The 50,065-nt window shown below is 68.6% G+C and carries 54 protein-coding genes; 17 read left to right on the top strand and 37 right to left on the bottom strand.

The annotated features are described in order from the left end of the window. Nucleotides 1-154 precede the first annotated feature (154 nt). On the bottom strand, nucleotides 155-634 hold the full coding sequence (locus tag AC1DO7_RS06860; protein ID WP_441650321.1) for a PaaI family thioesterase: 480 nt from the start codon (nucleotides 632-634) through the stop codon (nucleotides 155-157). A gap of 116 nt (nucleotides 635-750) precedes the next feature. Next, the gene (locus tag AC1DO7_RS06855) at nucleotides 751-1,188 is read right to left on the bottom strand and encodes a MerR family transcriptional regulator (RefSeq protein WP_441621205.1); all 438 of its coding nucleotides are present in this window, start codon (nucleotides 1,186-1,188) and stop codon (nucleotides 751-753) included. A gap of 215 nt (nucleotides 1,189-1,403) precedes the next feature. Here AC1DO7_RS06855 and AC1DO7_RS06850 point away from each other — a divergent pair, with 215 nt between their 5' ends. Then, nucleotides 1,404-2,477 (top strand): MBL fold metallo-hydrolase, encoded by a 1,074-nt coding sequence (locus AC1DO7_RS06850; RefSeq protein ID WP_477115918.1) that lies wholly within the window; start codon nucleotides 1,404-1,406, stop codon nucleotides 2,475-2,477. A gap of 33 nt (nucleotides 2,478-2,510) precedes the next feature. Here the strand turns inward: AC1DO7_RS06850 and AC1DO7_RS06845 are convergent, their stop codons facing one another. From AC1DO7_RS06845 to argS, 5 genes are all read right to left on the bottom strand, one after another. Then, nucleotides 2,511-3,347: a helical backbone metal receptor gene (locus AC1DO7_RS06845; RefSeq protein WP_477115921.1), complete on the bottom strand. Its 837-nt coding sequence runs from the start codon at nucleotides 3,345-3,347 to the stop codon at nucleotides 2,511-2,513. Nucleotides 3,348-3,355: 8 nt separating this feature from the next. Beyond that, nucleotides 3,356-4,156: an SDR family oxidoreductase gene (locus AC1DO7_RS06840; RefSeq protein WP_441650323.1), complete on the bottom strand. Its 801-nt coding sequence runs from the start codon at nucleotides 4,154-4,156 to the stop codon at nucleotides 3,356-3,358. Nucleotides 4,157-4,311: 155 nt separating this feature from the next. Further along, complete coding sequence (locus AC1DO7_RS06835; protein ID WP_441621211.1) at nucleotides 4,312-4,950, bottom strand: thiol:disulfide interchange protein DsbA/DsbL; 639 nt, start codon at nucleotides 4,948-4,950, stop codon at nucleotides 4,312-4,314. A 79-nt stretch (nucleotides 4,951-5,029) separates the two neighbouring features. Further along, nucleotides 5,030-5,800 carry an SPOR domain-containing protein gene (locus AC1DO7_RS06830; RefSeq protein WP_441650324.1) on the bottom strand — a complete coding sequence of 257 codons (771 nt, stop codon included), beginning with the start codon at nucleotides 5,798-5,800 and terminating at the stop codon, nucleotides 5,030-5,032. Nucleotides 5,801-5,924: 124 nt separating this feature from the next. Next, nucleotides 5,925-7,718, bottom strand: a complete 1,794-nt coding sequence (gene argS, locus AC1DO7_RS06825) for an arginine--tRNA ligase (RefSeq protein WP_441621215.1) — start codon at nucleotides 7,716-7,718, stop codon at nucleotides 5,925-5,927. Between the two features lie 214 nt (nucleotides 7,719-7,932). Between argS and AC1DO7_RS06820 the strand changes: the two genes are divergently transcribed. Beyond that, on the top strand, nucleotides 7,933-8,253 hold the full coding sequence (locus tag AC1DO7_RS06820; protein ID WP_441621217.1) for a DUF1840 domain-containing protein: 321 nt from the start codon (nucleotides 7,933-7,935) through the stop codon (nucleotides 8,251-8,253). Between the two features lie 272 nt (nucleotides 8,254-8,525). Here AC1DO7_RS06820 and AC1DO7_RS06815 read toward each other — a convergent pair whose 3' ends face one another. The 4 genes from AC1DO7_RS06815 to AC1DO7_RS06800 form a co-directional block, all read right to left on the bottom strand. Beyond that, entirely contained in the window at nucleotides 8,526-9,122 is a 597-nt protein-coding gene (locus tag AC1DO7_RS06815; protein ID WP_441621219.1) for a ferritin-like domain-containing protein, read from the bottom strand. A gap of 159 nt (nucleotides 9,123-9,281) precedes the next feature. Beyond that, a complete protein-coding gene (locus tag AC1DO7_RS06810) occupies nucleotides 9,282-9,719 on the bottom strand; it encodes a glycine zipper domain-containing protein (protein WP_441621221.1) in 438 nt (145 codons plus the stop codon). Nucleotides 9,720-9,811: 92 nt separating this feature from the next. Continuing rightward, nucleotides 9,812-9,973 carry a DUF1328 domain-containing protein gene (locus AC1DO7_RS06805; RefSeq protein ID WP_020206329.1) on the bottom strand — a complete coding sequence of 54 codons (162 nt, stop codon included), beginning with the start codon at nucleotides 9,971-9,973 and terminating at the stop codon, nucleotides 9,812-9,814. Between the two features lie 85 nt (nucleotides 9,974-10,058). After that, nucleotides 10,059-10,232 carry a DUF1328 family protein gene (locus AC1DO7_RS06800; protein ID WP_441621223.1) on the bottom strand — a complete coding sequence of 58 codons (174 nt, stop codon included), beginning with the start codon at nucleotides 10,230-10,232 and terminating at the stop codon, nucleotides 10,059-10,061. A gap of 312 nt (nucleotides 10,233-10,544) precedes the next feature. Between AC1DO7_RS06800 and AC1DO7_RS06795 the strand changes: the two genes are divergently transcribed. Next, nucleotides 10,545-12,014 carry a CHASE3 domain-containing protein gene (locus tag AC1DO7_RS06795; RefSeq protein WP_441621225.1) on the top strand — a complete coding sequence of 490 codons (1,470 nt, stop codon included), beginning with the start codon at nucleotides 10,545-10,547 and terminating at the stop codon, nucleotides 12,012-12,014. A gap of 167 nt (nucleotides 12,015-12,181) precedes the next feature. Here AC1DO7_RS06795 and AC1DO7_RS06790 read toward each other — a convergent pair whose 3' ends face one another. From AC1DO7_RS06790 to AC1DO7_RS06765, 6 genes are all read right to left on the bottom strand, one after another. Further along, complete coding sequence (locus AC1DO7_RS06790; RefSeq protein ID WP_441621227.1) at nucleotides 12,182-12,325, bottom strand: entericidin A/B family lipoprotein; 144 nt, start codon at nucleotides 12,323-12,325, stop codon at nucleotides 12,182-12,184. Between the two features lie 116 nt (nucleotides 12,326-12,441). Beyond that, the gene (locus AC1DO7_RS06785) at nucleotides 12,442-12,849 is read right to left on the bottom strand and encodes a response regulator (RefSeq protein ID WP_441643557.1); all 408 of its coding nucleotides are present in this window, start codon (nucleotides 12,847-12,849) and stop codon (nucleotides 12,442-12,444) included. Nucleotides 12,850-12,961: 112 nt separating this feature from the next. Further along, nucleotides 12,962-13,594, bottom strand: coding sequence for a response regulator (locus AC1DO7_RS06780; RefSeq protein ID WP_441621231.1), 633 nt, complete (start codon nucleotides 13,592-13,594; stop codon nucleotides 12,962-12,964). 266 nt (nucleotides 13,595-13,860) lie between these two features. After that, nucleotides 13,861-14,202 (bottom strand): hypothetical protein, encoded by a 342-nt coding sequence (locus tag AC1DO7_RS06775; protein ID WP_441650325.1) that lies wholly within the window; start codon nucleotides 14,200-14,202, stop codon nucleotides 13,861-13,863. Between the two features lie 239 nt (nucleotides 14,203-14,441). Further along, on the bottom strand, nucleotides 14,442-17,189 hold the full coding sequence (gene metH, locus AC1DO7_RS06770; protein WP_477115917.1) for a methionine synthase: 2,748 nt from the start codon (nucleotides 17,187-17,189) through the stop codon (nucleotides 14,442-14,444). Nucleotides 17,190-17,224: 35 nt separating this feature from the next. After that, nucleotides 17,225-18,313 carry a homocysteine S-methyltransferase family protein gene (locus AC1DO7_RS06765; RefSeq protein ID WP_441621237.1) on the bottom strand — a complete coding sequence of 363 codons (1,089 nt, stop codon included), beginning with the start codon at nucleotides 18,311-18,313 and terminating at the stop codon, nucleotides 17,225-17,227. 178 nt (nucleotides 18,314-18,491) lie between these two features. Between AC1DO7_RS06765 and AC1DO7_RS06760 the strand changes: the two genes are divergently transcribed. Continuing rightward, nucleotides 18,492-18,884: a rhodanese-like domain-containing protein gene (locus tag AC1DO7_RS06760; protein ID WP_441621239.1), complete on the top strand. Its 393-nt coding sequence runs from the start codon at nucleotides 18,492-18,494 to the stop codon at nucleotides 18,882-18,884. A 137-nt stretch (nucleotides 18,885-19,021) separates the two neighbouring features. Here AC1DO7_RS06760 and AC1DO7_RS06755 read toward each other — a convergent pair whose 3' ends face one another. The 4 genes from AC1DO7_RS06755 to AC1DO7_RS06740 all read right to left on the bottom strand — a co-directional run bounded on the left by AC1DO7_RS06755 (nucleotide 19,022) and on the right by AC1DO7_RS06740 (nucleotide 22,300). After that, nucleotides 19,022-19,279: a BTH_I0359 family protein gene (locus AC1DO7_RS06755; protein ID WP_017227282.1), complete on the bottom strand. Its 258-nt coding sequence runs from the start codon at nucleotides 19,277-19,279 to the stop codon at nucleotides 19,022-19,024. 239 nt (nucleotides 19,280-19,518) lie between these two features. Next, nucleotides 19,519-20,361 carry an alpha/beta fold hydrolase gene (locus tag AC1DO7_RS06750; RefSeq protein ID WP_441621241.1) on the bottom strand — a complete coding sequence of 281 codons (843 nt, stop codon included), beginning with the start codon at nucleotides 20,359-20,361 and terminating at the stop codon, nucleotides 19,519-19,521. A gap of 66 nt (nucleotides 20,362-20,427) precedes the next feature. Further along, the gene (locus AC1DO7_RS06745; RefSeq protein ID WP_477115920.1) at nucleotides 20,428-21,504 is read right to left on the bottom strand and encodes a DUF3108 domain-containing protein; all 1,077 of its coding nucleotides are present in this window, start codon (nucleotides 21,502-21,504) and stop codon (nucleotides 20,428-20,430) included. Further along, nucleotides 21,464-22,300 carry an IclR family transcriptional regulator gene (locus AC1DO7_RS06740; RefSeq protein ID WP_441621243.1) on the bottom strand — a complete coding sequence of 279 codons (837 nt, stop codon included), beginning with the start codon at nucleotides 22,298-22,300 and terminating at the stop codon, nucleotides 21,464-21,466. The genes AC1DO7_RS06745 and AC1DO7_RS06740 overlap by 41 nt, the downstream gene beginning before the upstream one ends. A 344-nt stretch (nucleotides 22,301-22,644) precedes the next feature. Here AC1DO7_RS06740 and AC1DO7_RS06735 point away from each other — a divergent pair, with 344 nt between their 5' ends. The 7 genes from AC1DO7_RS06735 (at nucleotide 22,645) to rfaE2 (ending at nucleotide 29,693) form a co-directional block, all read left to right on the top strand. After that, nucleotides 22,645-23,601 carry a Bug family tripartite tricarboxylate transporter substrate binding protein gene (locus AC1DO7_RS06735; protein ID WP_441650255.1) on the top strand — a complete coding sequence of 319 codons (957 nt, stop codon included), beginning with the start codon at nucleotides 22,645-22,647 and terminating at the stop codon, nucleotides 23,599-23,601. Between the two features lie 67 nt (nucleotides 23,602-23,668). Then, nucleotides 23,669-24,652, top strand: a complete 984-nt coding sequence (locus tag AC1DO7_RS06730; protein ID WP_441621245.1) for a fumarylacetoacetate hydrolase family protein — start codon at nucleotides 23,669-23,671, stop codon at nucleotides 24,650-24,652. Nucleotides 24,653-24,834: 182 nt separating this feature from the next. Further along, the gene (locus AC1DO7_RS06725; protein WP_441621247.1) at nucleotides 24,835-25,692 is read left to right on the top strand and encodes an enoyl-CoA hydratase/isomerase family protein; all 858 of its coding nucleotides are present in this window, start codon (nucleotides 24,835-24,837) and stop codon (nucleotides 25,690-25,692) included. A 114-nt stretch (nucleotides 25,693-25,806) separates the two neighbouring features. Further along, the gene (locus AC1DO7_RS06720; RefSeq protein ID WP_441650254.1) at nucleotides 25,807-26,718 is read left to right on the top strand and encodes a PhaM family polyhydroxyalkanoate granule multifunctional regulatory protein; all 912 of its coding nucleotides are present in this window, start codon (nucleotides 25,807-25,809) and stop codon (nucleotides 26,716-26,718) included. Nucleotides 26,719-26,758: 40 nt separating this feature from the next. After that, a complete protein-coding gene (locus AC1DO7_RS06715) occupies nucleotides 26,759-28,009 on the top strand; it encodes a patatin-like phospholipase family protein (protein WP_441650253.1) in 1,251 nt (416 codons plus the stop codon). A 225-nt stretch (nucleotides 28,010-28,234) separates the two neighbouring features. Continuing rightward, nucleotides 28,235-29,098: a ferritin family protein gene (locus AC1DO7_RS06710; RefSeq protein WP_441643559.1), complete on the top strand. Its 864-nt coding sequence runs from the start codon at nucleotides 28,235-28,237 to the stop codon at nucleotides 29,096-29,098. 100 nt (nucleotides 29,099-29,198) lie between these two features. After that, nucleotides 29,199-29,693 (top strand): D-glycero-beta-D-manno-heptose 1-phosphate adenylyltransferase, encoded by a 495-nt coding sequence (gene rfaE2 / locus AC1DO7_RS06705; RefSeq protein ID WP_441621323.1) that lies wholly within the window; start codon nucleotides 29,199-29,201, stop codon nucleotides 29,691-29,693. 275 nt (nucleotides 29,694-29,968) lie between these two features. On the opposite strand, the gene AC1DO7_RS06700 is transcribed toward rfaE2, so the two are convergent. The 3 genes from AC1DO7_RS06700 to AC1DO7_RS06690 form a co-directional block, all read right to left on the bottom strand. After that, the gene (locus tag AC1DO7_RS06700) at nucleotides 29,969-30,718 is read right to left on the bottom strand and encodes an SPOR domain-containing protein (protein WP_441650252.1); all 750 of its coding nucleotides are present in this window, start codon (nucleotides 30,716-30,718) and stop codon (nucleotides 29,969-29,971) included. A gap of 67 nt (nucleotides 30,719-30,785) precedes the next feature. Continuing rightward, nucleotides 30,786-31,649, bottom strand: coding sequence for a type III pantothenate kinase (locus AC1DO7_RS06695; RefSeq protein WP_441650251.1), 864 nt, complete (start codon nucleotides 31,647-31,649; stop codon nucleotides 30,786-30,788). Further along, nucleotides 31,646-32,524, bottom strand: a complete 879-nt coding sequence (locus AC1DO7_RS06690; protein ID WP_441650250.1) for a biotin--[acetyl-CoA-carboxylase] ligase — start codon at nucleotides 32,522-32,524, stop codon at nucleotides 31,646-31,648. Before AC1DO7_RS06690 ends, AC1DO7_RS06695 begins: the two co-directional genes overlap by 4 nt. A gap of 253 nt (nucleotides 32,525-32,777) precedes the next feature. Here AC1DO7_RS06690 and AC1DO7_RS06685 point away from each other — a divergent pair, with 253 nt between their 5' ends. From AC1DO7_RS06685 to AC1DO7_RS06665, 5 genes are all read left to right on the top strand, one after another. Then, nucleotides 32,778-33,905 carry an MlaE family ABC transporter permease gene (locus AC1DO7_RS06685; RefSeq protein ID WP_477115919.1) on the top strand — a complete coding sequence of 376 codons (1,128 nt, stop codon included), beginning with the start codon at nucleotides 32,778-32,780 and terminating at the stop codon, nucleotides 33,903-33,905. Further along, nucleotides 33,902-34,756 carry an ABC transporter ATP-binding protein gene (locus AC1DO7_RS06680; RefSeq protein ID WP_441621261.1) on the top strand — a complete coding sequence of 285 codons (855 nt, stop codon included), beginning with the start codon at nucleotides 33,902-33,904 and terminating at the stop codon, nucleotides 34,754-34,756. The genes AC1DO7_RS06685 and AC1DO7_RS06680 overlap by 4 nt, the downstream gene beginning before the upstream one ends. Next, nucleotides 34,753-35,697, top strand: a complete 945-nt coding sequence (locus tag AC1DO7_RS06675; protein WP_477115916.1) for an MlaD family protein — start codon at nucleotides 34,753-34,755, stop codon at nucleotides 35,695-35,697. Before AC1DO7_RS06680 ends, AC1DO7_RS06675 begins: the two co-directional genes overlap by 4 nt. A gap of 108 nt (nucleotides 35,698-35,805) precedes the next feature. Further along, nucleotides 35,806-36,369, top strand: a complete 564-nt coding sequence (locus AC1DO7_RS06670; RefSeq protein WP_441621326.1) for an ABC-type transport auxiliary lipoprotein family protein — start codon at nucleotides 35,806-35,808, stop codon at nucleotides 36,367-36,369. Nucleotides 36,370-36,379: 10 nt separating this feature from the next. Next, nucleotides 36,380-37,606 carry a VanZ family protein gene (locus tag AC1DO7_RS06665; protein ID WP_477115915.1) on the top strand — a complete coding sequence of 409 codons (1,227 nt, stop codon included), beginning with the start codon at nucleotides 36,380-36,382 and terminating at the stop codon, nucleotides 37,604-37,606. Nucleotides 37,607-37,700: 94 nt separating this feature from the next. Here AC1DO7_RS06665 and pcp read toward each other — a convergent pair whose 3' ends face one another. The 9 genes from pcp to AC1DO7_RS06620 form a co-directional block, all read right to left on the bottom strand. Beyond that, on the bottom strand, nucleotides 37,701-38,384 hold the full coding sequence (pcp, locus tag AC1DO7_RS06660) for a pyroglutamyl-peptidase I (protein ID WP_477115914.1): 684 nt from the start codon (nucleotides 38,382-38,384) through the stop codon (nucleotides 37,701-37,703). A gap of 13 nt (nucleotides 38,385-38,397) precedes the next feature. Further along, nucleotides 38,398-39,348, bottom strand: a complete 951-nt coding sequence (locus AC1DO7_RS06655) for a DUF979 domain-containing protein (protein ID WP_441650247.1) — start codon at nucleotides 39,346-39,348, stop codon at nucleotides 38,398-38,400. A 3-nt stretch (nucleotides 39,349-39,351) separates the two neighbouring features. After that, nucleotides 39,352-40,098, bottom strand: a complete 747-nt coding sequence (locus AC1DO7_RS06650) for a DUF969 domain-containing protein (RefSeq protein WP_441650246.1) — start codon at nucleotides 40,096-40,098, stop codon at nucleotides 39,352-39,354. A 113-nt stretch (nucleotides 40,099-40,211) separates the two neighbouring features. Beyond that, complete coding sequence (gene pxpA / locus AC1DO7_RS06645) at nucleotides 40,212-40,952, bottom strand: 5-oxoprolinase subunit PxpA (RefSeq protein WP_441621273.1); 741 nt, start codon at nucleotides 40,950-40,952, stop codon at nucleotides 40,212-40,214. Between the two features lie 77 nt (nucleotides 40,953-41,029). Then, on the bottom strand, nucleotides 41,030-42,052 hold the full coding sequence (locus tag AC1DO7_RS06640) for a 5-oxoprolinase subunit C family protein (protein ID WP_441621275.1): 1,023 nt from the start codon (nucleotides 42,050-42,052) through the stop codon (nucleotides 41,030-41,032). 43 nt (nucleotides 42,053-42,095) lie between these two features. After that, entirely contained in the window at nucleotides 42,096-42,746 is a 651-nt protein-coding gene (pxpB, locus tag AC1DO7_RS06635) for a 5-oxoprolinase subunit PxpB (protein ID WP_441621277.1), read from the bottom strand. 479 nt (nucleotides 42,747-43,225) lie between these two features. Further along, nucleotides 43,226-44,221, bottom strand: coding sequence for a lipoyl synthase (lipA, locus tag AC1DO7_RS06630; protein WP_441621279.1), 996 nt, complete (start codon nucleotides 44,219-44,221; stop codon nucleotides 43,226-43,228). Between the two features lie 43 nt (nucleotides 44,222-44,264). Continuing rightward, nucleotides 44,265-44,996, bottom strand: coding sequence for a lipoyl(octanoyl) transferase LipB (lipB, locus tag AC1DO7_RS06625; protein WP_441621281.1), 732 nt, complete (start codon nucleotides 44,994-44,996; stop codon nucleotides 44,265-44,267). 163 nt (nucleotides 44,997-45,159) lie between these two features. Further along, nucleotides 45,160-45,519, bottom strand: a complete 360-nt coding sequence (locus tag AC1DO7_RS06620; protein WP_441621283.1) for a DUF2917 domain-containing protein — start codon at nucleotides 45,517-45,519, stop codon at nucleotides 45,160-45,162. 219 nt (nucleotides 45,520-45,738) lie between these two features. On the opposite strand from AC1DO7_RS06620, the gene AC1DO7_RS06615 reads away from it, so the two are divergent. Beyond that, complete coding sequence (locus tag AC1DO7_RS06615; protein WP_477115913.1) at nucleotides 45,739-46,704, top strand: transcriptional regulator GcvA; 966 nt, start codon at nucleotides 45,739-45,741, stop codon at nucleotides 46,702-46,704. Nucleotides 46,705-46,710: 6 nt separating this feature from the next. On the opposite strand, the gene AC1DO7_RS06610 is transcribed toward AC1DO7_RS06615, so the two are convergent. The 4 genes from AC1DO7_RS06610 to AC1DO7_RS06595 form a co-directional block, all read right to left on the bottom strand. Continuing rightward, nucleotides 46,711-47,808 carry a tyrosine recombinase XerC gene (locus AC1DO7_RS06610; RefSeq protein ID WP_441621287.1) on the bottom strand — a complete coding sequence of 366 codons (1,098 nt, stop codon included), beginning with the start codon at nucleotides 47,806-47,808 and terminating at the stop codon, nucleotides 46,711-46,713. Between the two features lie 39 nt (nucleotides 47,809-47,847). Beyond that, a complete protein-coding gene (locus tag AC1DO7_RS06605; RefSeq protein ID WP_441621289.1) occupies nucleotides 47,848-48,516 on the bottom strand; it encodes a DUF484 family protein in 669 nt (222 codons plus the stop codon). 192 nt (nucleotides 48,517-48,708) lie between these two features. Then, on the bottom strand, nucleotides 48,709-49,851 hold the full coding sequence (rodA, locus tag AC1DO7_RS06600) for a rod shape-determining protein RodA (protein WP_441621291.1): 1,143 nt from the start codon (nucleotides 49,849-49,851) through the stop codon (nucleotides 48,709-48,711). A 12-nt stretch (nucleotides 49,852-49,863) separates the two neighbouring features. After that, nucleotides 49,864-50,065: hypothetical protein (locus AC1DO7_RS06595; RefSeq protein ID WP_477115912.1), on the bottom strand; the 202-nt coding region annotated here is incomplete at its 5' end.

Genomic DNA, 50,065 nt, shown 5'->3' with positions numbered 1-50,065 from the left:
TCTCGGCGGCGCGCGGGGCCAGTTCGGCCTGCGCCCAGTTGCGCACGCTCGCGCGCAGCATGTCGATGTCTTCGCCGAGGCGGAAATTCAGGCCGGGCAACTCAGTCATGGCGGTCTCCTTGTCGTTATCCGTGCGATCCGTTGTGTCTTGATCTCATACGTGGCCGAGCGTGCGAACGACGCACAGCGTCATCAGCATGGTGGCCACCTGCTTGCGCACGCCGCCCTTCTCGCAGAAGACTTCGCCCTGCGCCACGATCAGGGTGCGGCCCGGCTTGAGCACGCGGCCCACGGCGATCAGGCGCTCGCCCTGCGCGGGCGACAGCAGGTTGATCTTGTACTCGGCGGTGAGGCCGGCCTCGCCGTCGGCCACCATCGACAAGGCCGCGTAGCCGCAGGCACTGTCGGCCAGCGCGCCCACCGCACCGCCATGGAAAAAGCCATGCTGCTGGGTCACGCCCTCGGACCACGGCATGGCGATCTCCACCTCGCCGCGCTCGACCCGCGTCAGCGCCGCGCCGAACGCGGTCATCAGGCCCTGGCGCGAGAAGCTGGTGGCGATGGCGTCCATGCGGGCGGCGCCGAGCGTTGTTTCCGAAGCGTGATCGATGGTGGGGTCGGAGGCTGCGGGCATGGATTCTCCTCTGTTTTGCCGGGGCATTGCCGGTGCCGGGCGGGTTGCGAAGCTATTTTATTTACGTTTACGTAAACGTCAACTAAATCCGGCGGCAGCGCCGCGAAAACAGCGCATCAGGCACTTTTCACACCGATTGCTGCGTCGTCCGCACCGGACTGGGCGGCGAGCAAGGCGCGGCATTGCTGCTCGTGCTGGTCGATCTCGGCCAGCTGGGCCTGCAGGTCTTCGAGCTGGCGCTCCAGCGTGCCGCGGTGCAGGGCCAGGGAATGCAGGAAGCGCTCGAGCTGCGGCGCGGTGTCGCGCGGCGATTCGTACAGATCGAGGATCTCCCGGATCTCGTTGAGCGTCAGGCCGAGGCGCTTGCCGCGCAGCGTGAGCTTGAGGCGGGTGCGCTCGCGGCCGTTGTAGACACGCTTGCGCCCGCCCGGCCCTTCGCGCTCGGGCGAGAGCAGCCCCTGGTCCTCGTAGAAGCGGATGGCGCGGGGCGTCACATCGAACTCGCGGGCAAGATCGGTGATGGTGTAGGTCGGCGTGGCTGGCGAAGCTGGCATGGGGGCCCGGTAAAAAGTGAACGATCGTTCGGTGCAGAATGAAGTTTTCGCTTAAGATGGCAGAAGCCCGTTTTGGTTGACGTTAACGTTAGCGTCAATCAAATCGGCTGGCAACCATGCCGTGCGGCCGACCTCCGCGGCTGCCGGCACGACGACAAGAAAGCCCGCCTGCGCGCCGCGCCGCGCGCACAGGGCTTCGGACCAGAGAGACTCCCATGAACGCACTCGAACACCAGCTCCAATACCCGTTTGGCGAAGCCATGCCCACTGCCGGCTCCCGCATGGAAGTCGCGCCCGGCGTGTTCTGGCTGCGCATGCCGCTGCCTTTTGCCCTGGACCATATCAACCTGTGGCTSSTGCGCGACCGGCTCGACGGCCGCGAGGGCTGGACGGTGATCGACTGCGGCATCACCAACGACACCATCAAGGCGCACTGGGAAACCATATTCGCCAACGAACTCGAGGGCCTGCCCGTGCTGCGCGTGCTGGCGACGCACTGCCACCCGGACCACATCGGCCTGGCCCACTGGCTGTGCAAGCGCTGGGACGTGCGGCTGTGGATGAGCCTGGGCGACTACATGAACGCGCGCGTGATGGGCAGCGGCACCGGCGCCGGCTCCAACGCCGGCGGCGACTTCGCCGCCAGCCATTTCGCCCGCCACGGCCTGACCGACCCCGACAGCCTGGAGAAGCTGCGCGCGCGCAAGAGCTACTACCCGTCGCTGGTGCCGGACCTGCCCACCCAGTACCGCCGCCTGATGGAAGGCGACACCGTGCATATCGGCACCGACGCGGCGCGCTCCGGCTGGCGCGTGATCACCGGCTTCGGGCACGCGCCCGAACACGTGGCGCTCTACAACGCCGCCAGCAACGTGCTGATTTCCGGCGACATCGTGCTGCCGCGCATTTCCACCAATGTCAGCGTGTTCGACATGGAACCGGAAGCCAACCCGCTCAAGCTGTATCTGGATTCGCTCGGCAAGTACGAGCCGCTGCCCGAAGACGTGCTGATCCTGCCTTCGCACGGCAAGCCGTTCCGCAACCTGCACACCCGTATCCGGCAACTGCGCGAGCACCACGTGGACCGCCTGGCCGAAACGCGCGCGGCGTGCGCGCAGAAGGCATGCAACGCGCATGACATCGTCGGCGTGATCTTCAACCGGCAGTTCGATATCCACCAGATGACCTTCGCCATGGGCGAGGCGCTGGCGCACCTGCACCTGCTGTGGCATGCCGGGGAGGTGCGCAGGGAAACCGGCGACGACGGCGTGGTGCGCTTCAGGGCCTGACGCCATGCCGCCGGGCCCGGCCGGGCGGGCGCGCTAGCGCTGCCCGGCCAGCTCCGTCAGATAGCGCACGCCGTCCACGGCCCGGCTGCCGTACCAGGACACCAYCTCGCCATCCACCAGCAGGACCTCCTTGCCGAGCTGGCGCTCCAGCGCATCGACATGCGCCTCGGTGAAGCGATAGGGCTCGGTGGACAACAGCACCAGGTCGGTCTCGCGCACCAGCGCGTCGCTCCAGCGGAAGCTCGGATAGCGCGTCCCGGGCGCATTGGGCCGGCTGCAGTCGCCATCCACGCAGGCTTCCGGCAGCGTGTCGGCCGCAGGCCAGGTCTGCCAGTTGACCAGCGCCAGCATCCTGCTGATATAGGTATCGCGCGACACCGTCATCCAGGGGTCCTGCCAGATCGCGTAGAGCACCCGGCGCGCGGGCCATTGCCTGGCCTGCACCTGCGCCAGCACCGACCGCAGCGCGCCGCACAGTGCTTCGGCTTCGGCGGCGCGGCCGAAGATGCCGCCCAGCAGCCGGTACAGCGCGAGGTTGTCCTCGGGCGCGCACGGGTGGGTGACGATCACGCCGGGCACGAAGGCGCGGATCTCGTCGACCGTCTCGCGGCGGTTCTCGTCGATATTGACGATGACGTGGGTGGGCGCCAGCGCACGCAGGCGCTCGAGCCTGACGTCCTTGGTGCCGCCCACCTTGGCGACGGCGCGCACGGCCGGCTCCGGGTGGATGCAGAAGCCGGTGCGCGCCACCATCTGCGGCCCGAGCCCGAGCGCGAACAGCAGTTCGGTCACCGACGGCACCAGCGAGGCGATGCGGGCCTCGCCGCCGGCCGCGCCGTGCCATGCGCCGGCGGCGTCCTGCCAGGCGATGGCTGGGGTCACGGCTGGCGGCCCTGCCCGCGCGGCTTGCGCGGCGCGCGGGCGAACAGCGCGTCGTACAGCCAGCGCGGCATCAGGTGCAGGATGGAGGCGACCACGCCCATCTGCCACGGCACCACGGCGAAGCGCCGGCCCGCGGCGATGGCGCGCACGGCCTTGCGGGCGAAATCGTCGGCATCCATCAGGAAAGGCATGCGATAGGGATTGTGCTCGGTCATCGGCGTGCGGATGTAGCCGGGCGCAATGGTGACCACGCGGATACGCTCGCGGCGCTGTTCCAGGCGCAGGCTCTCCAGCAGCTTGATGACGGCGGACTTGGACGCGCTGTAGGCGCCGCCCCCGGGCAGGCCGCGCACGCCAGCCACGCTGGCGATGCCGACCAGCGTGCCGCGCCAGCCGCCGGCGCCGGGCTCGCGCGCGCGCATGGGCTGCATGAAGGGCTGGAAGGTGGTGAGCACGCCGAACCAGTTGGTGTCCATCACCATGCGGAAGGCTTCGAGATCCTCGCGCTCGCTGGCAACGGTACCCACCGATACGCCGGCGTTGGCGATCACCACGTCAGGGCAGCCGAAATGATCGAGGAAATCCTGCGCGGCCGCCCGCATGGAGGCGGCGTCGCGCACATCCGCGGCATAGACGCGCACCGCATTGGGATTGGGCAGGCTGGCGGCCAGCTCGCGCAGCGCGTCTTCGCGCCGGCCAACCAGCCCGAGGATGGCGCCTTGCGCGGCGTACTCGCGCGCCAGGGCCTGGCCGAGTCCGCTCGACGCGCCGGTGAGGAAGACTTTCAATGCTCGCATCGGGATGGGGAGGGGTCCAGGGAAAACCGCAACATCGTCATGCCGGCAGACCCGCCCCGACGCAGTCCGGACGCCGTTGCGCCAAGCCGGCGCCGGYGCTGCCGGTCGAACGCGCGGCGCGCCGGCCGCCTGGCCCGCGCGCGCCGCAACGGGTATTACAGTTTCTTGTCGCGCACCTGGCCGACCAGGAAGTCCATGGTCTGGATGGCGGCGGCCTTGGTGCCGGCGACGGACGGCGAGGTCACGTACTTGCCCTGCACGACCACGGTCGGCACGCCGTCGATCTTGTAGGCGTCGGCGATCTTGTTGGCGCGCTGCGTGTTGGTGGTCACCGAGAACGAGTTGTAGGCATCGAGGAAGGCCTTGCGGTCGATGCCGTTCTTGGCCATGAAGTCAGCGATCTCGTTCGGGTCGAGCATGCGCTTGCGGTCCACGTGGATGGCGCTGAAGACCTTGCCGTGCATGGCGTCGAGCTTGCCCATGGCTTCCAGCGCGTAGAAGATCTTGGTGTGCGGCAGCAGGTCGTCGCGGAAGGCGACCGGCACGCGCTTGAACACCACGTCCTTGCCCTGCTTGCTCACCCATGCCTCGAGCTCGGGTTCGAAGTCGAAGCAGTGCGGGCAGCCGTACCAGAAGAATTCGGTGACTTCGATCTTGCCCTGAGTGACGGGCTGCGGTGCCTTCAGGACCTGGTATTCCTTGCCCGCGGTGGGTGCGGCCGCCTGCGCGGGCGCGTTCATCAGGAAACCGGTCACGGCGACCAGCGTGGCGAACAAGGTGGCGAGTTTCTTCATATGACGCGACTTTCGAGGATGGGCGATGAGCGTATGACAGCGGCGGGGCGTTCCGGTTCAGCGGACGCCCCGGGTTGTATTACTGCTTGGTAAAGCGGATGACCGACGCTTCGAAACCCGACGATTGCAGGCGGTCGCGCGAACGGTTCATGTCTTCGATCTTGTTGAACGGCCCCAGGCGCACGCGATACAGCTTCACGCCGTTGACATCGCGCTCGGTGACCTTGGCTTCGAAGCCCTGCATGGCCAGGTTGGCCTTCTGGCGGTCGGCGTCRTCCTGCGAGCGGAAGGCACCCACCTGCAGCAGGTAGCCCACCTTGTTGGCATCGGCCTGCGCGATCTCGGCGATGGGATCGGCGACCGGCTTCTCGGCGGGTTTTTCCGCCGGTTTGTCGACGGGCTTCTGCGCAACCTTGTCGGCCGGCTTCTCGGCGGGCCTTTCAGCCGGCTTGTCGGCGGGCCGCTCGGCGGGCTTGTCGGCCGGACGGGTCGCGACCACGGGCGGCTGCGGGCGCTCGGCCGGCCTGGCCGTGGGCGCCGGCCCGGCGGGCTGCTCGGGTTCGGCGGCGGGGCCGACCGGCTTGGCCGGCGTCTTGCTCCACAGCGGCTTGTTGGGATCGCTCGGCGCGTCCTGCGCCGGCGTGGGCAGGCTGCTGACGACATTGCCGGGGTCGGCCGGCTTCTGTCCGTTCTTCTGCTGGAATGGCGCGGGGGAGCGGGTGATGTACAAGGCGACCACCACCGCGATCGCCAGGCCGATGATCAGGCCCAGCACCAGTCCCAGGAACGTACCTCCGCGCTGCGGCGCGCGGCTGGCATTGCGCGGGGCGCGCTTGCGTTGCTGTTGCATGAATTCCTCTAGCGTGATGGCGCGATTATAGAGCCTGCGCCGGTCCGCGCATCACTGTCTGTGGTCAGGGCGACACGCGTGGCCACGCCGGGCGGTGCCCGGCGCGGCCGCGGTCCGCGTGCGCTTACATGCGCTGCGGCGCGGAGACGCCGATCACCGCCAGACCGTTGCGCAGCACCTGGCGCGTGGCGGCCAGCAGCGCCAGGCGCGCCAGCTTGACCGGTTCGTCATCCACCAGCACGCGGTCAGCGTTATAGAAGGCATGGAAATCCCCGGCCAGGTCGCGCAGGTAGAAGGCGACCGCATGCGGCGCCAGCTCGGTTGCCGCCGCGGCCAGCATGTCAGGGAAGTCGGCCAGGCGCTGCCCCAGGGCGAGCGCCTGCGGGCTTGCGCCGGCGCCCGTCACCGGCGCCAGGTCGGTGCCGGCCAGCGTGGCGAGCTTCGCTTCCCAGTCCGCGCCGCCCCACGATTCGAAGATCGAGCAGATGCGGGCGTGCGCGTACTGCACGTAGTACACCGGGTTCTCGTCGTTTTGCTTGAGCGCGAGGTCGACATCGAACACGAACTCCGTATCCGCCTTGCGCGACAGCAGGAAAAAGCGCACCGCGTCGCGCCCGCGCGTGAAGTGCGACGGCCAGTCGGCCACGCCCGCGTCCAGGCAGCCGCGGATGGTCTCGCCGCCCTCGGCGCCGTTGCTCCACTCGATCAGGTCGCGCACGGTCACGTAGGAGCCGGCGCGCTTGGAGATCTTGACCTCCTCGCCGTTCTTCATCACGGTGACCATCTTGTGCAGCACATAGTCGGGGTAGCCCGCCGGAATGCCGATCTCCAGCCCCTGCAGGCCGGCGCGCACGCGCGCGATGGTGCCGTGGTGGTCGCTGCCCTGCACGTTGATGACCTTGGCGAAGCCGCGATCCCACTTGGTGGTGTGGTACGCCACGTCCGGCACGAAGTAGGTGTAGGTGCCGTCGCCCTTGCGCATGACGCGGTCCTTGTCGTCGCCGTCGTCGGTGGTGCGCAGCCACAGCGCGCCTTCGTTCTCGTAGGTCTTGCCCTTGGCGATCAGCGACTGCACGGCGGCTTCGACCTTGCCGTCGGTGTACAGCGACGATTCCAGGTAGTAGCGGTCGAACTTGACGCCGAAGGCGCGCAGGTCGATGTCCTGCTCGTTGCGCAGGTAGGCCACGGCGAACTTGCGGATCGAGTCGATATCCTCGGCGTTGCCCGATGCCGTCACCTCGTCGCCATCGGACGCGCGCACGCGCTTGCCGGCCAGGAAGTCGGCGGCGATGTCGGCGATGTAGTCGCCGTTGTAGGCCGCTTCGGGCCAGCCGGCGTCGCCCGGCTTGACGCCGCGCGCGCGCGCCTGCACCGAGACCGCCAGGGTCTGGATCTGCACGCCGGCGTCGTTGTAGTAGAACTCGCGGTGCACGTCGAAGCCCTGCCAGTCCAGCAGGTTGGCCAGGGCGTCGCCCAGCGCCGCCTGCCGGCCGTGGCCCACGTGCAGCGGGCCGGTCGGGTTGGCCGAGACGAACTCCACCAGCACCTTGCCGTGCACGCCCTGCTCCTGGGCGCCGTAGCGGTTGCCCTGCTCCAGCACGGCGCGCAGCACGTCGGCCTTGGCCGCCGGTGTCAGGCGCAGGTTGATGAAGCCGGGGCCGGCGATCTCCATGCCGGCCACCAGGTCCGCGGTGCGCGCATCGGCCTTGACGGCATCGACGATCTGCTGGGCCAGCTCGCGCGGGTTGCGCTTGAGCGCGCGGGCAACCTGCATGGCCAGGTTGCAGGCAAGGTCGCCGTGGGCGGCGGACTTGGGGCGCTCGAAGGTCACGGCGGGCAGCGTGGCGTCGGCCGGAGCGAGGGCGCGCACGGCGTCAAGGAACGCAGCGGCGAGATTGGAGGTCTGAACAGGCAGCATGAATGTCGTGGCCCTGGGGCGGTTGTCCGGCGCCGGCGCGGCATGTGGATGCGGCGTCGCGTGGCAGGCAATGAATTGCAGAACGCGGAATTTTATCAGGTGCTATGCTGACATCATGCAGCGAGCCCGAAACCGGCCGTTGCGCGCCCCCGCCCGAATCCCGGACATGCCGCGCGATCTTGTCACTTCGCTGTAGTCAAGGAAAGGAAATATCATGCTGATCACCTTCAAATCCCATGCGGCGCAAGACCTGATCATGATGAGGGATCTGGCTGTCACGCTCCTCGGGATTATCGGCAAGCACCTGGGAGAGCGCGGGGTGATCACCGCCGAAGAAATGCCGCGCGCCATCCACAAGCTCGAAGCCGCCGTGACGGACGCCAAGCGGGTGCACCCGGCCGAATCGTCGGTAACGCCGGGCAAGCAGGACGAAGAGGAGGACGAGCCGCTGCACCTGGGCCAGCGCGCCTATCCTTTCCTCGATATGCTGCGCGCCTCCCAGCGCGAGAACACCGATGTACTCTGGGGCGTCTAGCGCGCCCCGCCCGCCGCGCAAAGCCCGCTGACGCGGGCTTTGTCGCATCTGGCCGCAGCCGACGCGGCCTGCCGCGGCCCAGGCCGGGACGCCGGAGCCCCGCGGGGATGCCCCGCACGTCGGCGGGCCAAAAAAAGAGCCCGGCGAGGATGCCGGGCCTGCCGGATCAGGGAGGGGATCCGCAAGGGGGAGAAATCAGCTTCGGTGCGGACAAGGAAGGCGCCGCCGCCACACGACGTGCTGCATGCGGCACTTTCATCCCGGCGCCGGGTTCAGCCCTTTTCCAGCATGTCCGACAGTTCGTCGGCATGCTCTTCCTCGACGGCGAGGATGTCTTCCAGCATCCGGCGCGTGGTCGGGTCGCGCTCGCCGATGTACTGCACCATTTCCAGGTAGCTCTCGATCGCGATCCGCTCGGCGACGAGGTTCTCCTTGATCATGTCTGTCAGCGACTTGCCTTCGACGTACTCGGAATGGCTGCGCGCCGACAGCGTGTCCGGCGCGAAATCGGGCGCGCCGCCAAGCTGCACGATGCGCGCGGCGATGCGATCCGCGTGGGCCTGCTCTTCATCGGAATGCACCTTGAATTCCGCGGCGACCGGCTCGGCGTGGATGCCCTTGGCCATGAAGTAGTGGCGGCGGTAGCGCAGCACGCAGACCAGCTCGGTGGCCAGCGCTTCGTTGAGCAGCTTGAGCACGGTGGCGCGGTCGGCGTCGTAGTTCTGCGTCACGGCGCCATCCTCGATGTGCTTGCGCGCGCGGTCGCGCAACGTCTTCACATCCGTCAGGAAGCCGCCGCTGGCGCCTTGCTCGTTGCGGGCCGGTGCCGCGCCCTTGCCGGCGGGTCTCTCGGTGACAGGGGTGTCCATGACTGTGATGCTCCTGTGGGAATGCGGCTGTGGGAAAGCGCGAAGGGGTCGAAGGGCTATTTGCGGCGGGCCTCTGCCTGGCGGCAACTTGCCGGCGCGCCCGCGGGCCCGAGRAAACAACGGCCGCCCCGCCAGGCGCAGGCGGCCGCGCGGGTAGCCTCAGTCGTTCCTGGCGCGGCCGTTGACCGCCAGCAGCAAGCCGACGAAGGCACCGACCGCCGCCGCGATGCCGACCGCCTTGAGCGGCGACTCCACTACGCGCTGCTGCACGCCTTCCACGGCGAAGTCGACCCGCTCGCGGGCGCGGCTGGCACCGTCGAGGGTGGCCTGGCGCAGATGCTCGGCCAGCGCGCGGGTACGATCCTGCAGCCGTCGTCCCGCCTGCACGGCTTCGGAAGACCCTTCGCGGCCAAGCACCTCCATGGTGTGCTCGAGCTGCGCGATCAGGGACCGCACCTCCTCGGCCACGGGACTGGCAGCATCGCGGGCGGCGCTGCGGGTGTCGCGCGCGGCGAGCCGCATCTGGCGCACCGTGTTCCCGGCGCTGTCGGCCAGGTGCGTGAATTCTTTCTTCACCTTCGGGTTGTGGGTCAGCATAGGTTTATCTCCATGTCTGTCTTCATTCACGGTTTCATCTCCGGTCCGGTCCGGCCCGCGGCCAGCCGGCCGCGGCACCGCCCGGTTCTCGGCTATCGCCTGACCAGGCTGATCACGAAGGTCACGAGGGCGACCACCAGGAAGATGAAGAACAGGATCTTGGCGATCTCCACCGCCCCCGCGGCAATGCCGCCGAAGCCGAACAGCGCGGCGATCAGGGCGATGACGAAAAATACGAGTGCGTAGTGCAACATGATGGCAACTCCCTAGATTGGCTTGCCTGTCGCGCCAGCGGGCGCAGCGCGCCGGCAGCAGCAGGACCCCGGCGATGGCGACCGGCTATTTCACCGCCTTGAACACGGTCGCGCCCAGGACAAGGAACAGCACGAACAGCACCAGGAAAATAAAGAACAGGACCTTGGCGATGCCGGCCGCGCCAGCGGCAATACCGGTAAAGCCGAGCAGGCCGGCAATCAGGGAAACCACGGCAAAAATCAGCGCCCATTTGAGCATCGACGTTCTCCTCTCGTTTCGCTGGCTGACTTGCGCAGGGGGCGCAAGCTCGTGACTAGCTGATGGCTCAATGGTAGAAACCGGGTCACGGGGCAGGCACCGCTGGCCCACCGATTCAGATGTCAGTGGATTCCTACAGCACCCGCGCGGGCCCGGGCTGGCGGGCGCCGCCGGCCGTGCCGCAGGTTGACCGGGGGCCGCCGATGTGCTTCCATCGTCGCAGACAGGGTGCGCGACAACCGGCCCCATCGCATGGCGCCGCGACGTGGCCGGYGAGCGGTGTCGGACCGCGCCCCACATCGGGAACTGACAATGCTCAAGCAATCCATGTTGCGCTCCACGCTGCTGCTGGCGGGCGGCATCTTGCTGACGGTGGTGGTGCTGATGGCATCCGAGGCAGGCAACATCCGCCTGCGCCAGGGTTATACGCAAGTGATCCAGTCGCAGCAGGTACAGGGCCAGATCACTTCGCTGATCGGCGAGCTGGTCAATGCCGAGGCCGGCCAGCGCGGCTTCCTGCTGACCGGCAAGGAAAGCTACCTGCAGCCGTACTACCAGGCCTTGCCGCATATCAATGCGCTGATGGCCGCGCTGCGCAGCCGCTATGCCGACGACCCGGAAGCGCTCAAGCTGTTCACCGCGGCATCCATCGCGGTCAACCGCAAGCTCACGGAAATGGACCTGACGCTGATCTATGGCAAGCGCGACGTGGAAGTGGCGCTCGACCTGGTGCGCACGGACTTCGGCAAGCAGACCATGGACAACGCCCGGCGCGGGCTCGAATCCCTGCTCGCACGCGAATCCGGCTCCGTGTCGCGCAGCCTGGAGTATGCCGACCGCGACCTGGCGCTGTCGCGCTACGGCATCGGCCTGCTGACCGCGATCAATATCGTGCTGCTGATCGTGGTCGGGCTGCAGCATTCGCGCCGCATGGCGGTGTCGGAAGCCGCGCGCAGCGAGCTCGAAGAAGAAAGCGCCCGGCTGGACCGCATGGTGCGCGCACGCACGCGCCAGCTGTCCGCACTCGCCTCCCACCTGCAGCGCGTCACCGAGGATGAGAAGACGCGCCTGGCGCGCGAGCTGCACGACGAACTCGGCGCCATCCTGACGGCCACCAAGCTCGACATGCACTGGGTGCGCCGCCGCGTGGAAGACTCGCATCCCGACGTGAAGGAAAAGCTCACGCGCATCATGCTGCATGTGGACCAGGGCATCCAGATCAAGCGGCGCCTGATCGAGGACCTGCGGCCCACGGTGCTGCTCAACCTGGGCCTGAAGGAAGCCATCGGCCAGCTCGCCGAGGAGGTGGCGGCGCGCAACCAGTGGGAGGCCGACGTACGACTCGGCGAGACGGTACCGCCGCTGCGCGACGACGCCGCCATCGCGCTCTACCGCATCGTGCAGGAATCGCTGACCAATGCCAGCAAGTACGCCGAAGCCCGGCTCGTGACCATCACGCTGGACAATATGGACGGCGTGCTGACGCTGCAGGTGAGCGATGACGGCCGCGGCCTGCCGCCCGATTTCGAAACACGCCGCGCGGTGGGACATCATGGCCTGCTGGGCATGGAGCAGCGCGTGATTGCGCTCGGCGGCACGATCGACATTGCATCCGAACCCGGCGCCGGCGTGACCATCCGCGTGGAGGTGCCGCTGACCGACGCCATCGTGGCGCCCGAGCGCCATGACGATGAGGCATCCGGCGACGCCCCCGCGCAAGTGCCGCCCCCCGCGGGCGAGGTCGCGCCGCCGCCCGCCGGGACGCCGAGCGGGCAAGGCTAGGCCCGCGCGACCGGGCCAGGCGACAGCGCAGGCACGAACGGAAACGGCGGACGTGCTTGCGTCCGCCGTTTCCGTTTACTCGTCCGCGGCAAAAATGCTGCGGTGAAAAGGCCACGGAAGCCGCGCGGGAGACGCCCTGGCGCCCGCCGCGACGGCACCGGCATGGCTTACATCTTCTGCTTTGTATCCTGGGCGGCACCCTGCATTTTTTCGCCGCCGCGTTCGATATCCTTGCCTGCGCCCGATACTGTGTTGCAGCCTGTCACCAGGACGACACCCGCCAGGCAAAACAGCGCCATTAGCTTTCTCATGTTTCTCTCCTTGCTCTAGGTTGACGCGGACTCGCCGCGGGAGGAACTGCTGGTAAAACGGTACGGCCGCCCGGGGCGGCCGGCCCCGCAAGCGATGACCGGAAGCCATGACAAGCTCAAGCGCCCGCTTGCGCGTACTCCTCGATCACGCGAAACACCTGCTCCAGCTCGAGTGACTTGTCGAAAAAATAGTCCGCCCCGGCCTCGGCGCACTGGCGCCGGTAGGTCGGCACCTGCGCATGGTTGGTGTACACGATGCGGATGCCCGAGGGCTCGGACTTCCGCATGCCGCGCAGCACATTGATGCCATTGCCTTGCCTGAGTTGCAGGTCGACGATGACGACCTCGTACCTGCCCGCCTCATAGAGGCGCAGTGCCGAGCTTTCGGTGTCCGCCCAATCCACGACCTCGACAAACGGAAACGCGTTCAGGTACTCGAGCAACATACCCCGCAGGACCGCCGAGTCCTCTATGAGCAGGACCCGCAGCGCACGATACGAGGGGGCCGCAGCTTGATCCAACATGATTCAATGGTAGCAACCGAATATAGAAACAGACTATCGGGGTCCGTCCTACAGGCGTGTCGGGCAATCGGCGTTTTCTCGCCGCGCTGGCCTCCCCGGCGCCTTGACCAAGTTACTCCACCAACCCGTTCTTGATCGCGTAGTAGGTCAGGTCCGCGTTGGTCTTCATGCCCATTTTTTCCAGGATGCGCGAACGGTACGTGCTGACCGTCTTGACGCTGAGGAACAGTTCATCGGCGATCACCGACACCGACTGCCCGCGCGAGAGCTTGCAGAAGATCTGGAATTCCCGCTTGGACAAGGTCTGGTGCAAGGGCTGGTCGGTGGGCTTCTCCAGCCCGCCGATCAGCAGGTCCGCGACCGTCGCGCTGACATAGCGGCGGCCCTGGGCCACGGTGCGAATCGCCTTGACCAGGTCGTCGGGCGCGCTCTCCTTGGTCAGGTAGCCGGAGGCGCCCGCGCGGATCAGGTTGATGGCGTACTGCTCTTCGGGGTACGTGGACAGGATCAGCACCGGCAGGGCGGGATGGCGCTGGCGCAGCATCTTGAGCACGTCGATGCCGTTGCGGTCGGGCATCGAGATATCGAGCACGATCACGTCGAATTCGCGCTCGCGCAGCCGGGTCATCACTTCATCGCCGCTGGCAGCCTCCCCTTCCACCCGGATATCGGGTTCATCGGAAATGAACTGGCGCAGACCGGCGCGCACGATCTGGTGATCGTCGGCGATCAGAACGCGAATCATGGTATCTCCCTGGGCTTGGATGCGCCGCTCTCCGGGAGGGCGGGCTGGCCCACTGGGCCAGTGGACAAAAACATTGTAGTGGTTACAAAGCCGCGAGACTGTCGGTGTAAGACTGACATGGCGCGGCTCTGGGGCAAAAGAAAAAAGGGACGGGGTGAAACCCGTCCCTTCGTCGCGTCGCCCCGTGGGCAGGTCCGCGCGCCGGCGTGGCCGCCGCAGACTGGCCAGCCGCGCGGGCTGGCCGGTCGCGCCATGCTTGCCGGTCCTTACTGGACCTTGGCCGCCGCGCCGGTGTCCGCTGCAGCGCTGGTGTCAGCGGCAGCCCCGCCCTTCTTCGCCTTGGCATGGCTGGCGTGCTTCTTGGTCTTGGCGGTGGCCTTGGCCTGCGCGTCGGCGCCAATCTTGGCATCCGCACCCGTGTCAGCGCCCACGCCCGCGTTCACACCTGCGCCGGCCGCTGCACCCTTGTCTGCGGGCGCGCTCATCGCGGGCGCCGCCATGGCGCCGGTGGCGCCTGCCTTCGCATCGACTCCGGTGCCTTGCGCCATGGCCAGCGAGGAAGCGGCAGCGATCGAGAGAGCGGAAAGGGAGATCAGCAGTTTGTTCATGGAGAGGCTCCTTGCAGTTAGCTCCGCGGCGAAACATTCGCTGCGGCGTTCACTTGATGTGAGCCCCCAGTCTATGGACGCGGCGCCGCGCGGTCTGTTAGGAGATGTAATGCCTTGTAAGGAGTAGTGAAGAACTTACAAAGCCGCGCGGTGCTGCCCGGCAGGCCGTTTGCCCTGCGTACCCAACGGCTTGCGGCGGCGCGGCAAGGCAAATTGCCGCCGCCGCCGGCCAGATGCGGTTACAGGTTTGGCGCGAGCGCGCGCTCGAGCACGCTGCGTTCCTCGCCGCGGCGCTCGACCATGTCGTCGAGCTGGTCCTGGCCGATCTTGCCCACCGAGAAATACGTCGACTCGGGATGCGCAAGATAGAAGCCGCTCACCGAGGCGGCCGGCGTCATGGCCAGCGAATCGGTGATGCCCATGCCGATCTCGGCGGCATTGAGGTACTCGAACATCGGCGCCTTGACCGTGTGCTCCGGACAGGCCGGGTAGCCCGGCGCCGGGCGCACGCCGCGATAGCGCTCTTCGATCAGCTGGTCGTTGGTGAGCACCTCGCCGGCGTCGTAGCCCCACAAATCCTTGCGCACGCGTYCGTGCAGGCATTCGGCGAAGGCTTCGGCCAGGCGGTCGGCGAGCGACTTCAGCATGATCGCGCTGTAGTCGTCGTGGTCGGCTTCGAACTGCGCTTCCTTCTTGTCCACGCCGATACCTGCGGTGACCGCGAACACGCCGATGTAGTCGGCGATGCCGCTGTCCTTCGGCGCGACGAAATCGGCCAGGCAGCGGTTGGGCCGCATCACGCCGTCGATCACCGGGCGCTCGCTCTGCTGGCGCAGGTTGTGCCAGGTCAGCGCGACCTGGCTGCGGCTCTCGTCGRTATAGATCTCGATATCGTCGTCGTTGACGGTATTGGCCGGCAGCAGGGCCAGCACGCCGTTGGCGGTCAGCCAGCGGCCCTGGATCAGGCGCGCCAGCATGGCCTTGCCGTCCGAGAACACGCGGCGCGCGGACTCGCCGACGATCTCGTCGTTGAGGATGTCGGGGAATTTGCCGGCCAGGTCCCAGGTCTGGAAGAACGGGCCCCAGTCGATGTAGTTGGCCAGCTCCGCCAGGTCGTAGTTGCGGAAGATGCGGCGGCCGACGAACTTGGGCCTGGGCGGCACGTAGGCGCTCCAGTCCACCTTCGTCTTGTTGGCGCGCGCCTGCGCCAGCGTCACCATCGGCGTGGCCTTCTTGTTGGCGTGCTGGTGGCGGATGCGCTCGTAGTCGGACTTCAGCTCGTCGAGGTAGCGCGCCGCGCCTTCATCGGACAGCAGGCTCGACGCCACGCTCACCGAGCGCGAGGCGTCCGGCACGTAGACCACCGGGCCTTCGTAGTGCGGCGCGATCTTGACCGCGGTGTGCACGCGCGAGGTGGTGGCGCCGCCGATCAGCAGCGGGATCTTCTTGATGCGGAAGTAGTCGTCGCGCTGCATCTCGGAGGCGACGTAGGCCATCTCCTCGAGCGAGGGCGTGATCAGCCCGGACAGGCCGACGATGTCCGCGCCCTCGACCTTGGCGCGCGCCAGGATCTCGTTGCACGGGACCATCACGCCCATGTTGACCACTTCGAAGTTATTGCACTGGAGCACCACCGACACGATGTTCTTGCCGATATCGTGCACGTCGCCCTTGACCGTCGCGATGACGATCTTGCCGCGCGCGCGCACGTCGCCGCCGGCCTCGGCCAGCAGGCGCTTTTCTTCCTCGATGTAGGGCAGCAGGTGCGCCACCGCCTGCTTCATCACGCGCGCGCTCTTGACCACCTGCGGCAGGAACATCTTGCCGGCGCCGAACAGGTCGCCCACGATGTTCATGCCGTCCATCAGCGGGCCTTCGATCACCTCGATCGGACGGCCGCCGCGCGCCTCCACGATCTGCCGCACTTCTTCCGTGTCTTCCACGATGAAGGTGGTGATCCCGTGCACCAGCGCGTGGGAAAGGCGGTCGCCCACCGGCACCGGGTTCTCGGGCGTGCCGCGCCACAGCAGGTTCTCTTCCTTCTTGGCGCCGCCGCCCTTGAAGCGGTCGGCGATTTCCAGCAAGCGGTCGGTGCTGTCCTCGCGGCGATTGAGCACCACGTCTTCCACGCGCTCGCGCAACTCCGGGTCAAGCTGGTCGTACACGCCGAGCTGGCCGGCGTTGACGATGCCCATGTCCATACCGGCCTTGATGGCGTGGTACAGGAACACGGTGTGGATGGCCTCGCGCACCGCGTCGTTGCCGCGGAACGAGAACGATACGTTGGACACGCCGCCGCTGACCTTGGCGTACGGCAGGTTCTGCTTGATCCAGGCGGTGGCCTCGATAAAGTCCACCGCGTAGTTGTTGTGCTCCTCGATGCCGGTCGCCACCGCGAAGATGTTCGGGTCGAAGATGATGTCTTCGGGCGGGAAGCCGACTTCATTGACCAGGATGTCGTAGCTGCGCTTGCAGATCTCGGTCTTGCGCGCGAAGGTATCGGCCTGGCCCTTCTCGTCGAAGGCCATCACCACGGAAGCCGCGCCGTAGCGGCGGATCAGCCCGGCGTGATGGCGGAACTGTTCCTCGCCTTCCTTGAGCGAGATCGAGTTGACCACGGGCTTGCCCTGCACGCACTTCAGGCCGGCCTCGATCACTTCCCACTTGGACGAGTCCAGCATGATGGGCACGCGCGCGATATCGGGCTCGGAGGCGATCAGGTTGAGGAACCTCACCATGGCGGCCTTGGAGTCCAGCATGGCCTCGTCCATGTTGATGTCGATGATCTGCGCGCCGTTCTCGACCTGCTGGCGCGCCACCACCAGGGCCTCGTCGAACTGGCCGTTGAGGATCATGCGGGCGAAGGCCTTGGAGCCGGTGACGTTGGTGCGCTCGCCGACGTTGACGAAGAGCGTGTCCTCGTCGATGGTGAAGGGCTCGAGGCCGGACAGGCGCATCGGGCGCGGCGGCAGGGTATCGTTGGTCATGGCTTGATCTTGTTCTGTAGGCTCGCGATGCATGTTCACGCCGCGATGTCGGCGTCACGGTACTGGCCGGGCCAGGCGCGCGGCTTCTTGCTGGCCACCCGTTGCGCGATGGCGGCGATATGGTCCGGCGTGGTGCCGCAGCAGCCGCCGACCAGGTTGACCAGGCCGGAGGCCGCGAACTCTTCCACCAGCGACGAGGTGACCTCCGGCGTTTCATCGAAGCCGGTCTCGCTCATCGGGTTGGGCAGGCCGGCGTTCGGGTAGCACGAAATGGCTGCGTCGCACACCTTGGCCAGCTCGGCGACGTACGGGCGCATCAGCGTGGCGCCGAGCGCGCAGTTCAGCCCGAAGGTGATCGGGCGCGCGTGGCGCAGGCTGTACCAGAATGCTTCCACGGTCTGGCCCGAGAGAATGCGGCCGGAGGCATCGGTCACGGTGCCCGAGATCATCACGGGCAGGCGCTCGCCGGTGTCCTCGAACAGCTGGTCGATGGCGAACAGCGCGGCCTTGGCGTTGAGCGTGTCGAAGATGGTTTCGACCAGGAACACGTCGGCACCGCCTTCGAGCAGGGCCTTGCCCTGTTCGTAGTAGGACTTGCGCAGTTCCTCGAAGGTGACGTTGCGCGCGCCGGGGTCGTTGACATCAGGCGAGATGCTGGCGGTCTTGGGCGTGGGGCCGAAGGCGCCGGCCACGAAGCGCGGCTTGTCGGGCGTGCTGTACTTGTCGCAGGCGGCGCGCGCCAGCCTGGCGGCCTCGACGTTCATCTCGTAGGCCAGGTCCGCCATCTTGTAGTCTTCCTGCGCGACCGCGGTGGCGCCGAAGGTGTTGGTCTCGATCAGGTCGGCGCCGGCGGCCAGGTACTGCTCGTGGATCTCGCTGATGACCTGCGGGCGGGTCAGCAGCAGCAGTTCGTTGTTGCCCTTGACGTCCACGTGGTGGCCTGCAAAGCGTTCGCCGCGGTAGTCGGCCTCGGACAGCTTGTAGCGCTGGATCATGGTGCCCATAGCGCCATCCAGGATCAGGATGCGCTCGCGCAGCAGGGCGGGCAGACTGGCCGCACGGGTGTAGGGGCGCGCCGGGGGGCGCGCGGCGGGCTGCGAGGCGGAACTTGGGGCGGCGCTCATGAGGGGCTTCTGCGGCAGGGAAAAGAGGTCGATTTTATCAGTTACATCAATGGTTTGCGGATTGGATGGGGCCGGCGCCAAAGGCCTCCTGCGTCGCCTGGCTGTTGCGGCCCGGCAGGGCACGGCCCTACACTGGGCAAACCCGTCCACCAACGCGATGCCAACGCAAACCCTGCCCATGCAACACCTCAGCCCCGGCGACGCGCAAGCCCTGCTTGCCGATTCGCCCGACGCACTCTTCATCGATTGCCGCAGCGAGATGGAATACCTGTTCGTCGGCCACCCCAAGGGCGCGCACAACGTGCCGTGGAACGACGGCCCGGACTGGGAAGTGAACCCGCATTTCGTGCAGGCGGTGAAGAAGCTGGCCGGCCAGGCGTCGGCGCGGCCGGTGCTGCTGATCTGCCGCAGCGGCAACCGCTCTTCGGCGGCGGCGCGCGCGCTGGAGGGCGCCGGCTTCACTACCGTCTTCAATGTGCTGCACGGCTTCGAAGGCGACCTGGACGCCGAGCGACACCGCAATACGCTCAACGGCTGGCGCCACGCCGGGCTGGCCTGGGAGCAGTACTAGGACGCCACCGCCACTCGCGGGTGGCCGAAAATCAAAAAGCCCGCGCTGTGCACGGGCTTTCCTGCCTGGCTCGGACCGGCTCCGGCACCACCTTGCGCAATGCAGAGGCAGCGGCCACGGCCGGGCGCATGATGCGTTTAGTGCATTACCAGCGGATGGGTCATCACCGTATCGAACTTTCCGAGGAAATCATCCACCTCTTCCACCGACGGCTCGCTTTCAATCAGACGCTTCACGTCCGCGCGAAAGCTCTCGGCCATCTGGCCGCCGAGAAAAATCTCGCGTTTCAGGTTCTTGTCGACGATTTCATAGCCGCCCGAGGCAAGAGGCGCATGCTCGACATCCGCACCAAACTCGACGATGCAATAATTGTCGCTGTTGTAGATCATTTGCATGGCACACCTCCGGGCTGTCATGGGTAAGCGGGGGGCCAACCATTGTTCAGTCTGCCGGCATGGTGCCCGGCTGCCCTCCGCGATTTCACCTCCAAGCTGAGGGTGTTCGCCTGGTTTTCAAGATTCTGCGTCGGCGAACCGCTTGAATGACCGCTCTAACTTCTCACAAGCGTTCCCTCACTATGTTGGGCAACGGCCGTCTGCGCAAGTTCTTAAGTTAGAGCGGAAAAGATATTTCCTCAGGGTGCGGCACACTGCGCACCGCACGCGGCGTTGCCCAGAAAGGCATCGAGCACGGCGTGGAAGCGCCCGGCCTGTTCGATATGCGACAGATGCGCGGCCTGCGGCAGGATCTCGAGGCGCGCGGCGGGAATGGCGCCGGCGATCTCCCGCGCCATCGCCGGCGGCGCGCTCTGATCCTCTTCTCCGGTCACCACCAGCGTGGGGCAATGGATGCGCGCGATCGCACCGGCCAGGTCGAAGGCCATGATCGCCAGCCCCGTGCCCACGTAGCCGTGCACTGGCGTTGCCAGCAGCATCTCGCGCACGCGTTGCGCCTCGTGCGCATGCGCGGCGCGGAACGGCGCGGTCAGCCAGCGCTCCAGCGTGCTGTCGGCCACGCCCGCCATGCCGTGCGCCTCCACATGCCCGATGCGGTCGTGCCACATCTGGTGCGCTTCGAGCGGCGTGCGGTTGACGGTATCGACCAGCGTCAGCGACAGCATCCGTTCCGGATACCGCAGCGCCAGGGTCTGGCCGATCATGCCGCCCACCGACACCCCCGCGAAATGCGCCTCCGGCACCGCCAGCGCGTCCATCAGGCCAGCCACGTCGTCGGCCATCCGGATCATCGAGTAAGCACCGATCGGCGCGTCGCTCTGGCCGTGGCCGCGCAGGTCGTAGCGCAGCACGCGGTAGCGCGGCGCAAGGTGCCGCGCGGTGGCGTCCCACAAGGTATGGTTGGCGCCCAGCGCATGCGCCAGAATCACCCAGGGGCCGTCGCCTCCGTCGATGCGCACGTGCAGGCTGACATCGCCCACGCGCACGCGGCGGGTTTCGGATGGTGGCTGGAGGGCATGCATGACGGATCTCCGGAAGTGGGTACGACACGGTGAACCACCTCGGCCCGCGGGCCGCGGCACGATGAATCAGCGCAGCGCTTCGCTGTCGCGGTAGACCAGTTCGATCTGCGTGCCGTCGGGCTCGGTCTGCCGCAGTTTCACCGGCATCCATTGCAATGATTGCGCCAGCCACACTTCCACGCGGCGCCGGTCGCCCGCATGCCGCGGCAGGCGCACGAAATGCTTGGCGCGCACCGAACCCTGCGCGGCTTCGACGTCCTCTTCCCCCACATACTGCACCTGCATGGGCTCCAGGTCACGCGTATCGCCCACGTCGAACGTCTCGGTCACGCCCGGCGATGCATAGCGCTGCGGCGTGCCGCGTACCATGCCCACCAGTTGCAGGAACACGCTGAAGCGGTCCTGCGCGTCAGGCGGCAGCGGCACCTGCTTGTTGCGGCCTTCGAATACCAGCGTCGCCCCCGCGCGGTCAAAGCGGGCCGCCTCCACGCGATTGCGCCGGCTTTCCTCGTAGCGTTCGGGCGCAAGGCCATGCTCGCCAAGTGCGCCGTTGCTGTGGAAGGCGAAGCGGAACCACAGCACGCGTGTCTCTACCGCCAGCTGGTAATGGCTGCCGTCATGCTGCCAGCGGATCAGCCCGTCCGGATTCTGGATGCCGTTGACGAAACTGGCGTAGTGCAACAGCATCGACGGCGGCGCCGCATAGCGAACGTTGTCGGCAGCCTCGGCGGCGGGCGCAGACGCCGCGGCGGAGGCAGGCGCCGAGGCGGCGCTGCCCGCCGTGCCGCCGGCGCTTGCCATGGCGGGGCCGGCCGGACCGGTCAGCAGCGCGGGGGCCTCGGCAGCTTCGGGCGGCGCCTCGGGTGGCGGGGTGGCCTCGGCCGGCGCCCGCACAGGACGGTGTTTCTGCGCGGCAGGCGCAGGCGGCCGCGCCTTTTCCAGGGGCGGCGCGGGCGGCGCCAGCAGGACCGCCTCGATGGGCGGCATGCCGGACGGGTCGATATGCGGCCCGCGGATGCCCATCAGGCCGGCCACCACGCCAAGATGCACGGCCAGCACCAATGCAAGCGCCGCCGCCCAGCGCAGGCGGCGCGAGACAGGTCTATCGCGAGAGGCCGTCTGGCCCGTGCGTCGGGCTGCCACCAAGATAACCAAGCTCCGAAGAAATCTGCCGCGCGATATCGCGCACGCGGCGGTCCACCGCCCCGCCCCATTCTGCATCGAATACGCTTTGCGCGCCGAGCACGATCAGGGCCATGGCGACATGCCCGTTGGCATCGAACACCGGCATCGAGAAAGCGTTGATGCCCGGCAGCACGCCACCCTTGATCCGCGCCGCGCCATTGGCCCGCACTTCGGCGCAGACCGCGTCGTAGTCGGCCTGCGAGCGCGGCAACTCCGGCAGCTCGTCATGGCCGCGCTCCGCCAGTTCCCGTTCGACCAGCGGCCGCGTTTGTTGTTTCGGCAGGTAGGCGCCGTAGAGACGGCCGGTGGCGGAGTTGAGCATGGGCATCACATCGCCCAGCCGCAGGCTCACCGTCACGGGGTGGCTGGACTCTTCCCAGTGCACGATGGTCGGGCCGTGGTTCCCCCACACGGCGATGCCGATGGTCTGGTCGATCTCGTCGCGCAGTTGCGACAGGATCGGGCGCGCCTTCTTGACCGGATCGAGCCGGTTCAGCCCGGCCAGACCAAGCTGCAGCGCGAAGGGCCCGAGGTCGTAGCGCCCGCCGACCGGATCCTGCACCACCATGCCCAGCCGCTGGAAACTGACCAGGTAGCGGTGGGCCTTGGCGGGGTTCATGTCGGCGGCGGCGGCCAGGTCGCGCAGCATCATGGCGCGCGGCGATACGGCCAGCGCCTGCAGCAGCTTGAAGCCGACCTCGATCGACTGGATGCCGGAGCGCAGCTTGGAATCGTCTTCTTCAGGTTCGGTCATGCGGCAACAAAGGGCTACTCAACAAAGGGCTACCAAGTGGCAAAGCGGATAAAGGCACGGCGCATCACACTGCCGGGAGCAACTCCGGGAAGCGCGGTGCCACCTTAGCCATAAATTTACTATAGCGAAATCGATTTACCAATTTTTAATCCGTGGGTAGACTTTGTGCGCACGACGAGCCGTCGCAGGCATGCGCCATGCAAAGTACATGGCGCGGCGCGGCCGCCTTCCAACCGGAGACAACCATGACCCGCCTTGCGCCCCGCGGCGATGCTGCCGCCAGCCTTTCCGCCCCACGTTCCGACTGCCGCCAACGCCGCTCCCCGCTGGCCCGTTCACTGCCCATGCTCGCCATGCTGGCGCTGGGCATCGCGACCGGCCAGCCGGCGCGCGCCGCGGACAACTGGCCGGGCCAGCCGGTGCGCTGGGTGGTGCCCTACCCCGCCGGCGGCGGCACCGACGTGGTGGCGCGCACGCTCGGCCAGGCCATCACGCCGGCGCTGGGCCAGCAGGTGGTGATCGACAACCGCCCCGGTGCCGCCACCATCGTCGGCGCCGACGCGGTGGCGCACGCCCGGCCCGACGGCTACACCCTGCTGACCGCCGACACCGCCACGCTGGCGGCCAACCCGTCACTCTACAAGAAGCTGCCCTACAACGCCGACAAGGACTTCGTGCATGTGGGCATGGTGGCGCGCTTTCCGCTGATCCTGGTCGCCACGCCGAACTTCCCGGCGCGCACGCTCAAGGAGGCGGTGGAGTATGCGCAGAAGAACCCGGGCAAGGTCAATTTCGCCTCGCCGGGCGCCGGCAGCCCGCATCACCTGGCCATGGAGCTGTTCATGGACCAGACCCACACGAAGATGACGCACGTGCCATACAAGGGCGCGGCACCGGCAGTGCAGGACCTGCTGGCGGGCCAGGTCGACCTGATGTTCCTGGACCTCGCGGCAGGCCAGCAGAACATCGTGGCAGGCAAGGTGCGCGCGCTTGGCGCGGCCACGCCCCGGCGCCTGCCGGCGCTGCCCACGGTGCCGACCGTGGCCGAGGCCGGCGTGCCCGGTTTCGAGGCCTACGCCTGGCAGGGCGTGGTGGCGCCGGCGGGCACGCCGCGCCCGGTGGTGACGCGCCTGAATGCCGAGCTGGTGAAGGCGCTCAAGAGCCCGGACGTGCAGAAGCGCTTCGAGGGCATCGGCGTGGAACCGGTGTCGGGCACGCCGGAGGAATTCGCGCAATATGCGCGCGCCGAGTCCGAGCGCTGGGGCAAACTGATCAAGGCCAAGGGCATCACGGTAGACTAGCGGGCCGCCGCGCCGGCCCCGCATGGCGCCGGCGCGGCACCCGCTTTGTCCCAATGTTCCCGAATACATGAAACTCGCCACCCTCAAGGACGGCTCGCGCGACGGCCAGCTCGTGGTCGTCTCGCGCGACCTCAAGACCGCGCACTACGTCAACGATATCGCCGGCACGCTGCAGGCCGTGCTGGACGACTGGAACTTCTATGCGCCGCAGCTGCAGGACGTCTACGACGCCCTCAACGCCGGCCGCGGACGCCATCCCTTCGCCTTCGATCCCCGTGCCTGCATGGCGCCGCTGCCGCGCGCCTACCAGTGGGCCGACGGCTCCGCCTACGTGAACCACGTCGAACTGGTGCGCCGCGCGCGCGGCGCCGAGATGCCGCCCGAGTTCTGGACCGATCCGCTGATGTACCAGGGCGGCTCCGACGACCTGCTCGGCCCGCACGACGATATCGTGTGCGCCAGCGAGGCCCACGGCATCGACTTCGAGGCCGAGGTGGCCGTCATCACCGGCGACGTCAAGGCCGGCGCCACGCCCGCGCAGGCCGCCGAGGGCATCCGCCTGCTGTTGCTGGCCAACGACGTGTCGCTGCGCAACCTGATCCCGGCCGAGCTGGGCAAGGGCTTCGGCTTCTTCCAGAGCAAGCCGGCCACGGCGTTCTCGCCGGTGGCGGTGACTCCGGACGAGCTGGGCGAAGCCTGGCGCGAGCGCCGCGTGCACCTGCCGATGACGGTGCACTGGAACAGCAAGAAAGTGGGCTGGCCCGATTGCGGCACCGACATGGTGTTCGATTTCGGCCAGCTGATCGCGCATATCTGCAAGACGCGCAATGTGCGCGCCGGCAGCATCGTCGGCTCGGGCACGATTTCCAACGTGGACCGCAGCAAGGGCTACTGCTGCATCGCCGAGAAGCGCATGCTGGAGATCATCGACGGTGGCCAGCCCGTCACCGGCTTCATGAAGTTCGGCGACGCGGTCAAGATCGAGATGTTCGACGCGCAGGGCCACTCGGTGTTCGGCGCCATCGACCAGCTGGTGTCGGCGCGCAGCTGAGACGACGCACGGCGGCCGCTGGCGGCGGCGCGGCCGACGTGCTTATAATTTACCGACCGCTCGGTTGGCGAATTGCCACCGGTTGCGCGATCACCGGATCCGCAGCCGCCGGCGGCGCCCCGGGCCGCCTGGCGCGGCCCGGCCCACGCTCCACTATGGAATGGCCAAGGCCATCGCAGCCCATGTCCGCACTCCCCCCGCAAGCCCCGCCCCCCGCTCCCGAAGGCACCCCGCCGCTTTCGCCGCGCTATGCCCGCTACAGCGCGCTGACCCTGCGCCAGCACGGGCCCATCCTCGAGATCGTGATGGGCGCGGACCAGTCGGCCAACCGCAAGCTGGCCACCGCCGACGCCAATATGCACCGCGAGCTGGCCGAGATCTGGCGCGACGTCTCCGCCGACCCCGACATCCGCGTGGCGCTGATCCGCGGCGAAGGCAAGGGCTTCTCGGCCGGCGGCGACCTCTCGCTGGTCGAGGACATGGCCAACGACTTCGCCACCCGCACGCGCGTATGGCACGAGGCGCGCGACCTGGTCTACAACGTCATCAACTGCGACAAGCCCATCGTGTCCGCCATGCACGGCCCGGCCGTGGGCGCCGGCCTGGTGGCAGGGCTGCTGGCCGATATCTCGATCGCCGCCAGGAACGCGCGCATCGTCGACGGCCATACCCGGCTGGGCGTGGCGGCCGGGGACCATGCCGCCATCGTGTGGCCCCTGCTGTGCGGGATGGCCAAGGCCAAGTACTATCTGATGCTGTGCGAGTCGGTGAGCGGCGAAGAGGCCGAGCGCATCGGGCTGGTGTCGCTGGTGGTGGACGAGTCGGAACTGGTCGAGCGCGCCTTCGACGTGGCGCGCCGGCTGGCCGCCGGCTCCCAGACCGCGATCCGCTGGACCAAGTACGCGCTCAATAACTGGCTGCGCATGGCGGGCCCGTCGTTCGACAGCTCGCTGGCGCTTGAATTCATGGGCTTTGCCGGCCCCGACGTGCAGGAAGGCGTGGCCAGCCTGCGGGAAAAGCGGCCGCCGCAGTTCGATTGAGGCAGTCCGCTTGTTGCAGTCCGTTGATGCAGTCCGCTTGATGCAATCCGATTAAAGTAGTTCGACCCCCGCAGCCGGCCATGCCGGCTGCCGACCCCTCGGAGGCGAGTGACCATGTTTGGCCAGATTCCTGATTTCACCAACGGCTTCGAGTTCCTGCGCAAGATGTGGGGCAGTGCTGCCGGCATGCCCGGCGGCCTGATGCCCGGCCTGCAGGCCATGACCCCACCGATGGACCTGGAAGAGCTGGAGAAGCGCATCCAGGACCTCAAGGCGGTGGAAGGCTGGCTGCAGCTCAATGTGAACCTGCTGCGCACCACCATCCAGGGCCTGGAAGTCCAGCGCGCCACCCTGGTGGCGCTGCAGACCTTCGGCAGCGCGCTCTCGCCCGAGGCCATGCAAAGCGCGATGGAAAACGTGGCGCGTGCCGCCAACGCGCCCAGCGCCGTGCCGCCGCACCAGCGCAAGGAGGAGCCGTCGCCGCCGTTCCGCGCGCGCCCCGAGCCCACGGTGGAAGAAAACGAGGACGAGGAAGACAACGGCCCCGAGGAAGGGCAGCCCGAAGCCGCCGATGCACCCGAGGCCGGGGCCGCCCAAGCCGGCAGCCACGAAGGCGCCGCGGCGCCCAACGCCGGCATCTGGTGGGACATGCTGCAGCAGCAGTTCAACCAGATCGCCGCCAGCGCCGCCACCTCCAGCCTGAATCCGTTCGGCAACCTCGGCAGCTTCGGCATGCCGGGCGCGGCCACGCCCGAGCCCGCACCGGCCACGCCGGCGACGGCGCCGCGCGGCGAGGCGGCGGCCGGCACGGCCAAGCCGGCAAAAAAGGCGCCCGCCGGGAAATCCGCTGCAAAGACTGGCGCAAAGACCGGCGCAAAGACCGGCACGAAAGCCGCGGCGGAACCCGCCGGCAAGGCGCCCGCCAAGCCCGCGAGCAAGACCCCGGCCAAGGCACCGGCCAAGCGGCCGGCAAGCAAGACACCCGCCACCGCCAAGCCGGACAGCTCGCCCGGCGACGAAAGCTGAGGCAGCGCCCGGCCTGTCCCCTGAACCCGCCCCAAAGCCCATGCCGTCACAGAAGACCACTTCGCTGATCATGCTGGGCGGCGGCGCGCGCGCGGCCTACCAGGCCGGCGTGCTGCGCGGCATCGCACGCATCGCCGCCCGGCACGGGCGCGATCGCGGCCGCATTCCCTTCGACATCATCTGCGGCACTTCGGCCGGCGCCATCAACGGCGCCGGCATGGCCATCAACGCCGCCAACTTCCGCGCCGCGGCCGACAGCCTGGGCGCGCTCTGGAGCGGCATCCACGCCGAGGACGTCTACCGTACCGGCCTGATGGGCGTGGGCGCCTCGGGCGCGCGCTGGCTCTCCGCGCTGGCCTTCGGGTGGGCAACCCGCCGCGCGCCGCGCGCGCTGTTCGACAACACCCCGCTGGGCAGCATGCTGAGCGAGCTGTTCGATCCCGAGCGCGTGCAGGACAGCCTGGATGCCGGCGACCTGCAGGCCTTTGCCGTGACCGCGCTGTCCTATACCACCGGCCGCCACGTCACCTTCTACCAGTCGCACCGCCGCATCCATCCGTGGAAACGCAGCCAGCGGCTGGCGGTGGAGGCAAAGATCGGCGTGGACCACCTGCTCGCCTCATCCTCGATCCCGTTCCTGTTTCCCGCGCTGCCGCTGGAACTGGAGGGCCACCACGAGTGGTTCGGCGACGGCACCATGCGCCAGATGTCGCCGCTCTCGCCGGCCATCCACCTGGGCGCCTCGCGCATCCTGGCCATCGGCGCGGCCTCGCGCCAGCGCCCGGGCTGGTTCGACACCGTGCCGGCGGGCGGCTACCCGTCGCTGGCGCAGGTGGGCGGGCAAGCGCTGGCGAGCATCTTCCTGGACGGTCTTTCCGCGGACCTGGAACGGCTGCAGCACATCAACAGCCTGCTGTCGCGGATGCCGGAAATCGCCAACGACCGCGAAGGCTGGCGCCCGATCCAGGTGATGACCGTCGCGCCCAGCGAACCCATCGAAGCCATCGCCGCCGAACACGTGCAACGGCTGCCGCGCACCGTGCGCGCGCTGCTGGCGCCGCTGGGCGGCACCGAGGCACGCGGCGCCGCCTTCGCCAGCTACCTGCTGTTCGAGCCGGAGTTCACCAAGGCGCTGATCGGCCTCGGCGAGCGGGACGCGATGGCGCAGCAGCACGAACTCGCCGCTTTCCTGTACGACGCCGTCGCGCCGGACACCGGCGGCAGGCCCGGGCCTGCCGACGCGCCCGCGGCTGCATTTCAGCGCGAACCACCGACAGGCGTGACGGCCTAACCTATATGGCCCGCGCCATGAGTGGCTTATTATTCCCTTTGTGCTTGTCGRTCCTCCCGGAACGCGAACGGACGGGACCGGTAAGCGGCCACCCAGGCGCGATATTCGCCCACTAGTTTGCCTTGCGCGGGCCAAGGCGCAGGCAAGCTCTTGCTTTCGACACAAAAAGGGCGTTGGGAATAATTCGCATCTGGTAGAATCTGCGCGTAATTTCAAAGGCTTACCATGCTCTACCCCGAACTGTTCAAATCGCTGGAAGCGGTCCGTTGGCACATGGACAAGGACATCCCCTGGGATTCCTTCGACCCGAGCCTGCTCACCGACGACCAGGCCAAGACGATTCGCATGAATGCCATCACGGAATGGTCGGCCCTGCCCGCCACGGAGATGTTCCTGCGCGACAACCGCCACGATTCCGACTTTTCGGCCTTCATGAGCATCTGGTTCTTTGAAGAACAGAAGCACTCGCTGGTCCTGATGGAATACCTGCGGCGCTTCCGCCCGGACCTGGTGCCGACCGAGGAAGAACTGCACGCCGTGCGCTTCGAGTTCGACCCGGCCCCGCCGCTGGAAACCCTGATGCTGCATTTCTGCGGGGAAATCCGCCTGAACCACTGGTATCGCCGTGCCGCCGAATGGCACACCGAGCCGGTCATCAAGCAGATCTACCGCACCCTGTCGCAGGACGAAGCCCGCCATGGCGGCGCCTACCTGCGCTACATGAAGAAATACCTCAACCAGTTCGGCGACAGCGCGCGCTCGGCGTTTGCCAAGATCGGCGTGCTGATGGCCTCGGCGCGCCGCACCGACAAGCCGCTGCACCCGACCAACCTGCACGTCAACAAGAACCTGTTCCCGAACGACACCATCCAGTCGCGGCTGCCGGATCCGGACTGGCTCGAGCACTGGCTCGACGAACAGATCCGCTTCGACGAAGGCTGGGAGAAGAAGGTGATCGAGCGGATCCTGCACAATATGTCGCTGCTGTTCGAGCGCACTTTCGAGACGGTGCAGGACCTGAACCGCTACCGGAAGGAACTGAATGCCCGGTTGCAGGCCGCAGGTGGCGCGCAGCCCGCGCAGGCCTGAGCCCGCCCTTTGCGCCGGAGGTTGCCTAGCGCCTTCGGAGTGACGAGCCCCATCCGATGATGGGGCTTTGTTTTTTCAAGCCAACCCGCCGCCCATCGCCATGCTCCCCGCCTCCTTCGAGTCCAAACTGGTCCCGCCCGACAACGCCGCAGCGCTGGCGGAGCATCTGGCCGCGCTGCCGCGCCCCATGGTCTTCACCAACGGCGTCTTCGACATCCTGCACCGCGGGCATGCCACCTACCTCGCGCAGGCGAGGGAGATGGGCGCCAGCCTGGTGGTGGGCGTCAACAGCGACGCCTCGGTCCGCATGCTCGGCAAGGGCGACGACCGCCCGCTCAATCACGAGACGGACCGCATGGCACTGCTGGCCGCGCTGGCATCGGTGGACCTGGTGGTGATGTTCCGCGAAAAGACGCCGGTGGAGCTGATCCGGCTGGTGCGCCCGGACATCTACGTCAAGGGCGGCGACTACGACATCAATACGCTCGAAGAAACGCGGCTGGTGCGCAGCTGGGGCGGGCAGGCGCACGCCATCGCGTTCCGGCACGACCGCTCCACCACCAAGCTGCTGGCCAAGGTGCGCCAGGGCGGCTGAGCCCCTGGCCCAAGCCGCGCAACGACAGTACAACCGGTACGGCAAGGCCGCGCAACGACGCCAGGATCTTTTTGAAGCAGCCCCCTGAGGCTGTTTCAAAATGAAGCGAAGCGGTCCTGGCTAGGGCGGAGCAGGGAATTCGGATCACGCAGTGATCCGCCTGCGCAGCGGTGCGCGCCTGCCAGCGCGCATGCGCCCTGCAAGGGCGCGGCCGCAGACAGTACAACCGGTACGGCAAGGCCGCGCAACGACGCCAGGATCTTTTTGAAGCAGCCTCAGGCGCAGGTCAGCATGGCCTGGACGCCATAGCGGCGGCGCACCTCATCAAGGCGCGTGCGCAGCGCGGCATCGACGTTGCGCACACGCAGCCACTGGCGCGTGAGCGGATGCGGCGCGTCGCTCAGCAGCGCGGTGCGCACGCCGTGTTCGCGCAGGTTGTCGAGGAAGTGCTCGGCATGCTCGCGCTCCTGGAACAGGCCAAGCGATACCGTATAGGTTTCCGGCGAGCCGCCGCTGACCACCGCCACATCGGTGATATTGCGCCGGCGCAGCTCGCCCAGCTTGCGCTCCAGGTTTTCACGCGAAGCCTGCGGCGGCAGGTGGATCCACCAGCGCGCCTGTTCCTGCCGCTCGAACTGCTCGACCCGCCAGCCCCCCGGCGGCGCGCCGGCCAGCTCGTCGGCCACGCGCCGCACCAGTTCCCCGTTGAAGCCCCCAATCTCCACGCAGGCCGCGGCGGGCGCGGCTGCCTGCACGGCGCTGGCGCCTGGCGCGTCCGGCGCGCCCTGGCCCGGTTCGAGCTGCTGCAGCGCAGCCGCCGGCGCGGGCGCGGAGGCCGCATGCGCGCCTTCTTGCCGCGCCAGCTGGCGGAAACGTTCGGCGCGCGTCTGCTGGGCGGCGCGTTCGGGCTCGCGCGGGCTTTCCAGCCATCCTGACAAAGGCCGGGGGCCGAAGGCGCCGAGCACGGCGGCCAGCAACAGGGCGTTGAGCAATGCCAGCAGGATGAACAGGTTTCGCAGGAGCATGGGGGCGATGCGGGGCGGAACGCCGGGTCGGGCGTGAAGGAGTTGGGAAAATCCGGACAACGCGGGCTCAGCCCGGCAAGGTATCGAGTCCGCTCTGCGTGGCCATGACATGCAGGCCGAGCAGCACGAGATTATCGTGCATCTCGAACGGCATGGAGAGCGCGTTGGCGAGTATGTGGCGAGCGCCGCCCGAGAGCAGGCAGCGCACCGGCCCCCGTTCGGCCAGGGCGCGCCAGGTGCGCTCCACGGCACCGGCCTGCGCCGCCAGGCAGCCGGCGGCGATGGCGTCGCGCGTATTGTCGGCCCAGGGCGCGGCAAGGCCGGCATCGCCGGCCCCCAGCGCGGGCAACTGCGCGGTGTTGCGCGCCAGCGCGCCCAGCATCAGGTCCAGCCCGGGCAGGATCAGGCCGCCCTCGAAGCGGTCCTGCGCGCTCACCACGTCGAGCGTGGTGGCGGTGCCGGCGGTGACGATCAGCAAGGCACCATGCGGGCGGTAGCAACGCGCGCCGATGCTGCCGATCCAGCGATCCACGCCGAGCTGGCCGGGATCGCGGTAGCCGTTGACCAGGCCACCGAAGCGCGGCGCCGAGCGCACCCAGTTGGCCTTGGTGCCGGCGCCGAACTCCGTATCCAGCGCGGCCTGCAGGCTGGCCGCCAAGGCCGCGCCGGCCACGTTGCTGACCCACACCAGCGGCCGCGTGCCGGCGGGCATGGTCTCGCGCAGCGCGCCCCACTGCGCCAGCAGGGTGGCAAGTTCGTCGTGGGCCACCGCGCCCCAGTGCTGCCACGGCGCGGGCAAGGGGCCTTCCGCGACCGCGCCGGGCCAGGCTTGCTGGCACCAGGCCCATTTCAGGCGGGTGTTGCCGATATCGATCAGCAGTTGCGGCACGGCCGCCGTGCCCGCGGATGCGCTGGCCACGTCGATGCTCATGCCTGCGCTCCGCCGGTGCCGGGCTGCGCCGGCCGCAGCGAGACCTCGCCGCTGGAAACACGCTCCAGCCCGGCAGCCGTTTCAAGCAGCAGGTGGCCTTCGCCATCCACGCCGCGCGCCAGCCCTTCGGCCTGCACCTGGCCATCGTGCAGCAGCCGCACGGGCTGGTCGCGATAAGCGTCGCGCGCAGACCAGCGCTGCGCCATCGGCGCGAAGCCGGTGGCGATGAACTGCACGCGCATCGCCGCGAGCCGGTTCAGCACGGCAGCCAGCAGCGCGGTCGGGTCGGCCGCCGGCAGGTACTCGCCCACGCCGGCCAGGCTGCGCCCGAGCGCGACTTCCATCTGCGCATCGCGCACCAGGTTCAGGCCGATGCCGATCACCGCCCACACCCGCTGCGGTCCCGCGGGCACCGATTCGATCAGGATGCCGGCCAGCTTGCGGCCGTCGATCTGCAGGTCGTTGGGCCATTTCAGGCCGACGGCGGCGCCAAGCCGTGCATCGCAGTCGGCCAGCGCCTCGGCCAGCGCCAGGCCGACGGCCAGGCTCAGCCCGCTGAGCCGCGACGGCGCCAGCGGCAACGGCAACGCGACCGAGAAGGTCAGTCCGGCCTGGCCTTGCCAGGGACGGCCCTGGCGCCCGCGCCCGGCGGTCTGGCGATAGGCCAGGCGCAGCGCGCCGGCCTCGCCCCACGCAGCGCTGCGGCTGGCCAGCGTCAGGTCGGCATTGGTGGAGCCGGTCTCGTCGACCACGTCCAGCGCCCAGTCGCGCGCGGCGCCGTCCAGCGCGGCGCGCAGGCGCCCGGTGTCGATACGCCAGGCGGGTGCCGGCGGCGAAGGCGAGGACGGCGGGAGCGAAGGCTGGTCAGAGGACATGCGGAGCAATGTAGACGGAAAGCAGGGGAAACACGGGAAGCACGGAGCACAATGGGCGCAAGGGCCGCGCACGGCGTCCCCCCTGCGGGGCGGGCCAGCCCGCATTGTAGCCGCGCCCATCGCTCACGGATCGGGTGATGGATCGGGTGATGGATCGGGTGACGGATCGGAGAGGCGCGGGCGCTTGCGCCCCGCCAGGCGCCCGCTGGCCCTGCGGGTGGCTTAGAATCGGGACTTGCCCATCACTTCCCCCATCCTCTTGGAAAGCCTAAGCACGCCTGCGATTGAAGTGACGCGCGCGGACGGAGCGGCAACGGCGCACCTGCGCGGCGACTGGACCGCGCTCGCGCTGTCGGACTGCCATCACGCCCGTGCGCTGCGCCATGAGCTGCACCTGGTTGGCGCCGACGCGCAATGGTCCCTGGCGGGCCTGGGCCGGCTCGACCATATCGGCGCCCAGCTGATGTGGCAGGCGTGGGGCAGCAAGCTGCCCGCGCGGCTCGAGGCCAACGAGGCGCAGCGCCGCGTGTTCGGCCGCATCGCCGGGCTGCGCCGCGAAAACTGGAAGAAGCACATGGTGGACCGCTTCAACCCGGTGACGCTGCTGGGCGCCTCGATCCTGTCGATGATCGCGCAGATCGGCAATGGCGTGACCATGCTGGGCCAGCTTGCCTTCGACCTGCTGCGCTTCCTGCGCGCGCCGCAGCGCGGCCCCTGGCGCGAGATCTCGGCCAATATCCACAACGCGGGCTACAAGGCGCTCGGCATCACCGCGCTGGTCGGATTCCTGATAGGCATCGTGTTGTCCTACCTCTCGGCCAACCAGCTGCGCACCTTCGGCGCCAGCATCTTCATCGTCAACATCCTCGGCATGGCGGTGATCCGCGAGCTGGGGCCGGTGCTGGCGGCGATCCTGGTCGCGGGGCGCTCGGGCTCGGCCATCACCGCGCAGATCGGCGTGATGCGCGTCACCGAGGAGCTCGACGCGATGCGCGTGATGGGCATCTCGCACGGCTTTCGCCTGATCATGCCGCGCGTGATCGCGCTGGCCGTGGCCATGYCGCTGCTGGTGGCCTGGACCGACGTGATGGCGCTGGCCGGCGGCATCCTCGCCGCGCGCCTCCAGCTCGGTCTCAGCGCAGCTTTCTTCCTGCGCGCGCTGCCGGACGCAGTGCCAGTAGCCAACCTCTGGCTGGGGCTGGGCAAGGGCGTGGTGTTCGGCATGCTGATCGCGCTCACGGCCTGCCACTACGGCCTGCGCATCCAGCCCAACACGCGCAGCCTGGGCGAAGGCACCACCGCCTCGGTGGTGACCTCGATCACCGTGGTGATCGTGGCCGATGCGATCATCGCCATCCTTTTCAAGGACATCGGCATATGAGCACAGCCATCGTTCCCGCCGCGGCGGACAGCGTGGGGCACGACAAGCGCACCACCGTGGTCGAGGTCCGCAACCTGGTCAAGCGCTTCGGCGAGGCGGTCGTGCACGACGGCCTGAACCTCGACGTCTACCGCGGCGAAGTGCTCTCCATCGTGGGCGGATCGGGCAGCGGCAAGACCGTACTGCTGCGCCAGATCGTCGGGCTCGAGCGCCCCACCTCGGGCACCATCCGCGTGTTCGGCGAAGACCTGCGCAAGCTCGGCACAGCCCGCCTGCAGGCACTGCGCAACCGCTGGGGGCTGCAGTTCCAGCGCGGCGCGCTGTTTTCCGCGCTCTCGGTGATCGACAACATCGCACTGCCGCTGCGTGAACTTCGCACCCTGCCCGACGATCTGATCTGCCAGGCTTCGCTGCTCAAGCTGCAACTGGTGGGGCTGGGCGCGCGCGACGCGGACAAGATGCCGTCCGACCTGTCGGGCGGCATGATCAAGCGCGTGGCGCTGGCGCGGGCGCTGGCCCTGGAGCCCGAACTGGTGTTCATGGACGAGCCCACGGCGGGGCTGGACCCGATGGCTTCCGACGACTACGTGGCGCTGATCCGCGAGCTGCGCCACGAGCTGGGCCTGACCGTGGTGATGGTGACGCACGATCTCGATACCCTGGTGGCGCTGTCGGACCGCGTAGCGGTGCTGGCCGACCACAAGGTGCTGGCGGCGCAGCCGATCCGCGAACTGGTGCATATCGACCACCCGTTCATCCGCGAGTATTTCCTCGGCGAGCGCGGGCGGCGCGCCATGCAGGCCCTGCCCCCGGCGCCGGCCGCGGCGGGCCCGCATTCTGGAGAAGCATGATGGAAAACAAATCACACGCCTTCCTGGCCGGCGTGTTCACGATCGGCCTGGTGATCCTGGTGCTGTTCTCGATCTTCTGGTTCAGCAGCGACCACGCCGTGCGCGTGCCGTACGACCTCATCACCCGATCCACCGTCAACGGCCTCGGGCCGGAGGCCGACGTCAAGTACCGCGGCCTGGACGTGGGCAAGGTGGTGTCGATCCGCTTCGATCCCGCCGTGCCGGGGCAGATCATCGTGCGCATCAGCGTCAACCAGGACGCGCCCATCACCACCACCACCTATGCCACGCTGAACTTCCAGGGCGTGACCGGGATCGGCTACGTGCAGCTCGACGACGCCACCGCGCAGAACGGCAGCGGCCAGCCCTCCCCGCACCTGCGTACCTCGGCCAAGTCGGTGGCGCGCATCGCCATGCGCGCGGGCTTCTTCGAAGAGCTGGAGAAGCGCGGCGACACCCTGCTGACGCAGCTGGAAACCATCATGGACTCGCTCGGCGACATGTTCCAGGCCAACAACCGGCGCGACCTGATGGAGGCGATCCGCTCGGTGCACACCACCGCCGACGACTACTCGCGCCTGGCGCACTCGCTCGAGCCGGCGGTGCGCCAGCTGCCGCAGGTGACCGATAACCTCAACGCCACACTGGCCTCCGCCCGGCGCCTCACCCAGGAGCTGGCCAGTCCCGACGGCACGGTGCTGCGCACCGTCGACCGTGTCGGCCGCGACCTCCAGGGCGTCGCCGATTCGGTGCAGGCGGCCGCCGGCGGCGTCACGCAGGACACGCTGCCGCAGGTCAACGGCCTGACCCGCGACGCGCGCCAGACCATGCGCAGCATCGACCGTGCCGCCAGCCAGTTCAACGACAGCCCGCGCAGCRTGCTGTTCGGCGGCCCGGCGGCCGCGCCGGGCCCGGGCGAGCCGGGCTTCAGCGCACCCTGAGGATCAGGGAAAGCCACCATGCCGCGTACCCACGCCAATCCCCCGAGGCAATCCATGATGCGCACCGTCTCCCTGTTCCGGCCCCGCTTCGGGCCCTGCTTCAGCGGCATGGCGCTGGCCGCCCTGCTGCTGGGCGGCTGCGCGCTCTCGCCCTCCGCGCCCACCATCACCTATGACCTCGGGCCGCCCGCCGGCGCCGCGCCGGGCGCCACGCCGCTGCCCAGGCTGCGCGTGGCACAGACCGACGGTCCCACCTGGATGGACGGCAACGGGCTCTACTACCGCCTTCACTACGCGCAGGCCGAGCGCCTGCAGCCGTACGCCACGCAGCGCTGGGTGATGTCGCCGATACGCTTGTTCGACGAGCGCCTGCGCGAGGCCGTTGCCTCGCGTGGCGCGCTGACCTGGTACGCCGACACCACCGCGCCCTCGCTCAAGGTGGACATGCTGGAATTCGAGCAGGTCTTCGACGCCGCCAGCGCCAGCCGCGGCGTGATCCGCGTGCGCGCCACGGTGTTCCGCAACGGCCTGATCGGGCAGAAGACCTTCGTGGCGGAGCAGCCCGCGCCCAGCGCGGACGGCGCCGGCGGGGTCAAGGCGCTGGCCGCGGGCAGCGATGCCGTGATCGCGGCGATCCTCGACTGGGTGGCGGCGCTGCCGCCGCAGCAATAAGCGATACCGCATGGCATCGGCTCCCCCGCCGCCTTCCCCGCCACCTACGCTGCCGCCGGCGCAGCGCCACTCTCCGCTGGCGCGGGTAGGCCTGCTGTGCTTCACCTTGCTGATCGTCTACGGCAGCCTCTATCCGTTCAGCGGCTGGACCGACAACGRCATCTCGCCGCTGGCCTTCCTCACCGCGCCCAAGCCGCGCTACCTGACCGAGTTCGACATCATCACCAATGTGCTGGGCTACTGCCCCTTCGGCGCGCTGGTGGTGCTGGCCCTGCATCCGCGCGTCTCCGGCGCGCGCGCCACGCTGCTGGCGCTGGCGGCGGGCGCGGTGCTGTCGGGCACCATGGAGGCGCTGCAGACCTGGCTGCCCAACCGCATTTCGTCCAATATCGACCTCATCACCAATGCGCTGGGCGCCCTGCTCGGGGGCGCCGTGGTGGCACCGTTCTCGGCCGCGCTGATCGACCGCGGCTCGCTGCGCCAGCTGCGCATGGCGTGGTTCGAGCCGCATGCCAGCTTCGCCATCATCCTGATACTGCTGTGGCCGTTCGCGCAGATCTTCCCGCAGGACTACCTGTTCGGCATGGGCGGCATCGTGCGCGAGTGGCTGACCGATCCCGACTCATGGCCGGTGCAGTGGCTGCAGGGCGTACTGCCGGGGCTGCCCGGCCTGATCGAAGGCATCGGCCTGCTGCGGCCCGAGGACGCCCAGGGGCAGCAGTTGCTCGAATCCCTGGTGACGGCGTGCGGCTGGGTCGGCACCGGCTTGTTTGCCTCCGCCGCCATGCGCCGCCAGGCGCCGATGCTGCGTATCCTGGCAGGGCTGCTGGCCGCCACGCTGCTGCTCAAGGCGGTGGTGGCGGAAGTGCAGTTTCCCGATGACAACGCCTTCAACTGGCTGTCAGATGCCGGCCGCTTCGCGCTGCTGACCGGCTCGCTGGTGCTGGTGCTGCTGCTGCGCCTGCCGCGCTGGCTGCGCGGCGCGCTGGCGCTGGCCACGCTGATGGTGCTGCTGGTGTTGTGCAACCTGCTGCCGGCCAACCCTTATTCCTGGATTTCGGAGCAAGGCTGGCGGCTCGGGCGCTTCATCCACTTCAACAGCCTGTCGCAATGGCTGGGCTGGATGTGGCCGTTCCTGGCGCTGTTCTACCTGATCTGGCGTTTCGAGCAGTTCCAGCTGGACCGCCGCAGCCTGCGGCGCGCGCGGCGCAAGGCGCAGCGCCAGGCTGGCGGCTAGGAAAGGACACCGCCGCCGGCCTGGGCGCGCGGCGGCTTTTTCCCGCGGCCGCCGCCCCGGGGTTCGCCCTGTTCGGCCGGTTCGCCCGGCACGCTCAGTGCGTCTGGCCGCCCTGCTCGCAGATGTCGGTCGTTGTCGCGAGGGCGGTCGCCACCGCGCGGCGGATGCCGTCGATCATCGTGGCCAGTGCCAGGCTGGGCTGGCCCGGATGGCGCGCGGCCTGCTCCGGCAGGTAGGGAATATGGATAAAGCCGCCTCGCACGCCCGCGGGTACGCCCTGCGTGGCCAGCAGGTGCATCAGGCCATAGAAGACATGATTGCAGACGAAGGTGCCCGCGGTCTGCGACACCGAGGCGGGCACGCCGGCCGCGCRCATGTCGCGCACGATCGCCTTGATCGGCAGGCTGGCGAAGTACGCGGCGGGGCCGTCTTCGGCAATGCGGACATCGACGGGCTGCGCACCGGCGTTGTCGGCGATGCGCGCATCGTCCACATTGATCGCCACGCGCTCCACCGACATTTCCGGGCGCCCGCCCGCCTGCCCCACCGCGATGACCAGCACCGGCCTGAGCGCGTCGAGCAGGTCGGCCATGGCGTCGTTGGCGGCGCCGAACACGCAGGGCAGCTGGCGTGCCACGACGATGGCCGCATCGGGGCCGTCGGGATCGCCGGGGGCGCTGCCGAAGCGCTCGCCGTCGAGCGCGCGCAYCGCCTCCCAGGATGGATTGACGGGTTCGCTCTCGAACGGCTCGAACCCGGTCAGCAGCACGGTGCGCATGGCGGCCACTCCCTTACATCAGGAAATACAGCAGGGCGATATTGGCGACCAGTATCATCAGCGCGGTCGGCACCTGCGCGCGGATCACGGCGTTCTTGTCGTCCAGCTCCAGCAGCGCGGCGGGCACGATGTTGAAGTTGGCCGCCATCGGCGTCATCAGCGTGCCGCAGTAGCCCGAGAACATGCCGATGGCCGCCATCACCGCCGGGTTGCCGTGGAAAATGTTCACCAGGATGGGCACGCCCACGCCGCCGGTCATGACCGGGAAGGCCGCGAAGCCGTTGCCCATGATCACCGTGAACAGCGCCATGCCTACGCAGTACACCACCACGGCCACCAGCCTGTAGTCCATGTTGATGTAGGCGGTGGTCAGATGGGCCACGGCCTTGCCCACGCCGGCGTCGGCGAACACCAGGCCCAGCATGGCCAGCATCTGCGGCAGCACCAGCGCCCAGCCGAGCGACTCGGTCAGCCGGCGCGATTCGCGCACGCCCTGCACCACGCTGTCGCGGGTGAGCCAGCACGCCACGGCCAGCGCCACCAGGCAGCCGATGCCGAGCGAGACGAAGGTCACGTTCTTCGGATCGAGCAGCGCCAGGCCGGCGATCTTCACGTCCTTGAACAGCACAGTGCCGATCACGGTCACCAGCGGGATCAGCAGGGCCGGGATGAACAGCTTGTTGCCCAGGCGCTTGGCCGAGGCACGGCGCTCGCCCTCCGGCAGCGTGCCGTGCTTGCCGTGGCCCACGCCGCCGAAGCCGGCGATCAGCGCCATCACCACGGCGCCCACACCGACCACGGCCGGCGGCAGCTTGTCGCCGATCAGGAAGACCAGCGCATAGAGCGCCCAGAACAGGCCGGTGCTGAAGCGGCGCGGATGCTCGCGGTCGGCGAAGGTCATCAGCGCGGTGATGGCCAGCACCAGGCCGGCCAGCCAGAAGAGATAGTTGATGGATACGATCATGGCTTACTCCCCGCTCTTCACGTTGGCGGCGGTGCCGGCACCGGTGGCACCGGCGGCGGCGCGGCCGCCCATCTCGCGTGCCAGCCAGCCATCCAGGCGCTTGAGGCGCACCGCGTGGATCAGGAAGGCGCAGACCGCGGTGGGAATGCCCCACACGGCGATATGCAGCGGCTCTACGTCGATGTTGGACGACAGCAGGAAGGTGTGCATCAGCGCGATGGCGCCGAAGGCCACGAAGATGTCCTCGCCGAAGAACAGGCCGACGTTGTCGGTGGCGGCGCAGAAGGCCAGCACACGCTGGCGCACCGGTTCGGGCAGCTTGCCGAAGCGGGTCTCGGCCGCGCCTTCGGCCATCGGCGCGAGCAGCGGGCGCACCATCTGCGGATGGCCGCCGAGGCTGGTCAGGCCAACCGCGGCGGTCAGCTCGCGCACGCCGAGGTAGACGATCAGCAGGCGCCCGACCGTGGCCGAGGCGATGCGCGAGATCCACGCCTGCGCGTGCTCGCGCAGGCCGTGCCGCTCGAGCAGGCCGATCACCGCCAGCGGCAGCAGGATGATCAGCGGCAGGTTGCGCGTCTTGACGAAGGCGGTGCCGATCGCGGTGAAGATCTGCGTGACCGGCATGCTCGCCGCCAGGCCCGTGGCGATGGCGGCAAGTGCCACCACCATCATGGGATTGAAGCGCAGCACGAAGCCGAGGATGATGATACCGACCCCGACTAGGGGCCAGAGGTTGACTGCCTGTTCCATGGGAGACACCAATAGAGTGTGATGGAGGCGAGTGCCCCGCGCCGCGTCATGTTGCTCGACGTCCCGCGGGGCACGGTAATGCCGGGGCCTGAGGCACGCGCGCGGCGCGCCCCTCAGGCTCCGGCGCGGATTGCGATGCCTTCGGCGCCGAGCCGCTCGCGGATGCGGCGCGCAAAGGCAAGCGCGTGTGCGCCGTCGCCGTGCAGACACACGGTTTCGGCGCGAATCGGTACCCAGGTGCCGTCGATGGCGCGCACGCGCTGCCCGCGCACCATGTCCAGCGTCTGGCCCAGGGCCACGTCTTCGTCCTCGTGCAGCGCGCCGGGCGTGCCGCGCTTGACCAGCGAGCCGTCCGGGTTGTAGCCGCGGTCGGCGAAGACCTCTTCCTTCACCTTGAGGCCGGCCTCGCGCGCGACCTTGACCATGACGCTRCCGGCCAGGCCGAAGAAGACCAGGTCGGAATCGAAATCGCGCACGGCGCGCACGATGGCGTCGGCCAGCACGGGATCCTTCGCGGCCTGGTTGTAGAGCGCGCCGTGCGGCTTGACGTGGGCAAGCTGCCCGCCCTGCGCGCGCACCAGCGCCGCCAGCGCGCCGATCTGGTAGAGCACGTCGGCGTACACGGCGTCGGGCGCCAGTTGCATCTCGGTGCGGCCGAAGTTCTCGCGGTCGGGGTAGCTCGGATGCGCGCCGATGGCCACGCCGGACTCCAGCGCCCAGCGCACGGTCTGCAGCATGGTGGCGGCGTCGCCGGCATGCCAGCCGCAGGCCACGTTGGCCGAGCTGATCAGGGCCAGCAACTCGCGGTCGTTGCCGCAGCCTTCGCCGAGGTCGGCATTCAAGTCGATATGCATTGCGTTACTCCTCGTTCTGTCTTTGCCGGGGATGCGGCCGTGGCCGTGTGGGTCTGTCCTGGATTGCGGCGGGCGGCTCAGCCCACCGCGACGCGCGTGCGGGTGCGCCGCCGCGCCGCGATCATCAGGCCATCGCCCTGCCATTGCAGGGCCTGGTCAACCTGTTGCAGGTAGCGGTCCAGTTCTGCCTGCGCCGCGGCGGCCTGTTCGAGCGAAACGCGCACGAAGCGTACCGGCGCGCCCAGCGGCACCTGCGCCAGGCGCCACAGGTCAGCGCCGATCACCACGCCGATCTTCGGATAGCCGCCGGTGGTCTGTGCGTCGGCCATCAGCGCGATGGGCTGGCCGGCCGGCGGCACCTGCACCACGCCGGGCAGCACACCGTGCGACAGCAGGTCCGCCGCGCGCGCGGGGTCGCGCGCCAGCGCCGGGCCCTGCAGGCGCAGGCCCATGCGATTGCTGTTGGGCGTGATCACCCACTCGGACTGCCACAGCGCATCGCGCGAGGCAGGGTCGAAATCGTCGTACTCCACGCCGGGCAGCATGCGGATCGGCACGGCGTTGCCAAGCTTCGTCACCGGCAGCGCCCAGGCCGGCGCCTGCACGCCGAGCCAGTCGCTGCCGTCGGCCACGCCGGGACGCCCGGCGCCGAGCCGGTCGCCCTCGCGCAGCGCGCGGCCGCCGAGCCCGCCAAAGCCGGCCTTGAGATCGGTGCTGCGCGAACCCATCACCGGAGCCACGTCGATGCCGCCGGCCACGCACAGGTAGCTGCGCGTGCCGCCCTGCGCAGCCGACAAGGTCAGCGTTTCGCCGCGCCGCACGTCGAAGGCATGCCATGACCACACCGGCACGCCATCCAGGTTGGCCTTGCATTCGGCGCCGCTGAGGGCCACCCGCATATCGGCGTGGAAGCGCACGGACGCGCGGCCGAGCGTGAATTCGATGGCGGCATCGCCGGCAGCGTTGCCGAGCAGGCGGTTGCCGATGGTGAGGGCGACGCTGTCGAGCGCGCCCGTGGTGCCCACGCCGAAACGGCGAAAGCCGGGACGGCCGAGGTCCTGGACCGAGGCGAGCGCGCCTGGACGGATGATCTCAATCACGCGAAGGTCCTCCGCGCGAATGCGCCGGAACGTGCAGTACGGTTCATGCCACCAGCTCCTCGACCACGAAGCGCACCGTGTCACCGGGCGCGAACAGCGAGGGCGGATCGCGGTCGGCCACGAACAGTTCGCTGGCCGTGCGCCCGATCAGCTGCCAGCCGCCCGGCGCCGCGGCCGGGTAGATGCCGGTCTGCTCGCCGCCGATGCCGACCGAGCCGGCCGGCACGGACAGCCGCGGCTCGCCGCGGCGCGGCGTGGCCAGCGCCGGGTCCAGCCCGCCCATATAGGCGAAGCCGGGCTGGAAGCCGAGGAAGTACACCACGTACTCTGCCTCGCTGTGGCGGCGCACCACTTCCTGCGCGCTCAGCCCGGTGTGCGCGGCGACCTCGGCCAGGTCGGGGCCGTGTTCGCCGCCGTAGCGCACCGGGATCTCGACCAGCTTGCCGGTGGCGGCGCTCGCCTCGCCGGAGGCCCAGGCGAGCCTGAGGTTGCGCTCGAGCGCTTCGGGATCGGCCTCGCGGTCGAACACCACGGTGAGGTTGTTCATGCCCGGCACCGCGTCCACCACGCCGCGCCATTCGGCCGCGCGCTGGGCCATGGCCCAGATGCGGCGCTGTACGTCGAGCGAGGCAGGCGGCGGCACGCTGCAAAGCAGCGCGCGTTCGGCCAAGCGGTGAACGGAACATCGGGACATGGGCGGCACCGGGAAGGGACCTGCCTTGCAGTGTAGGCGGGCGCACCGGACTCGTCAGGCGCGGCGCCGGCCAGGAGGCGGTCCGTGAGTACAATCTATTTTCATCGACAATTTGTCGATAAATTCATGATAACTAAACAAGGAGATGATGGGGCTAGGGGTAGACCCTAGGAAGCCGGTGACGCTACCGGTGGTGTTTGCCGGACGTCACGCCATCCTGGTGCATCCGGCACCGGGGCGGCGCACGCCCGGGTCCCGCCGCATGCCGTGCGGACCCGGCCCGGGCCACGGCGGTGCAGGAAGGGCGATCCGGCCGCATCCGCCCGGGAGATCGGCCAGATCCGATTTTCTTGCGCCGGTTGCCGGTATCGTGGCGCGCCTGCAACGCCGGGACACACGCCTCGCGCGTTCCGCGCGGACGAAAAAAAACCGGCCGGTGGAAACCGGCCGGTCTGCGCAGCTGGGCGAACGCCCCGGGCTCAGGCGAAGCCGGCCTGGTGCGCCTGCTCGTCGGCGTGATAGGAGCTGCGCACCATGGCGCCAACGGCAGCATGGGTGAAGCCCATCTTGTAGGCCTCTTCCTCATACATCTTGAAGACGTCCGGATGTACGTAGCGCATCACCGGCAGGTGGTGGCCCGACGGCGCCAGGTACTGGCCGATGGTCAGCATGTCGATGTCGTGGGCGCGCATGTCGCGCATGACTTCGAGGATTTCCTCGTCGGTCTCGCCCAGGCCCACCATCAGGCCGGACTTGGTGGCCACGTGGGGATTGCGGCGCTTGAACTCCTGCAGCAGCTTGAGCGAGTGCGCGTAGTCCGCGCCCGGGCGCGCCTGCTTGTACAGGCGCGGCACGGTTTCCATATTGTGGTTCATCACGTCGGGCGGGCCCGATTGCAGGATGTCCAGCGCCTTGTCCAGGCGGCCGCGGAAGTCCGGCACCAGCACTTCGATGCGGGTCGCGGGGGACAGCTCGCGCGTGAGCGTGATGCAGTCCACGAAATGCTGGGCGCCGCCGTCGCGCAGGTCGTCGCGGTCGACGCTGGTGATCACCACGTAGTTCAGGCGCAGCTGGGCGATGGTGCGGGCCAGGTTGCCCGGCTCGTTGGCGTCGAGCGGGTCGGGGCGGCCGTGGCCCACGTCGCAGAACGGGCAGCGGCGCGTGCACTTGTCGCCCATGATCATGAAGGTGGCCGTGCCCTTGCCGAAGCATTCGCCGATATTGGGGCAGCTCGCCTCTTCGCACACCGTGACCAGGTTGTTCGCGCGCAGCACATCCTTGATCTCGTAGAAGCGCGAGTTGCCGGTGGCCGCCTTGACGCGGATCCACTCGGGCTTCTTGAGCTTCTCGGCCGGCACGATCTTGATGGGGATGCGCGCGGTCTTGTCAGCGGACTTCTGCTTGCGGGTCGGATCGTACTGCTCCGCCTGGGGTTGCGGGGCTTCGCTGGAAGAGGCGATCAGGGCGTCGCTCATAGTTTTCTCCGCACGCGCGATGCGTGCATGTTCGGCTGGATAGCTAGTTAACCAGAGCCGCGGCGGGTTTCGGGCCGGCAGCCGCGGCGCGCTCTTGCGCCGCTGCCAGTACGTCGCCCAGCGCCGCCGCGAGGCGCCGTGCGATATCGGCTTGTTGGGCCGCGGTCACGGGCAGGCGAGGCGCGCCCGGCGCATCGGCCACCGCGTAGGTGGCGCCCGCCGTGGCCATGTCGACCGTTTCCAGTCCGGCATAGCCGCAGGGGTTGATGCGCAGGAAGGGCGCGAGGTCCATCTGCACGTTGAGGCTGACGCCGTGATAGCTGCAGCCGTTGCGGATCTTGAGTCCGAGCGCGGCGATCTTGGCGCCCTGGTGCTCACCTTCGGAAAGGTAGATGCCAGGTGCGCCGGGCTTGCGTTCGGCTGCGAGATTATACGCCGCGAGCGTGTCCAGCACGGCCTGCTCGATCGCATTAACCAGCTCGCGCACCATCAGGTGGCGCCGGCGCAGGTCCAGCAGCAGATAGGCCACGACCTGGCCCGGGCCGTGATAAGTGACCTGCCCGCCACGATCGATGCGCACCACCGGAATGGCCTCGTCGGGTGCGAGCAGGTGCGCGGGGTCGCCGGCCTGGCCGAGCGTGTAGACCGGGGGATGTTCCACCAGCCAGATCTGGTCGGGGGTTTCGGCGGTGCGGGCGGCGGTATAGGCACGCATCGCGTCGAAGCACGGCTCGTAGTCCTGGCGGCCCTGCTCGATGACTTGTATCGATTGCATCCCGCCAGTTTAACGAAAATAAGGAAAAGGGGCGGATCGCACAGGATGCCGCCCCTTTCTGCCTTCACGCTGTCATCACGTCCCGCCGCCGTCCGCGGGCTCGCCCGGCCGGCGCGAGTGCACCAGCCGCAGGTGGCTGCGCCCGGATGCGCCGGCCCCGGCCTCAGGAGGCCGTGATCTGGTCCTGGTTAGGCGTCCATTCCGTCCCTCGAACCAGGCGCCGCGCCATGCCCGCCACCAGGTGCCCCATGCTCACGACCGGCCGGCGTGCTTCGGCGATCAGCGCCAGGCGTACGCCTTGCGCGGCGCGCGGATCCACGCTGAGGACGATCTCGTCGCCACGTTCGAGCAGGATGCTGCCGCCGCAGCGCAGCCAGTGGTCCGCCGAGTCGCCTTCACGGGTGACCCAGAGATCGGTGCCGGAGGCTTCTTCCACGTGCAGCCGCTGGGCCACGTGGATGGAAAGCGAGGTGACTTCGCCCGGGCTCAGGGTGAACAGGGTCGTTGTGAGCAATGTTTTCATGTTGGGCATCCTTCACTGACATCGGCAATTGTGCGCACCCGCCTGCCCGGAATGGGCCGCCGCTTCGTACACTCCCCTTGATGGGCCTGGCGGTGTCTGAAACGGAACCGGTGCGGGCGCAGCGCCGATGCATTGCATTCTAGTGATTGCCGAAGCCCTTCCAAAACGATATATTTTCCCGGTTCTTGCTAAATAAACTCACATGCGACGGGACTGGTCATGGCGCTGAAAGGGGCATTGGAGAAAGATCTGCCGCGCGGCTGGCACCGCGAGCTACCGCGCCTGCCGGCGCTGACCGCGCTGCGCGCGTTCGAGGCCGMGGCCCGCCACGAGAGCTTTTCGCGCGCCGCCACCGAGCTGTTCGTGACGCATGGCGCGGTCAGCCACCAGATCCGCGCGCTCGAGGAAGAGCTGGGACAGCCGCTGTTCGTGCGCAACGGCAAGCGCGTCAGCCTCACGCCCGGCGGGCGCGCCTACGCCATGCGCGTGCGCGAGGCCCTGCTGGAAATCGCCGATGCCACGCGCACGCTGCAGGCCGGCAGCCGCGACAAGCGCCTTACCATCAGCACCATGGCCTCGTTTGCCGCGCGCTGGCTCACGCCGCGCATCGGCAGCTTCATCGAGCGGCATCCCGAACTGGACGTGGAGCTGTTGTCGTCCAACACCCTGGTGGACTTCGCACGCGAGGAAGTCGATATCGCACTGCGCATGGGCAGCGGCGACTATCCCGGCCTGTACGTGGAAAAACTGCTCGACGATGTGTTCTTCCCGGTCTGCTGCCCCGCCTTCAACGGCGGCAAGCTGCCGGCACACCCGCAGGACATGGAGGGCATGCCGCTGCTGCGCGGCGAAGGCGATCCATGGAAACCGTGGTTCGAGGCCGCCGGCCTGGACTGGCCCGAACCGCGCAAGGGCCTGCTGCTCGAAGACTCTTCGCTGCTGCTGCAGGCCGCCGCCGCGGGACACGGCATTGCGCTGATCCGCTCCTCGCTGGCCTACAACGACCTGCTGTCGGGGCGTGTGGTCAGGCTGTTCAATGTCAGCATCCCCTGCCCGTGGCTGCTCTACTTCGTCTGCTCGCCCGGCATGCTCGAATCCCCGAAGGTGAAGGCGTTCCGCGCCTGGATGCTGCCGGAAATGGAAGCGTTCCGCGCCATCCTGGCGCAGTGGGAAGGCAAGCCGTAGCCGCGCTCAGTCGTCCCCGGGCGCCGCGGCGGGCTTAGCCGGCCCGGCCGCGGGCGACGAGGCGTTCGCGTCGGGTTCCGGCGCAGGCGCGGCATGCGCCCTGCCCGCGCGCGGGTGCGCCTTGTCGTAGACCTTGGCCAGGTGCTGGAAATCCAGCGCGGTATAGATCTGCGTGGTGGCCACGCTGGCATGGCCCAGCATTTCCTGCACCGCGCGCAGGTCGCCGGAGGATTGCAGCACATGCGTGGCGAAGGAGTGCCGCAGCATATGCGGATGCACGTCCGCCGGCACGCCCGCGCGGATCGCCTGCTGCTTGATGCGCAACTGCACCGTGCGCGCCGGCAGGCGCCGGCCGCGCGGATTCAGGAACATGGCATGCGCATCCTGCGGCGCCGCGCCGGGGCGCAGCATCTGCGCGCGCACCGCCAGCCAGGCGCGCAGCGCTTCCATGGCCTTGCTGCCGACCGGCACGGTGCGCCGGCGCGAGCCCTTGCCGATCACCGTGACCTCGGCGCTGTCCATGTCGATCCAGCCTTCCGAGCGGTACGCGCCATCCTCGGTGTAGCGCTGGTCCAGCTGCACCAGCTCCGACAGGCGCAGGCCGCTCGAATAGAACAGCTCATACACGGCGCGGTCGCGCACGTCCTCCGCGCCCTCGCCCGTGCTGTGCGAAACCAGCGCCACAGCGTGCTCGACCGACAAGGCCTTGGGCAGCCGGTGGCCCGACCTGGGCGCGCGCACGCCCTCGACCGGATTGGCCTCGACGCCGAGGCCATGGCGCGCGGCCCACAGGTAGAAGCCGCGCCACGCCGACAGCGTGCGGGCAATGCTGGTGCCAGCCAGCCCGCCGCCATGCAGGCGCGCGGCAAAGCCGCGAATGTGATGGGTCTGCAGCGACAGCAGGGCACAGCCCGGCGCGAAGCGCGTGGCGTATTCCTGCAAGACGGCGAGATCGCGCCCGTAGCTGGACAGCGTGTGGGCGGCCAGCTTGCGGCCGCTGGCGAGCCATTCGAGATAGCGCAGCACCAGCGGATCCGGTGCCGGCTTGTCGGCGGCAGCGGTGGCGGGTGCGGGCGATGACCCGGGATTCCGGCCGCGCGTCATGACCGGGCCATTGCGATCGCGCCGTGGCGCATGGCAGCCTCAGTCGCGCAGGCGGTTCAGCGCGGCGCCCGCCACTTCGCCGATCTGCGACAGGTAGGCCGTGCCCATGCCCTCGTGGAAGCGGCGCGCCTCCGGCGAGCCCAGCACCAGCAGGCCGAACGCGGCGCCCAGCGTGCCCGGCTCCCGCGCAGGCACGCGCAGCGTCACCATGGCCAGCGACGCGATATCGTCGCGCTCCAGCCATGCCGCCGCCTCGAAACCGCTGTTCGCGCCGCAATAGGGTGCGCGCAGGCCTTCGGCGAACAGGCGCACGTCCTCGCTCACGCCGCGCGTGACTTCCATGTGCGCGTAGCCCTCGGCCACCTGCCAGAGCTTGAGCGTCACCGCCGGCACCTCGAACACCTGCTGCAGGCCATCCTGCACCGCGTAGGGCAGCGCGTGCGAATCCACCTCCGCCAGCAGGCGCAGCTGCCACGCATGCATGCGCTGCTGCGTGCGGTCATTGTCGTGGCCGTGACGGACCAGGTCGGCCAGCTTCAGCTCCAGGCCCTTGTTCTTCTCGCGCAGGATCTCCATCTGGCGCTCCTGCAGCGACACCGCGCGGTGGCTGTGCGGGCTGGTCAGCTGCACGGCGGCGAGCAGCTCGGCGTGGTCTTCGAAGAACTGGGGGTTGGTCTGCAGGAAAGTCGCGACGTCTTGGGCGTTCATTGGCTTCAACCGGGATGTTTGGGGGGCAGTTTAGCAAAGAGGTGATGCCTGTACGCCATTGGTTTTGCGCGCCGGGCTCCGAAGTGATGCATCCACCTTCAGCGACGAAGGCTGCTCCGTCTCCCGGGCGAGGAGCCGGAACAGCCTTCGGCGTGTGCATGGAGCGGAGGTGCGCAGCCGCGTCGTCTCCGCCTAGGTCTGGATCAGCCTTTTCTGCCGCGAAATGCTCATCAGGATCCCGATCCCCATCCCCAGCGTCACCAGCGCCGTGCCGCCATAGCTCATCAGCGGCAGCGGCACCCCCACCACCGGCAGGATGCCGCTCACCATCCCCATGTTGACGAAGGCGTAGGTGAAGAAGATCAGCGTGATCGAGCCCGCCAGCAGGCGCGAGAACAGGGTCGGCGCATTGGCCGCGATATACAGCCCGCGGAAGATCAGCAGCAGGTAGAGCACCAGCAGCACGGCATTGCCGATCAGGCCGAACTCTTCCGAGAAGACCGCGAAGATGAAGTCGGTGTGCTTTTCCGGGATGAACTCGAGGTGCGTCTGCGTGCCCTTGAGCCAGCCTTTGCCGAACACGCCGCCCGAGCCGATGGCGATGATCGACTGGATGGTGTGGAAGCCCTTGCCGAGCGGGTCGGTGGTGGGGTCCAGCAGCGTGCAGATGCGGTGCTGCTGGTAGTCGTGCAGGACCGGCCAGTTCACGCCGGGCGCGCACATATCGCTCTCGAAGGTGACCAGCGCGGTGACGGCCACCACCAGCGCCATCAGCAGCGGCAGGATAATCTTCCACGACAGCCCGGCGAAATAGATCACATAGAGGCCGGCGGCCAGCACCAGCAGGCCGGTGCCCAGGTCGGGCTGCTTGGCGATCAGGCCCACCGGTACGCCCAGCAGCAGCAGCGCGGTCACGAAATCGAACCACCTGACCGAGCCCTCCCGCTTCTGGAAGTACCACGCCAGCATCAGCGGCATGGCGATCTTCATGATCTCGGAGGGCTGGATGACCATGCCGACGTTGAGCCAGCGGCGCGCGCCCTTGCGGATCAGGCCGAACATCGCCACGCCGATCAGCAAGGCCACGCCCAGCGTGTAGAGCGGCACCGCGACCCGCATCAGGGTCTGGGTCGGCAGGTAGGCGATCACCCACATCACCGCGTAGGAGAGCAGGATGTTGCGCAGCTGGTCCTCGACCCGGCCGGGCATGTCGATGGCGGCCGAATAGAGCGCCACGATGCCGGTGGCGAACAGCAGGAAGACGATCAGCGCCAGCGGTTTGTCGAAACCGGTGAGTGCCGTCTTGATGAATGACAGGACGCGGCGTCGATCCATGGCGCGTCTCCTTCAGCGTGTAGCGTTGGCGCCGCCCGCGCCGGGAGCGGCGGCGGGCTTGGCGCGTGGTTTCGGAGCGGCGGCGGCGACCGGGGCCGCAGCGGCCTGGGCGGGCGCGGGCGCCGGGTGGCTGTGGCCGAGCGCCTGGGCCATGCGCTGGTCCAGCGTCTGCACCGCCGAGGCCGGCGCGATGGCGGCCGGGTCGATCACCGCC

The sequence above is a fragment of the Cupriavidus sp. 05N40 genome (assembly GCF_056397305.1).
This window is presented reverse-complemented; position numbering and strand designations above follow the sequence as displayed.

Bases quoted from the DNA above. Each gene is read 5' to 3' on its own strand.
- AC1DO7_RS06860 (WP_441650321.1), bottom strand. From the start codon at position 634: ATGCCCGCAGCCTCCGACCCCACCATCGATCACGCTTCGGAAACAACG.
- AC1DO7_RS06855 (WP_441621205.1), bottom strand. From the start codon at position 1,188: ATGCCAGCTTCGCCAGCCACGCCGACCTACACCATCACCGATCTTGCC.
- AC1DO7_RS06840 (WP_441650323.1), bottom strand. From the start codon at position 4,156: ATGCGAGCATTGAAAGTCTTCCTCACCGGCGCGTCGAGCGGACTCGGC.
- AC1DO7_RS06835 (WP_441621211.1), bottom strand. From the start codon at position 4,950: ATGAAGAAACTCGCCACCTTGTTCGCCACGCTGGTCGCCGTGACCGGT.
- argS (WP_441621215.1), bottom strand. From the start codon at position 7,718: ATGCTGCCTGTTCAGACCTCCAATCTCGCCGCTGCGTTCCTTGACGCC.
- AC1DO7_RS06820 (WP_441621217.1), top strand. From the start codon at position 7,933: ATGCTGATCACCTTCAAATCCCATGCGGCGCAAGACCTGATCATGATG.
- AC1DO7_RS06815 (WP_441621219.1), bottom strand. From the start codon at position 9,122: ATGGACACCCCTGTCACCGAGAGACCCGCCGGCAAGGGCGCGGCACCG.
- AC1DO7_RS06810 (WP_441621221.1), bottom strand. From the start codon at position 9,719: ATGCTGACCCACAACCCGAAGGTGAAGAAAGAATTCACGCACCTGGCC.
- AC1DO7_RS06805 (WP_020206329.1), bottom strand. From the start codon at position 9,973: ATGTTGCACTACGCACTCGTATTTTTCGTCATCGCCCTGATCGCCGCG.
- AC1DO7_RS06800 (WP_441621223.1), bottom strand. From the start codon at position 10,232: ATGCTCAAATGGGCGCTGATTTTTGCCGTGGTTTCCCTGATTGCCGGC.
- AC1DO7_RS06795 (WP_441621225.1), top strand. From the start codon at position 10,545: ATGCTCAAGCAATCCATGTTGCGCTCCACGCTGCTGCTGGCGGGCGGC.
- AC1DO7_RS06790 (WP_441621227.1), bottom strand. From the start codon at position 12,325: ATGAGAAAGCTAATGGCGCTGTTTTGCCTGGCGGGTGTCGTCCTGGTG.
- AC1DO7_RS06785 (WP_441643557.1), bottom strand. From the start codon at position 12,849: ATGTTGGATCAAGCTGCGGCCCCCTCGTATCGTGCGCTGCGGGTCCTG.
- AC1DO7_RS06780 (WP_441621231.1), bottom strand. From the start codon at position 13,594: ATGATTCGCGTTCTGATCGCCGACGATCACCAGATCGTGCGCGCCGGT.
- AC1DO7_RS06775 (WP_441650325.1), bottom strand. From the start codon at position 14,202: ATGAACAAACTGCTGATCTCCCTTTCCGCTCTCTCGATCGCTGCCGCT.
- AC1DO7_RS06765 (WP_441621237.1), bottom strand. From the start codon at position 18,313: ATGAGCGCCGCCCCAAGTTCCGCCTCGCAGCCCGCCGCGCGCCCCCCG.
- AC1DO7_RS06760 (WP_441621239.1), top strand. From the start codon at position 18,492: ATGCAACACCTCAGCCCCGGCGACGCGCAAGCCCTGCTTGCCGATTCG.
- AC1DO7_RS06755 (WP_017227282.1), bottom strand. From the start codon at position 19,279: ATGCAAATGATCTACAACAGCGACAATTATTGCATCGTCGAGTTTGGT.
- AC1DO7_RS06750 (WP_441621241.1), bottom strand. From the start codon at position 20,361: ATGCATGCCCTCCAGCCACCATCCGAAACCCGCCGCGTGCGCGTGGGC.
- AC1DO7_RS06740 (WP_441621243.1), bottom strand. From the start codon at position 22,300: ATGACCGAACCTGAAGAAGACGATTCCAAGCTGCGCTCCGGCATCCAG.
- AC1DO7_RS06735 (WP_441650255.1), top strand. From the start codon at position 22,645: ATGCTCGCCATGCTGGCGCTGGGCATCGCGACCGGCCAGCCGGCGCGC.
- AC1DO7_RS06730 (WP_441621245.1), top strand. From the start codon at position 23,669: ATGAAACTCGCCACCCTCAAGGACGGCTCGCGCGACGGCCAGCTCGTG.
- AC1DO7_RS06725 (WP_441621247.1), top strand. From the start codon at position 24,835: ATGTCCGCACTCCCCCCGCAAGCCCCGCCCCCCGCTCCCGAAGGCACC.
- AC1DO7_RS06720 (WP_441650254.1), top strand. From the start codon at position 25,807: ATGTTTGGCCAGATTCCTGATTTCACCAACGGCTTCGAGTTCCTGCGC.
- AC1DO7_RS06715 (WP_441650253.1), top strand. From the start codon at position 26,759: ATGCCGTCACAGAAGACCACTTCGCTGATCATGCTGGGCGGCGGCGCG.
- AC1DO7_RS06710 (WP_441643559.1), top strand. From the start codon at position 28,235: ATGCTCTACCCCGAACTGTTCAAATCGCTGGAAGCGGTCCGTTGGCAC.
- rfaE2 (WP_441621323.1), top strand. From the start codon at position 29,199: ATGCTCCCCGCCTCCTTCGAGTCCAAACTGGTCCCGCCCGACAACGCC.
- AC1DO7_RS06700 (WP_441650252.1), bottom strand. From the start codon at position 30,718: ATGCTCCTGCGAAACCTGTTCATCCTGCTGGCATTGCTCAACGCCCTG.
- AC1DO7_RS06695 (WP_441650251.1), bottom strand. From the start codon at position 31,649: ATGAGCATCGACGTGGCCAGCGCATCCGCGGGCACGGCGGCCGTGCCG.
- AC1DO7_RS06690 (WP_441650250.1), bottom strand. From the start codon at position 32,524: ATGTCCTCTGACCAGCCTTCGCTCCCGCCGTCCTCGCCTTCGCCGCCG.
- AC1DO7_RS06680 (WP_441621261.1), top strand. From the start codon at position 33,902: ATGAGCACAGCCATCGTTCCCGCCGCGGCGGACAGCGTGGGGCACGAC.
- AC1DO7_RS06670 (WP_441621326.1), top strand. From the start codon at position 35,806: ATGGCGCTGGCCGCCCTGCTGCTGGGCGGCTGCGCGCTCTCGCCCTCC.
- AC1DO7_RS06655 (WP_441650247.1), bottom strand. From the start codon at position 39,348: ATGATCGTATCCATCAACTATCTCTTCTGGCTGGCCGGCCTGGTGCTG.
- AC1DO7_RS06650 (WP_441650246.1), bottom strand. From the start codon at position 40,098: ATGGAACAGGCAGTCAACCTCTGGCCCCTAGTCGGGGTCGGTATCATC.
- pxpB (WP_441621277.1), bottom strand. From the start codon at position 42,746: ATGTCCCGATGTTCCGTTCACCGCTTGGCCGAACGCGCGCTGCTTTGC.
- lipA (WP_441621279.1), bottom strand. From the start codon at position 44,221: ATGAGCGACGCCCTGATCGCCTCTTCCAGCGAAGCCCCGCAACCCCAG.
- lipB (WP_441621281.1), bottom strand. From the start codon at position 44,996: ATGCAATCGATACAAGTCATCGAGCAGGGCCGCCAGGACTACGAGCCG.
- AC1DO7_RS06620 (WP_441621283.1), bottom strand. From the start codon at position 45,519: ATGAAAACATTGCTCACAACGACCCTGTTCACCCTGAGCCCGGGCGAA.
- AC1DO7_RS06610 (WP_441621287.1), bottom strand. From the start codon at position 47,808: ATGACGCGCGGCCGGAATCCCGGGTCATCGCCCGCACCCGCCACCGCT.
- AC1DO7_RS06605 (WP_441621289.1), bottom strand. From the start codon at position 48,516: ATGAACGCCCAAGACGTCGCGACTTTCCTGCAGACCAACCCCCAGTTC.
- rodA (WP_441621291.1), bottom strand. From the start codon at position 49,851: ATGGATCGACGCCGCGTCCTGTCATTCATCAAGACGGCACTCACCGGT.